This window comes from Williamsia sp. D3, assembly GCF_000506245.1.
Lineage (GTDB): Bacteria > Actinomycetota > Actinomycetes > Mycobacteriales > Mycobacteriaceae > Williamsia > Williamsia muralis.
Genome location: NZ_AYTE01000003.1, coordinates 57,672 through 115,342, shown reverse-complemented (window position 1 = coordinate 115,342; position 57,671 = coordinate 57,672). Strand labels below are relative to the sequence as shown.

The window sequence follows — 57,671 nt, the reverse complement described above, 5'->3', positions numbered from 1 at the left end:
ATGTTCACCGGCAACGAGAAGGTCTGGCCGTTCTGTGACAAGGCCAAGCCGGCGCCGCGTGGTCACAAGGTGCCCGTCAAAGGCGACACCGGTGGTGCGGGCATGGTGACCGAGCTCCTGGTGAAGCGGCTTGCCGAGACGGGTAACGAGATCCGGTACGAGACGGGCGCCCGCAACCTGGTGGTCGACGAATCCGGCGCTGTTGTCGGCTTGAAGTGGAAGCGATTGCAGGAGGCCGGTTTCATTCGCGCAAAAGCAGTTGTCATCGCGGCCGGCGGGTTCGTGATGAACGAATCCATGGTCGCCGAGTTCACGCCGGAGCTGGCCGAGAAGCCGTACACCCTTGGTAGCACCTACGACGACGGACTGGGGATCCGGCTGGGCGCGTCGGTGGGTGGCGGACTAAAGCACATGGATCAGTCGTTTGTCACCGCGCCGCTGTACCCGCCGTCGATCCTCCTGACCGGCCTTGCGGTAAACAAAGACGGTCGGCGTTTTGTCAACGAGGACTCCTACCACTCGCGCACATCGGCATTCGTGATGGAGCAGCCGGACGCGATCGCCTACCTCATCGTGGACGAAGCGCACATGGAACGCCCGGAGTTCCCTCTCGTCCCGTTCATCGACGGCTGGGAGACCGTGGCCGAGATGGAGGACGGGCTCGGTATCCCGTCAGGACAGCTGCAAGAGACGCTGGACCGATACAACGAGAACGCCGCCCGCGGTGAAGACCCGGACTTCGGTAAGCGTGCGGAGTGGCTCGCGCCCCAGGACAAGGGACCATGGGCGGCATTCGACATGTCGCTCGGCAAGGCGATGTACGCCGGCTTCACGATGGGCGGTCTTGCCACCTCCGCCGAAGGCCAGGTGCTCACCGACGACGGTTCGGTCATCACGGGGCTCTATGCCGCAGGCGCAGGCGCGGCGAACATCGCCCAGGACGGTAAGGGCTACGCCAGTGGAACGCAGCTGGGTGAGGGGTCCTTCTTCGGTCGTCGAGCCGGCCGGCACGCAGCGTCGCTCTAACGGGTTCTCTGGCCGCCGGCCTCGAGCTGGCGGGCCAGAGCCCGTGAGAAGACGTGCCGGAAGGTGAAGAACCGCACCGCGGTCGCGATCAGATTGACCAGCATGAGCAGGGCCAGTTCCAGCTTGCTCGAAGGGTGCTCTGAGATCTGGTGAAGGACGAACAGTGAGAAGGCGCTCAGCGACCAGCCGAATGCAAACACTGCGATGCCCTGCACGTGATGGAGCAGGATCATCCGCTGTCCCCGAAGGCGGAAAGTGAAGGCGCGGTTGGCGCCGGTGTTGAGAACTGCCGCGATCAGCATCGCGACGAAGTTCGCGGCCTGCGCGCCGATCAGCGGATGAAGACTCAGGTACATCAGCGCATACGCAGTGGTGCACGCGATCCCGACAGCACAAAAGCGCAGAACCTGAACTGAAACAGGTCTGCGCAGAAAGTCGACTATGGTTCGCCGCTCGGCCGGATCGGTCTCCGCCGGAGCGCTTTCGATCTGGTCACCAGGGACCGGGCCTACCGTCACACCCCCCACGATATGGGAGACCCTGGAAAATTGTGTTATCGGCATGCGACTCGGGCCGGGACGGCCGGTCGGGGGGTGAACCGTCCCGGCCCGAATCTTGATCTACCTCAGCTGTGAGATGACACGTCGGACATGGATCACATGGCCGGGGGCATCATCACGGTGTCGATGAGGTAGACGGTTGCGTTGGCGGTTTTCACACCACCACAGACCACTGCCGAATCGTTGGCCTTGAGCGAGTCGCCCGAGCCGGTCACGTTGACGGCCTGGCCCTCAACTGTGGTCTGCTCGCCCGCGACCTGCTCGGGGGTCAGTTGGCCCGGCACGACGTGGTAGGTCAGGATCTTGGTCAGCAACGCGCTGTCGGTCTTCAGCGTCTCGATGGTGGCCGGATCGATCTTGGCGAAGGCATCATCGGTGGGTGCGAAGACGGTGAACTCGCCACCGTTGAGGGTGTCAACGAGGTTGACCTGCGGGTTCAACTGTCCCGAGACGGCCTGGGTCAGGGTCTTGAGCATCGGGTTGTTGGATGCGGCGGTGGCCACCGGATCCATCGCCATGCCGTTCACGGAGCCCGCGCCGGTGGGGTTGGCCTCGGCGTATGCTGCGCAGCCCGGTCCGACCAGCGAAGCCGGCTCGGCGGAAGCGCTTGAGCCCGAGGTCATTTCGGAAGAGGTCATCGGTGCCGATGCTGCAGTGCTCGAGGACGAGTCGGAACTGTCGTCCGAACACCCCGCCACGAGTCCTACTGCCAGGCCGACGCCCGCCACGGTCACTGCAAGTCGCTGAATTCGTTTGAGAGCCATGTTCGCTGTCCTATCCATTGCTGTCTTTTACGGAGGCGCAAACGACTTCGTCCACCACCTGGTGGCGGAGTGTGTCGATCACTTGGTCGATCACTGCAGGTTCGGAGCTGTGCCGGAATCGGATGGGTGCGGATGGAAAAACTTTTTCAAAGAGGTCATGACCATCCGTAACGTTCTCGGCGCCGAATCCCTCATCGATACCGACCCGATGACTTCTCTTGAAAGGCTGAGCAATTGCGAATCGCAGCGATGGCACGCGACGGACTTGCCGGTCTGATCGCGGTCGGCGCCGGCCTTGCCGCCGGCGAACTGGCGGCAGCCGCCGTCTCTTCCTACGCATCTCCCTTCTATGCAGTCGGGTCATTCCTCGTCGACCGAGCCCCGGCTCCGGTCCGCGAGTTCGCGATCGACACCTTCGGAACCAATGACAAGCCGGTTCTGTTGTGGGGCATTGCCGGTGCGGTTGTTGTGCTCGCGATCGTCGCGGGGATAGCCGAACGGCGCACAGTTCCAACCGGTTCAGCGCTCATCGTCGCCTTCGGAGCCTTCGGGGTGCTCGCCGCGCTCCATCGCCCGACATCTGACATGTGGTATGCCGCACCGTCTTTGGTGGCGATGGTGGTCGGCATATTGGTGCTGAGGGGTTTGCGGGGATTTCTCTTCAAAGGCCGGCGCACGGACCGTGACGATGTGGCCACAAAGGAGGTCTCCGCTCCTCTCGACACCGGATCCCACGCTGCCGCGAACTCGTCGGACTCCGGTTCGCGGGGACTGTCGAGGCGGCAGTTCGGCATCTCGGCGGGCGTGGTCGCGGTGGCCTCGGTGGCAGCCGCGTTCATTGGCCGGCAGATGTCGACGATGGGCGATGTGATCGCCGACCGGCGCAGGGTCCGGCTTCCCCGTCCCGCCAGCGGCGCGGCACCGATACCCGCAGGCACCGATGTCGGGATCGACGGCGCGACGCCGTTCATGACGAACAACGCAGATTTCTACCGCATCGACACCGCGCTCCAGGTCCCCAAGCTCACCACCGGTGAATGGAGCCTGAAGATCCACGGCATGGTGGACAACGACATCACCCTGACCTGGGATGACCTCATGGACATGCAGGCGCAGGAGCGGATCATCACGCTCACCTGTGTCTCCAACGAGGTCGGCGGCAATCTGGCCGGCACGGCTCGCTGGACCGGCTACCCGATCAAGGACATCCTGGCCCGCGCCGGAGTGCAGGACGACGCCGACATGTTGTTCTCCACCAGTGTCGACGGCTGGACATCCGGCACGCCCATCGACGCCCTCACCGACGGTCGCGACGCGATGCTGGTCATCGGCATGAACGGCGAGCCGCTGCCACTCGAGCACGGCTACCCCGTTCGGCAGCTCGTGCCCGGCCTCTACGGCTTCGTCTCGGCGACCAAATGGGTCGTCGACTGGGAGATCACCCGCTTCGACAAGGCCGAGGCCTACTGGACCAAGCGGGACTGGGGCGTCAAGGCGCCGATCAAGACCGCTTCACGCATCGACAGGCCCGCCGGATTGGCGAAGTTGCCCGTGGGAGAAGTGGTGATCGCGGGTACGGCCTGGGCGCAGCACCGCGGTATCGCGAAGGTCGAGGTGAGGGTCGACAACGGGCCCTGGAACACTGCGACCTTGGCCACCGAGTACTCCAATGACACCTGGCGACAGTGGTTCTGGACGTGGCAGGCCACACCCGGCCAACACACCGTCTACTGCCGCGCAACTGACGAAACGGGGGCAGTGCAACCCGAAGAGAGGGTCGCCCCCATCCCCGACGGAGCTACCGGTTGGCACAACCGGGTGTTCCGGATCGAGTAGGTGTTTTGATGACTATCGCTAGTGTCATGGATGTGACCGACCGAATTCCCGAAGCTCGGGTAGATCTAGCTGATCTGTTGATCAGAACGGCCGGCCATGATCGACAGGCTTTTGCCGAGCTGTACGACGCGACGGGTTCCCGTGTTTTCGGGCTGATCCTTCGAGTTCTGCGCGATCGTGGCTACGCAGAGGAGACAGTGCAGGAGGTGTACCTGCAGGTCTGGCAGAAGGCGGACAGTTTTGATCCCTCATCGGGGTCGGCTCTGAGCTGGCTGCTCACCATCGCCCACCGCCGCGCCGTCGATCGGGTCCGAAGTGAGGAAGCCGCAGGCAAGCGCGGCCACGAGTACTCCGTCTCCAACGTGGAAACACCCACCGACACCGTCGCCGACTCGGTTGTGGCGGCCGAAGAACGATCCGACGTGATGGTGTGTCTCGGCAGCCTCACCGCCACCCAGCGGCAGAGCATCGAGCTGTCGTACTACGGCGGTATGACTTACCGGCAGGTCGCCGAGCGGCTCGACGCCGCACTCCCGACCGTCAAATCCCGCATCCGCGACGGACTGCGACGCCTCAAGGAATGCTTGGAGGCGACCTCACATGGCTGACCACAGTTGGCTCGACGAGCACGTCGAGCTCTATGCAATCAACGCCCTGGACGACGACGAGGTGGAGCGCCTCGAACGCGAACTCGCCCAGGAAGCCGAACCCGTCCGGTCCCAGTACCTGAGGGAAATCGGCCGCACCCGCGAAGCTCTCGTGGAGATGACCGCAGTGGACGCGACGCCCCCGCCTCCTCAGCTACGCGAGGCGGTGCTCTCGGCGCTCCCGTCGGTGGTGCCGCAGGCCGATGCCGAGCCGGCGAAGGTGATCAATCTGGCCGAACGCCGGCGACGGTTCAGCATCGCTGTCGGTGCCGCCGCAGCGGCGCTGATCCTCGTGATCGGCGGTGTGACGGTCGGACGCGTCACCGCCCCCGAGGAGAAGGCTCCGGTCAGCGCGCTCGAACAACAGACCATGGCGATTCTCGGATCGCCGGACATGCAGCTGAAGCGGGATTCGCTCAGCGACGGCGGCAGTGTCATCGTCGCGACCTCACGAGAGGCCAATCAGGCTGTTGTGATCGCTGAGGGCCTACCGCCCACGCCGCCCGGACAGACGTACCAGATGTGGTTGCTCGGCGAGGGCCACGACCCGACTTCGGTGGGGACGATGGGCGCCGAGCCCGTCCGGCAGGCCGTTCCCATCACGGATCTCACCGGTTCTGACCGGATCGCAGTGACCATCGAACCCGAGGGCGGCTCACCGCAGCCGACAGGCGAGGTCGTCACCGCAGTGCAGTTCTGACAACGCCCGCTGTCTGTTTGCCTGGACCAAATGCGCTGATCAAAGAGGCAACAGCCGAGATCTGTGTCACGCATCGCAGTGCGCTATGCCACACCGGGCGGGCCATTTGATCATGCTATGTTCCATCAAAGTGATGTGGTGTGCGCGTGTCGTGCGCCACATCAGGCATTGGTGGGCAAAAAATTCTGGGCGGCGAAAACCGGGCCGCACCGTGTGACTTGCCCGCACCCATGACGAGGGAGCGTGTATGAGTGTCGGCGTTGTGCGCGAGACGGCTGCGGGGGAGCGTCGGGTCGCATTGGTTCCGAAGGTCGCGGCGTCTTTGGTGAACAAGGGTGTGTCGGTGATCGTGGAGTCCGGCGCGGGTTTGGGCGCGCTCATTCCCGATGAGCTGTACGTGGCTGCTGGTGCCTCGATCGGTGATGCGTGGTCGGCGGATGTGGTGGTGAAGGTTGATGCTCCCACCGATGAGGAGATCGGCAAGCTGAAGTCGGGGTCGTCGCTGATCGGGTTCTTGGCTCCGCGTAATGCCGAGAATCAGATCGGTGCACTCAAGTCTGCGGGGGTGCAGGGGTTTGCGGTGGAGGCGATTCCGCGGATTTCGCGTGCGCAGTCGATGGATGCGTTGTCGTCGCAGGGCAACGTGGCCGGTTACAAGGCGGTGATCTTGGCTGCCGAGCGTTCCACTCGCTTTTTTCCGATGTTGACCACCGCGGCCGGGACGGTGAAGCCGGCGACGGTGTTGGTGCTCGGGGTGGGTGTGGCCGGGTTGCAGGCGTTGGCGACGGCCAAGCGTCTGGGTGCACGTACCACCGGGTATGACGTGCGCCCGGAGGTGGCCGAGCAGGTCAAATCTGTGGGCGGTCAGTGGCTGGATCTGGGTATCGATGCTGCCGGCGAGGGTGGTTATGCCCGTGAACTCACCGACGACGAGCGGGCCAAGCAGCAGCAGGCCCTTGAAGATGCGATCAAGGGGTTTGATGTGGTGATCACCACCGCTCTGGTGCCCGGTCGTCCGGCGCCGCGTTTGGTGACCGCTGCTGCGGTGGAAGGCATGAAGCCGGGGTCGGTGGTGGTGGATCTGGCCGGTGAGACCGGCGGCAACTGCGAGCTGACCGAACCGGGCCAGGACGTCGTCAAGCACGATGTGATGATCTGCTCGCCGCTGAACTTGCCTGCTGGGATGCCCGAACACGCCTCGGAGTTGTACGCCAAGAACATTCTCGCGCTGTTGGAGTTGATGCTCGACGACGAGGGCAACCTCGCCCCGGACTTTGACGACGAAGTGCTGGCCAAGGCGTGCGTGACGCGCGAGACGACTGACGTGAAGGCAGGTGCCTGAGATGTATACGGGTCTATTGGCAAATATTGCGATCTTGGTGTTGGCGGGTTTTGTGGGTTTTGCCGTCATCTCGAAGGTTCCCAACACGTTGCACACGCCGTTGATGTCGGGCACCAACGCCATTCACGGCATCGTGGTGCTCGGTGCGTTGATCGTGTTGGGCCGCTTGCCCGATGACGCCCCGTGGGGTGTGCGGATCATCGCGTTCGTCGCGTTGATCTTCGGAACCCTCAACGTGGTCGGTGGGTTCTTGGTGACCGACCGCATGTTGGGCATGTTCAAGAGCAAAAAGCCTGTGGCCGCCGCCGATTCCGACCCGAAAGCTGAGGCCGGCAAGTGAACAACCTCGTCCAGATCCTCTATATCGTCGCGTTCTCACTGTTCATTTTCGGTTTGTCCGGGCTGACAGGTCCCAAGACCGCGGTCCGTGGCAACTGGATTGCCGCGGCCGGTATGGGTGTGGCCGTTGTCGCGACACTTATCGATATCCGTGACACCTATGCCATCAACTGGATCCTGATCGCAGCGGGTTTGCTGATCGGTGTGATCTTGGGTGTGCCCCCGGCCAAACGCACCAAGATGACGGCGATGCCGCAGCTGGTAGCGTTGTTCAACGGTGTCGGTGGCGGCACGGTCGCGTTGATCGCGTGGGCCGAGTTCATCGAGACGGCAGGGTTTTCCGAGTTCAAGCACGGTGAATCCCCGACCATCCACATCGTGATCGGGTCGCTGTTCGCGGCGATCATCGGTTCGGTGTCGTTCTGGGGCTCGCTCATCGCTTTCCTCAAGCTGCAGGAGTTGATGAACAAGAAGGTCGAGAAGGCATTCGTCAAGAACGCCAAGACCTTCCAGCTCGCCAACATCGCCCTGCTGATCGTTGCTGTGGCGGCGTGTGTGTACATCGGTGTCAACGCCACCCCGGGTGAGGGTTCCTCGCAGTGGTGGATCGTGCTGGTGCTGATCGCCGCCGGCATCATGGGGCTGTTCGTGGTGCTGCCGATCGGCGGCGCCGACATGCCCGTGGTGATCTCGCTGCTCAACGCAATGACCGGATTGTCGGCAGCGGCAGCCGGTCTGGCGCTCAACAACACGGCGATGATCGTGGCCGGCATGATCGTCGGTGCGTCGGGTTCGATCTTGACCAACCTGATGGCCACGGCGATGAACCGGTCCATCCCGGCGATCGTGTTCGGGTCGTTCGGTGGGGGCGGCGGCGCAGCTGCTGCCGGTCCGGCCGGTGAGCAGGGCACCGTCAAGGCCACCAGTGCAGCTGATGCGGCGATCCAGATGGCCTATGCCTCGCAGGTGATCGTGGTTCCCGGTTACGGGCTCGCGGTGGCCCAAGCACAGCATGCGGTCAAGGACATGGCGAGCATCCTCGAAGACAAGGGTGTGGAGGTCAAGTACGCCATCCACCCGGTCGCCGGTCGTATGCCCGGGCACATGAATGTGCTTCTGGCAGAGGCTGATGTGGAGTACGACGCGATGAAGGAAATGGACGACATCAACGGTGAGTTCTCGCGCACCGACGTCACTCTCGTCATCGGCGCCAACGACGTGACCAACCCGGCCGCCCGCAATGATCCGTCGTCCCCGATCCACGGGATGCCGATCCTGAACGTCGACCAGTCCCGCTCGGTCATCGTCCTCAAACGAGGCATGGCATCCGGGTACGCCGGTATCGACAACCCGTTGTTCACCGCACCGGGCACCTCGATGCTCTTCGGCGACGCCAAGAAGTCCGTCGGCCTGGTCATCGAAGAACTCAAAGCCCTCTAGCCGCCTAGGCGCCAACAGTTCCTCCCGGCTTCGGTCAGATCCTCCGGTTGCAGTCGGAGGTTGTGGCCGAAGTCGGAGGGTGTGTGGGTGCGAGCGCCCCTCAGATCAGAACCAGCTGGGGTCGGCGTCCAGAGTTGTGCGGTCCAGGTCGGCCAGCAGATCGAACTGCGGGCCGGTGCGGGGCAGTTCATATCGATAGAAGTACTGGGCCGCAGCACGTTTGCCGTCGTAGAAGTCGCCCTGTGCACCGTCGGCCGCGATGAGTTGCTCGAGCCACATCCAGGCGATCACCACGTGTCCGGCGGCCTCGAGGTAGATCGTTGAATTCGCCAGACTGACCGCCGGGTCACCGGCGGACCACAGCTGTCCGGTGACCTCGACCAGCCGAGCGACGGCTGCCCGCAGGGCCTCTGCCTTGGCTGCGTCCACGCCCGTGGCCCGGTCGATGGTGGCGGAGATGGCGTCGACGAGCAGCTGCAACCCTGCGCCGCCCTTCATCACCACTTTGCGGCCGAGTAGATCCAGACCCTGAATGCCGTGCGTGCCTTCGTGAATGGGGTTGAGGCGGTTGTCCCGGTAGAGCTGCTCGACATCGAACTCTTTGGTGTAGCCGTACCCTCCGAGCACCTGGATGGCCAGGCTGTTCGCTTCCAGACACCACTGCGATGGCCAGCTCTTCGCGATCGGGGTGAGGACGTCGAGCAGGAACTCGATCCGGGCGGCTTCTTCCGGCGAGGGAGCAGTCTGCTGTTCGTCGACCAACTTGGAGCAGTAGAGGCCCAGGGCCAGGGCTCCCTCCACGTATGCCTTCTGCGCCAACAGCATTCGTTTGACATCGGCGTGCTCGATGATGGGCACCGGCGCGGAGGCCGGGTCCTTGCTGGTGGGCACGCGGCCCTGTGTGCGGGTCTTGGCATACTCCAGCGACTGCTGATAACCGGCGTAGCCGAGTGAGGTGGCCAGGAACCCGACACCGATCCGGGCCTCGTTCATCATCCGGAACATGTACGACAGACCGTGATGAACGTCGCCCACGAGATAGCCGACCGCACCGGTCTCCGGCGCCGGCTGATGCTTGCCCTCCCCGAAGTTCAGCAGGGTGTTGGTGGTACCGCGGTTACCCATCTTGTGGTTGAGGCCCACCAGCACAACGTCATTGCGGGTTCCGTCGGCAAGGAACTTCGGCACCACGAACAGCGAGATGCCTTTGACGCCCGGGCCACCATCGGGTGCCTTGGCCAGCACGAGATGCACGATGTTCTCGGACAACTCGTGATCTCCGCCGGAGATCCACATCTTGGTGCCGGTGATGCGATAGCTGCCGTCGTCGACGGGCACCGCCTTGGTGGTGATGTCGGCGAGCGATGAACCGGCCTGCGGTTCGGACAGGCACATGGTGCCGAAGAAACGGCCTTCGAGCATCGGCCGCACCCAGGTGTCGATCTGCTCGTCGGTGCCGTACTCCACCAACAGGTTCGCGTTCGCCATCGTCAGGAAGGGATACGACGACGTGGATGCGTTGGCGGATTGGAACCACGCCATGGCGGCACGGGTCACCACCGTGGGCAGCTGCATGCCCCCGACCTCTTCATCGAATTGGGCCGCGATGAAGCCGGCCTTGCTGAACTCGTCGAGTGCCGCGCCGACCTCGTCGATCATCTCGACCTTGCCGTCGGCACCCATTGTGGGCTCGTTCTGGTCGGCCTTCTTGTTGTGTGGTGCAAACCGCTTGATGGCGATGTCTTCGCTGAGGTCGAGGATGCTGTCGAACGTCTCTCGGGAATGCTCGGAGTAGCGTTCGCGCTCGATCAACGCGGTGACATCAAGCCATTCGTAGAGCATGAAGTCGAGATCGCGTCGGGATAGTGGGGCGGCCATGTGGATCTCCTAGCGTCCGAGCACGGTAAGGCTGTTCGACTTCCATACAACCACCGGACGAGCATGCGGTGGCTCCGAACCTTGCCCCGCCAGGCTCGGCCACGCCGAGCAAAACGCGGTAGGAGCGATCCGGTGTCCGGACGTGCGAATGTGGATTAACTTGTCCGCCTTCGACGGGAGAAATCCATGCCCCGATACCTGACCTACGAGCTCATCGACGACGGCGCCATCGCCCGGATCATGCTGGACCGGCCGAAGACGCTCAACGCTCAGAACCGCGGATTGCTTGTTGAACTCGACGAGGCATTCAAGGCCGCGGAGGCAGACGACCGGGTGCGGGTGATCATCCTCGGCGGCACCGGGCCCATGTTCACCTCCGGCCACGACCTCGGGTCGTCGGACGACCGGGCCGAGCGAGCACCCGGCCCGGACCAGCATCCGACCATGTCGACCTATGGCGGGACCAAAGCGGGCACCGAAGCCCGGATGCTGCAGGAGTGGCACTTCTTCTTCGACAACACCCGGCGGTGGCGCAATCTCCGCAAGATCACCATCGCCCAGACGCATGGCACGGTGTATGCCGCGGGTCTGATGCTGGCGTGGGCCTGCGACCTCATCACCGCGGACACCGACACGATGTTCGCCGACGTGGTCGGGTCGCGCCTGGGCATGTGCGGTGTCGAGTATTTTGGTCATCCGTGGGAGTTCGGGCCGAGACGGGCCAAAGAGCTACTGCTGACCGGGGATTCGATCAGCGCGCAGGAGGCGCATCAGATCGGGATGGTGAGCAAGATCTTCGCCCCCGACGAACTCGCCGACAAGACCCTGGATCTGGCTCGCCGGATCGCTCAGCGTCCGACGGTTGCCTCCCTGCTGATCAAGGAATCGGTGAACCAGTCCGTCGACAACATGGGCTTCTACAACGCGCTGAACGCCTGCTTCTCGCTGCACCAGATCAACCATGCCCACTGGGCCGAGGTGACGGCAGGCGAGACGATCATCGGTACTCCCGACCACGGCGTCGAGAGCTGGAAGACCGCCGCGCCCGTTCACGAACGACAGGTCGATTCGCCCTGGTGAGGGTGCGCCGAGGGCGGCGGTTCGGCGCCCGGACGGCGATCGCGCGCTTGTTACTGACCTGAGACCGCGTGGGTGCGAGGCCGTAGCTCTGGTGCCCTACTGTGGCTGTAGTGACTCATGTTGCGCGTGTGACGCGGATAAACCGGACGTTTGTGGTTGCCGCGGCGGCAATCGGCATGTCCACCGGGGCGGTGGCCATGGTTCCGACCGTGATCAGCCCGACCATCGCCGTGATGCCGACCGCGTCGGCAGGCGACGTGACCGGCATGTACAACGCCGCCCAGCTGGGGTTCCGCACCGGCGACATCGGGACCGGTCTGAACGCCTTGCGCAGGTTGCTCGCGGCGAACCCGCGCGACGCTGATGCACTGGCGCTCCAGGCGCTGTGGTCGGACTACAACGCCGACAGGGTCACCACCCAGGCGGCGGTGAACGCATTGCGGAGTGTCGACCCCGCTCGCGCAGCGGGGATCTCGCGGGCACTGACCGCTGTCGCCACGGGAGTACTGGTCGGTCCCGATCCGGTACCGCGCCTGCTGTCGCCGTCCACCGGCATCGTTCTCATCGGTGTCGGCCCACCGGCGGCCGGTGGTTTCGATGGCGAGACGACCGCCCGGCTGGTGGCGACCTGGCTTCAGGCCGTGGCAGCCCCACGGTCGCCCATCATCGTCGTCGGCAACAACCCCGGCATCCGAGAATGGCTGACGGCAAAGGCCATCGCTTCGTCGATGATTCACGTGGAACCACGTGCAACCACCCTGGTGCAGGGCGCCCTGCTCGGTGCCGAGAAGGCCGCGGAGCTGCGACTTCGCGACGTGGTGCTGGTGACCTCGCCCGACCAGGTGCGCCGCGCGGCCGTCGACTTCCAGGTCGCCGGCGTCAAAGTGGCCCGCGCGACGACAACAATCACCGATCTGTTCGCTCATGTGGCCGTGCCTGCGAAGGTGGACCAGTGGGACATCTACCTCGACGCCTCTCGCGTCCTCGGCCTCCCCGACACGAGGGGCTGAGAGCCGAGCGCACCCTCACGGCGCGGCTGATCCTTGTCTCGATCGTGGGGGTGATGGCGACAGCCTGTGCCCCCGGGATGATCTTCGGTCCCGACTTCGTGTTGTTCACCCCGAAGACAGCCCCGGTGGTCGACCGCGCCGACTGCCTGACCCCGGACATCTACACGGGATTGACCGGCCTGGGGCCGTGGCCCTCGGCGGACATCGCGCCGGCGCCTGAGCTCGGTTACCCACCTGTCGACTTCGCACCGGTGTCGGTGGTGCGGTGTGAACGCGCGCAGAACCCGGCGGGCAACACAACAGTCGACGCCGTGTCGCTGGCCGGCGATGTTGCCGCGGTGGTGGAGGCGTTCTCGATCGAATCGAGGCGCTACCCCGACAACGTATCGATCAGCTGCGCCATCAGTGTGGATCCGGCTGTCGGGCTGTGGTTGGTCGACGCCCGAGGTCGCGCATTCCGGCCGGCCTGGCCGTCGGTCCCGTGCAGTTTTCGGGAGGAGCCCCTTGACGCGCTCAGAGCACTGAACGAAGTCGGACGGGAGTCTTTCGACACCGGGGTCCCGATCACCTTGCCCCGCAATTGCACCGAGCGATCGAGCGGAGGACTTTACGTCGACGATGCCGCACTGAAAGCCGTCCGGCGCGAGGTGGCGGCGGGCGTCGATCCTGTCCTGTCCGTCCTGCCCCTGCCGATCGATGACGTGGGACCGCTGCAGGTGTGTCGTCACGGAGTGGACGAGCCGGTACCCGGCGGGTGGCAGATCTGGCTGTCGGCGCACGAGAGTGCGCAGATGATCCGGTCGTATCTCGACGCACCTGTCGGACCTGCATGTGGCGTTGCCGCCACACAGATGGCTTCGGTGGTGTTGCGTCGACCGGATGGCTCGGGTGGATCGAGTGTGTCGGTGGAGCTCGACGGATGTCGGCGCCTCGGGGACGGCGTCGCACCTGCCTCGCTGATCGACCGCCTCAGCCGATAGTGCGGACCCGGGTGTCAGTCCACCGGCACCGAGCGGAAATGGCTGATCACACGGCCTTCGGCGTACACGTGGAAGGCGAGCCCAGGAGGCTGGCCCTCGTTGATCACCTCGGCACCTTCGAAGGGCAGGTTCAGCGTGGACGCCACCCCCGGCGCGAGGCACACCGGTCGCCCGGCGAAGGCGGTGACCGCACCGGTGTGTGCGTGGCCGCACATGAAGTTGACGATGTTGGGATGTTTGTCGACCAGTGCGATCAGTCGCTCTTCGCCGGTCTGACGAATGGTGTCCATGAACGGCATGTGCAGCATGACCGGAGGGTGGTGGAAGGCGATGAACACCGGGACGTGTGGACCGGCCGAGGAGATCTCGGCATCCATCCACGCGATGGTCGCGTCGTCGAGATATCCCTCGTTGCGTCCGGGAATCGAGCTGTCGCACACCAGGAACAGGCCCCCCGCGATGGTCCGGGAGTGATTGAGGGGCCGGTCGGTGATGTGGGTGCCGAGGAGTCCGTGACTGAACTCGCCGCGGTCGTCGTGGTTGCCCGGACAGATGAGGATCGGCAAATCGCTGCGCAGGGTGGCGGCCGCTTCCTCGTACTGCGACTGCTTGCCGGTGTCGGTGATGTCGCCGGTGATCACGAGCGCGTCGATGCCCTCGGCTCGTGCGTTGATGTAGTCGAGCACAGCGGTGATACGCCGGCGGGCACGGAGGGTCCCGTTGAAATGCAGATCACTCATGTGCGCGACGACGAGCACGTGGCCTCCTTCTGTACGGCTGTGACGACCGATCTGGGGCGACCGATTCGGGCAGCCAGTACTCGGGGTACCCAATTCGGGGCGAACGAGCGAGGGGGTCACGACGAGCGCCAGGCTAGACCGTAACGCGCCGCGAACAACCCGACGCGTTCAGCATCGGCCGATTGCCGGCGTCTCGCGCTCGCCGGCCCGCCGTCACAGGTCCCCGGGCAGCTTGTCCCTGCGAATACCGCGCCAAGAGGGGTGACGCAGATGACCGGTGCTCGTCCAGTCCATGAATCTCACATCGGCCACCAGCTTCGGCAGTACCCATACGGCGTCCGATTCCACCGGCCGATCGAGGCTGCCGATGAACGGCGAGGTCTTGCGACGCAGGGGCTCGAGTTCGTCCATCAGTGACTCGAGCTGGCTGTCGGTGAAACCGGTGCCGACCCGGCCCACATAACGCAGACCGGTTGCCTCCGGTAGCCCCATCAGCAGTGACCCGATGCGTTGACTGCGGCCTCCTTTGCCCGGACGCCAACCGCCGATCACCACCTCGATATCGGTCCAGTTCTTCTGTTTCCGCCACGTCTTCGTGCGACGGCCCTGCTGATAGATGGAATCGCGGCGCTTGGCCACCACCCCTTCCCAGCCCCGTTCACGGCTGAAGGCAACCGCATTCGAGCCGGGACCCTCCAGGAGCGGTGGCAGCTGCACCCGCGAATCCGACGAAAACGCCTGCGCGACTTCCTCGAGCAGCTTGCGTCGGTCCTCCCACTTGAGTTTGAGCAGCGACGAACCGTTGAGGTAGAGGATGTCGAAGAGCAAGAACTTGATGTCGAGGTCGTCGGTGGCCGCGCTGCGCCCGGCGAGCCGGGTGAAGTTGGTCCGGCCCTTCTCGTCGAACGCCACCACTTCGCCGTCGAGCACCACGTCGAGCAGTCCGAGGTCGTCGGCGATGGGGTGGAGTTGGGGGAAGTCCTTGGTCATGTCGATGCCCGAACGCGACGTGAGCTGGAGCTTTCCTTCGATGTAGCGCAACAGGATCCGGTAACCGTCCCACTTGCCCTCGAAAGCCCACTTGTCGTCGGTCAGTTCTTCGATGAGCTCGTCGGTGGCGAGCATCGGTCGTGGGTCGGCGAGGCTGTCGGGCACGATCGGCCGGGGCTCGTCGGACATCAGATGCGCCAACCAGTTCTTGTCGCCGGTCTGGATCAGCGCGTACCGGCCTTGGATGCGTTCGCCGTGCAATCGGACGATGATCTCTTTGTCGCGCCACTTCTCGGTCTCGTAGGTGCCGCGGTCCCAGATCTCGACATGTCCGCCGCCGTATTCTCCGGCGGGGATGTCGCCTGCGAAGTCGGCGTAGTCGATCGGGTGGTCCTCGGTCTGCACGGCGAGCCGATTCTGGTCACCGTCGAGCGGCAGGTTCTTGGGCACGGCCCACGACACGAGCACACCGCCGCGTTCGAGCCGGAAGTCGTAGTGCAGGCGGCGGGCGTGGTGCTCCTGGATCACGAAGATGGGCCCGGCGGCTTGCTCGTCTTCGGATCGGCTGTCGCCGAACGGCTCTGGCGTCTTTCGCTCGTCGCGCTTGCGCCGGTACTCCCCGAGGTCGACCACCGGCGGAGATGCCGCGGCCCGGCCGGGCGCGGGCTTCTCGGGCTTTTCTGGGTTTGCCGCGGCCTCACCGTCGCCGGATTCTGCCTCGAGTCCGATCAGCAGGTCGCCGAACTGTTCGAGCCTGTCCGGCATCTCGTCGAACGGGATGTGCCGGATGTCCTTGTCGGCCAGCTCGTCCCAGTGCCGGGGAGCGGCGACCCAGGGTTCCTCGCGGCCGCGCATCGAGTAGGGCGCCAGCGTTGTCTTGGAGGCGCTGTTCTGGCTCCAGTCCACGAACACCTTGCCGCCGCGCACCGATTTGGTCATCTGGGCAGTCACCAGATCGGGGGTCTCGTTCTGCAACTGGGTGCCGATCTGTCTGGCGACCTTGCGTGCGGAATCCGATGAGATCGCCTTGTCGAGCCGGAAGTAGATGTGGATTCCCTTGGAGCCGCTGGTCACCGGAAAGCACGGCAGCCCGATGCCGTCGAGCATCTCCTTGATACGCAGCGCCACCTTCGCGCACTGGAACAACGTGACGTCGGGCCCGGGATCGAGATCGAGGACCACTCGATCGGTCATGCGATCGACTTTGTACGGGACATCGGCCTGGCCCTGCGGCAGCGTCCACTGCGGCACGTGCAGCTCCAACGCGGCTTGCTGTGCGAGCCATACCAACTCGGCGCGAGAGGTCAGCACCGGGTAGACCACCTTGCGGTCGCTGTGGTCCAGACGGACCCGGCCGAGCCATTCCGGAGCGTGGTCGGGCAGGTTCTTCTCGAAGAACGGGGTCGAGTTCACACCGTCCGGCCACCTCTTGCGGGTCACCGGCCGGTCACGGATGTGCGGCAACATCATCGAGCTGATGTCGCTGTAGTACTCGATGACCTGCGCCTTGACGGTCCCGGTTGCCGGGTAGATCACCTTGTCGAGGTGGGTCACGGCGATCTTGTGGCCGTCGACCTCGAGTGTGTTGCGGCTGGCCATGGTTCGGACTTTCCTGGTGGAGGGGGCTGCGTCTTGTGCGAGATACCTGCACAATGACGATATGCGCTCGATCTGGAAAGGCGATCTCAGCTTTGGCTTGGTCAACGTACCGGTCAAGGTCTATTCAGCGACCGAGAGTCACGATCGCAAATCCCACCAGGTCGACTCGAACGACGGCACCCGCATCCGCTATCGAAAGGTCCGGGAGGGCACCGACGAAGAAGTCGAGTTCTCGCAGATCGCGAACGCGTACGAGAGTGACACCGGTCAGACCGTGGTGCTGACCAAAGACGATCTGGCCGAGCTGCCCGTCCAGCGCAGCCCGGAGATCTCGATCACCGACTTCGTCCCGGTTGATCAGGTCGACCCGATCTACTTCGACAAGCCCTACTACCTGGAGCCGGCCAGCAAGTCGCCGAAAGCGTACGCGCTGATGCGCGAGGCTCTCAAAGACACAGACCGGCTGGCCATCGCCACCTTCACCCTCCGTAACCGCACCCGGTTGGCGGCACTACGAGTGGTCGGAAATGTACTGACCCTCCAGACGTTGCTCTGGCCGGACGAAGTCCGCGAGGCGGCATTCCCGTCACTCGACGAGTCGCCCGACCTCAAGCCGCAGGAACTCAAGATGGCGGCCTCGCTCATCGAGTCGATGTCGGCGGACTTCGACCCGAGCCAGTACGAGGACACCTATCAGAACGAGTTGAGCAAGCTGATCGAGGCCAAGGCCGAGGGCACCGAAGCGTTCACCGCACCCGAGAAGGCGGAGGACGAAGACGACGACTCCGAGGTGGCCGACCTGCTCGCTGCGCTGCGGGCATCGGTGAAGAACCGCACCGGCTCGGCCGACGACTCCGACGACTCCGACGGCAGCGAGGACTCCGATTCGGGCAAGACGCCCGCGAAGAAGACGGCCGCGAAGAAGGCGCCTGCCAAGAAGGCTCCGGCCAAGAAGGCTGCGGCAAAATCAACCGCTGCCAAGAAAGCCCCGGCAAAACGTAAGGCCGGCTGACCCGAAGCCGCGGTTGACCTGCGGTCATACCGAATATCATCCGTGAGGCCGATGGCCGTGGCTCGGTCCTCTGGCAATCTGGACAGATCGAACAGCAACAGAAACAAGAAGCCGGTGGCGCAGTGAGCGAACCGATGAGCGCCAGAGCCCGTCGGCGCGTCACCGCCATCGAGATCGCCGAGGCAGCGGCCCTCGCAGACGTCGCGGCGGCGATCTGTGTATTGAGCCGATTCCTGCCCATCGGGGGCGCGGCCTCATTGGTCGCATCCGTCCCGTTCGCGATCCTTGCCGGGCGTCGGCGACTGCGGGTGAGTCTGCTCGGCGCGCTCACCGGGTACATCGTGGCGTTCTTGTTCGGTGGGTTCTCCGCCGCGAACCTGGTCGGAAGTGCGGCGATCTTCGGCACGCTCTCGGGAATCGCGTTGCGTCGTGGCTGGAACGCTCCGCGGGTCACCCTCACCGCACTGTTCGCGATCGCGGTGCCGTCGGCGGCTGTCGCGACCGGTCTTCTGGCGCTGTTCACCGACTACCGCGAGTTCATGATCAAACAGATCGACAACGGGTGGCGGGGCACCAAGCGATTGATGGACAACGCGGGCTTCGATCAGTTCACGTCCGTGGTCGACCCGGCGGTCAACTGGTGTCTCGACTACTGGTGGATCGCGATCCCCGCGTCCGGAATCGCGGGTGTCACGTTCTCCGCTCTGACCGTGTTCCTCCTTCATCGCCGTCCGGTCCCGCCGATGATCGCCCGACTGGGCACACCGCACACCGACGAACGACGTCCCGACGCCGGCCCCGTCGGCCCCTTGCCCGTGCGTCTGGACAACGTCGCCGTCACGTACCCGGGTGCAACAGAGCCGGTCATCGCCGATGTGTCGATGACCCTCGCGGCCGGGGAACTGGTGGCGGTGACCGGGCCCAACGGCGTCGGCAAATCGACTCTCGCGAAAGTGGTCGCCGGACGTGATCCCACCGCAGGCACCGTCAGCCGGCCGGGGGCGGTCGGACTTGGTCGTCCCGGTGGCACCGCAGTGATCAGTCAGCGGCCCGAGACCCAGGTGTTGGGCATGGTGGTGGCCGATGACCTGGCGTGGGGCAATCCCGGACTCACCGAAACCCAGATGGAGGCATTGCTCGATCAGGTCGGTCTGGGCGGCATGCTGTACCGCGAGACCGGGACGCTGTCGGGTGGTCAGCTGCAACGTCTTGCGATAGCGGCGGCGCTGTCCCGACATCCTGCTGTGCTCATCAGTGACGAATCCACGGCGATGATCGACCAGGAGGGTCGCGCGGCGGTCAACGGAATCTTCCGATCGCTCGCCGACCACGGTGAGACCGCCGTCCTCCAGATCACCCACGACACCGACGAATCGGCCGTCGCCGACCGGGAGATCGCGTTGGATTCCCGGCATTCGTCGGTGTCCACCAAGCTGCGGACCACCACCGGCGCCGGCCGCGCGATCCGCGGCGCTCAGGTCAGTCTGGTCGACGTCGGGTACGCCCACGACGCCGGGACGCCCTGGCACAACCAGATCTTCAGCGGGTTGAACCTGCACTTCGAGCCGGGCTCGGCCGTGCTGCTCACCGGCCCCAACGGGGCCGGCAAATCCACCCTCGCAAGGGTGATGACCGGGCTGCAGCAGCCCACCTCGGGCCGGGTGCTGGTCGACGGGATGCCGGTGCAGAACGGTCGGCAACACGCGTTGCTCGGGTTCCAGTATTCACGCCTGCAGATCGTTCGGTCCCGCGCCCGCGCGGACGTCAAGGATGCCGCGGGTGTCGACGACACCGCGGCCAACGCGGCGCTGCTCGAGCTCGGCCTCAACTCCGCAGTCGTCGGTGATGCGCTGGTGGACGAGCTGTCGGTGGGTCAGCAACGCCGCGTTGCCCTGGCCGGGCTACTCGCCTGCAAGCCGCGACTGCTGGTTCTCGACGAGCCGCTCGCCGGTCTGGATGCCCCGGCCCGCGCCGCGATGGTCACCGCGCTGCAGCGGGTGAAGGCGTCGGGCACCACACTCGTGGTGATCTCGCATGATGTCGGTGAGCTCGACGAGCTCGTCGACAGGACGATTGTCGTCGACGAGGGCACCGTCGACGGGCAGCCGGTCACGCCGGCCCCGCCGCCGTCGAGTCTGAAATCCACTGCGAACCTGGCCAGCGTGGTGCGCACGCTGCCCCACGCCTCACCCGCGCGCAGATGGTGGGTGGGGACAAAACTCGTGGTGTTGGCGGCGATCGCGCTGATGTTCGCACTCGAACCCACCTGGCTCAGTGTTGCCGTCGGCGTCATGATCGCCGCAGGCTGGACCGTGCTGGGCAGGGTGCCGCGCGCTGCCGTTCCCCGATTGCCACTCTGGCTTGTCGGGATCACACTCTTCGGCGGGTTCATCACCGCCCTCGGTGGCGACGAGCCGTACGTCACCGTCGGCGGGGTGGAGTTCGGGCTGGGCGGTGCCGCGTACTGGGGAATCCTCATCTGCATGACGGTCATCTCGCTGTACAGCGCGTTGCTGTTCTGCTGGACCACCCCGATGGTCGAGATACCTGCGTTTGCTCAGCGGCTGGTCGGGTGGGCAGCGCGACTGGGTATCCCCGCGCAGTCGGCCGCGGTGTCGGTGGCCCTTGCCCTGCGGTTGTGTCCCTTCCTGATCAGTGACTTCCGCACCCTGCTGCAGACCATCGCCCAGCGCAGGTCCGACAAAGAGCAGACGGCGCGGGAGAGGATCAACGGGTGGGCGGCCTGTCTGCCGATCGTCTGTTCACTTGCCTGCCAGAACGGACGCGAGCTCGCGGCCGCCATCGAAGCCCGAGGTGGCGTGGGATCGGTGTCCCGATCTGACCGGAGTCCGAGATTTATGGACCTGCTCGTGCTTATCGTGGTCCTCGGGTCGGTAGGCGCGGTCGTCGCGCTGGGATGAGCCCCCGCGGCCACGGCCGCGCGCGGGCAGACGGCCCGGTGCCGCGACAAGTGGAGGTCTGCGCAGTGATTGACGATCAACGGCAAGAGCACATCGGAGGGCAAGAGCGCCCGGAAGTGCCCGACGTTTCTGACACCGACATCCCCTACACCGACGTCGTCATCATCGGTGCGGGGCTGTCGGGGATCGGCGCGGCTTACCGGATCGCCGAGAAGAACCCATCTCTCACCTACACGCTGCTCGAGCGCCGTTCCAGGATCGGCGGCACCTGGGACCTGTTCCGGTACCCCGGAATCCGCTCGGACAGCGACATCTTCACCCTCAGCTTTCCGTACGAGCCCTGGACGCGTGAGGAGTCGGTGGCCGACGGCGACCACATCCGCGACTACATCACCGCCACCGCACACAAGTACGGCATCGACCGGCACATCCGATTCGACACCAGAGTCCGGTCGGCCGATTGGGATTCGTCCACCGACACCTGGACCGTGAATGCCGAGCAGGGCGGCACCGAGGCGACGTTCCGGTGCCGGTTCCTGTTCTTCGGCACCGGTTATTACAACTACGACGAGGGCTACACACCTGAGTTCGAGGGTCTGGAGAACTTCGCCGGCCAGGTGATACATCCTCAGTTCTGGCCCGAGGACCTCGACGTCACCGGCAAGAAGGTGGTGGTGATCGGCAGCGGGGCGACGGCGATCACGCTGATCCCGGCGCTTGCCGAGGCAGCGGACTCGGTGACGATGCTCCAGCGGACCCCCACCTACATCATCTCGATGCCGAAGGTGGAGCCGCTGGCCAATGCGATCCGAAAGGTGCTGCCACGCAAGATCGCACACAACGTGGTGCGGTGGCGCAACGTTCTGCTGAACTCCTTCATCTATCTCGTCGCACGCAAGTCGCCCCGCGTCGCGAAGCGGTTCCTGCGCAACATCGCCGTCCGTAACCTCCCCGAGGGTTACGACGTGGACACCCATTTCAAACCCTCCTATCAGCCGTGGGATCAACGGATGTGTCTGGCGCCGGGTGCTGATCTGTACAAGGCCATCGCCGAGGGCAAGGCATCCGTGGTGACCGACCACATCGAGACGTTCGATTCCGATGGGATCCGGCTCCGGTCAGGGGAGCACCTGGACGCCGACATCATCGTCACGGCTACCGGACTGCAACTGCAGGCGCTCGGCGGGATCGCAGTCAGCGTCGATGGTGAGGACGTCAAACCGAGTGATCGGTTTGTCTACAAGGGCCACATGCTCGAAGACGTGCCGAACATGTCCTGGTGTGTCGGCTACACCAATGCATCTTGGACGCTGCGCGCCGACATGACAGCGCAATCGGTGGCAAAATTGCTGTCGCACATGACGTTCCACGGTTACACGCACGCCTACCCGCATCTCGGCGACGAGGTGCTCACCGAGAAGTTCGCGTGGGATATCAAGGCGGGTTACGTCCTGCGATCGCCGCATGCGCTGCCGAAGTCGGGCACCAGACGTCCGTGGAACGTGCGACAGAACTTCCTCCTCGATTCCCTCGATCACCGGTTCGATCGCATCGGCGAATCGATGATCTTCGGCCGGACCACCACTCCCGCCACTGCACCGACGGTCTCCGAGTCGTCCGTGCGGTGATTGAATCGGTGCGGTGAGCACATCGGACACAGAAACTGACGAGCCGAGGCCTCCGGGCCGGCCTCGCGACGGTTCGATCGACGACCGGATAGTCGCGGTGACCCGCGAAATGCTCCTCGATGTCGGGTGGGAGGGTCTGAGCCTGCGTGCTGTCGCGGCAAAGGCCGGCGTCGGGCGGGCGAGTCTGCGTCGCCGGTGGCGTACCAAGGCCGAACTGGTGTTGCATGCGATCCTCGGGCCGGAGCCCGACATGTCGCGGTTCGACGGATCCGACCGGGTGCAGTGGATCACCGAGACGGTCAACGGAAGTCACGAATTGTTCGCCACCCCGGAGGTACGGGCCGCGGTCCCCGGATTGCTTCAGGCGCTGCGGGAGAACGATGACCTACGCCGGCGCCTGTGGTCGGATTTCAGTGGGCCGCCCGCATCGCTGTTCGCTGCCGACCCGGAGTCGACCAGGTCTGCCGATCCGGATATCGATGCCCGCGCCATCTTGGCCCTCGCCGCGGGGTCGGCGCTGTTCCTCAGCGCGGTGGCCACCGATGACGACTCGGATGTCCTGCGGCGCAGGATCGTCGAAATACTCACGGCCGCTTTGTGATGCATGCCTTCGCCCGATCGGATCACTTCGGTGATGCGGTGGTGAAGGTTTCGAGGATAGCGGTCTCCGCCGAACGCCAGGTCAGGGCGAGTTCGGTGCGGGTCAACGAGTCGTCCGTCGGGGTGGCTGCGGTCAGCAACTGTGCGGCCTCGTAACTCAGTCCGCCGATCGGAACAATCCCGGCCACGGTGTCGGCGATCCGACCCAGCGTACGGAACATGCTGCCCGGCAACGGTATCCGAACGAATCGGCGCCCTGTTCCGCGTTCGAGCAGATCGATCATGCGCGCGAACGTCAGCATTTGACCGCCCATGATGTACCGACGCGGACCGCGTCCAGGCGTCATCATCGCCACGTGTGCGTCGGCCACATCGCGAACGTCGATCATCTGCATACCCCCGTCGACCACCGGCGCGATCCGGGAACGGACGATGGGCGCCCACCCGCGCTCGGTCACACCCGCGGCCGTCTGCAGCGCCGGCCCCACGACGCTCGCCGGGTACGTCACCACCACAGGCGCGCCCGATTGCTGAAGTTCCCGAGCCACCCGGTCGGCATATGCCTTGGTCTGCCCGTAGGCGCTGCGGGCGGTGGCGGTGGGATTGTCCGGTCCGATCACTGGGTCGGGGGAGGGGAACAGTGCGGCATAACTGCTCACCAGGACCACTGGATCGAGGCCGGCATCCACCGCCGTCCGCAAGATCGTCTCTGTTGCGTGAGCGTTGATCTGCCACATCAGGTCGGCCTGCCGGTCGTCTGTGCCGACAACACCGGCTGCATGGATCAGGGCGTCGCAGCCCTCGAGCAGGCTCTTTACAACCGATGCATCCCGCACGTCGCCCGTCAGAACGCAGGCACGTCCCGACGGTGCCAACCGGGCGACGAGGGACGGATCCTCGTGCGGTGCCACCAGTACCCGGAGGTCGAAACCCGCGCGGTCGAGACCGTGGAGGATGTGTGCACCGACGTACCCGGTGCCGCCCGTGATCGCTACCCGCATGCCGGCCCGGTCAGAAGGTCTTGTGGGGGACGCCGGCGAGCAGTCCGCCTTCAACGACGAACTCGCCACCGGTGGTGTACGACGATTCGTCACTGGCGAGGAACAGCACCATTGCGGAAACCTCTTCGGGGTCGCCGCCACGTCCGAGCGGGATGGTGAGGAAGTCCTCGGGGATCGCCTCGGTCATCGGCGTCCGGATGAATCCGGGATGTATCGAGTTGACCCGCACGTTCTTGGGCGCGAGCTCCAGCGCCACGGACTTGGTCAATCCACGGACCGCGAACTTGGTCGCGGTGTAGCCGTGCAGCCCTGGGCTGCCGCGGAAACCCTCCACCGACGACACGTTGATGATCGATGCTGGTGCTGAGTCGGCCAGGGCGTTCGCTGCCGCCTTGATACCGAGGAAGGTTCCGGTCAGGTTGACGTCGAGGATGGCCTGCCAGTCGGCCAGCGAGAAGTCGGCGATCAGGTTGCCGTTCACCATCCCGGCGTTGTTGATGAGCACGGACAAGCTGCCGAAGGTGTCGAGGGTGGTCTTCACGGCGTCGTGCCAGCTGTCTTCCTGGGTGACGTCGAGGTGGACGTACGAAGCTTGGGCGCCGAGTTCGTCGGCGAGTTGCCGCCCGGGCTCGTCGAGGATGTCGCCGATCACCACGCGGGCGCCCTCGGCCAGCAACGCCTTGGCGTGGGATGCGCCCATGCCGCGGGCGCCGCCGCTGATCAGAGCCACCTTGCCTGCTACTCGGTCCATGATTTCCCTCCCCATCGGATCAATTCGGTACCATTGGTACCATAATTATTGACCAGGCGGGTTCAGAATGCCAGCAGGTCAAAGCGGTGGTTAGGCGCCGTAAGGTTATCGAATTGTGATCTGAATCTCTGCATCGTTTACCTGCAACCCTCACGGGTACGCCTTTCTTCGACAGCTCTATCGACCAGAGAGTCCAACCGAAGGAGAGATATGAGCACCACATCGACAACGCTGCGCCAGCAGTTGCGCACCCTTTTGACCCTGACCAACACCGAGATCCAGATCGCCGAGACGCGTACCGCGCAGGCACGGACCGAGGCAGTTCGTCGCGAGCTCACCGAGAACGCCGAGAACGGCCGACTCCGGGCACAGGCCATCGAAGAGGCGATTCGCGACCTGGGCGGTCTGCCCGACGTCATCCGGCCCATCGCCGGCCGTCTGTCCGCGTCCGTGAAGGCCCTGGCCGAGCAGGCACAGCCGCTCGACGAGGCGCTGCTGGGCGACCTTGCGCTCGAGCACCAGTTGCTCGACCGGGCACGCTACGTGAAGGCACTGGCCACAGCTGAGAACGAGACCACCGTGGTCACCCTGTCCGAGCAGCTGATCAACGCGCATGAGTCGACAGTCGTCTGGCTCACCACCCTGCTCGCCGAGGAAGCAATCGGCGGACCGGTTGCACTGCGTCGTGGACCGTTGCAGGCCGCCAGCGGAGCTGCACTTCGTGCCGCCAGCATCCCGGCCACGCTCACCGCACGCGCGTCGACCGCGCAGTCGACGCGATCCGTAACGCCCCGGCGCAGGTCAGCGCACTGTTCGACCGCACCGAAGAGGCTGGCGAAGCCGCGCTGGGTCGGGCCGCCAAGGCTGGGCAGGATGCACTCGCCCGCACCTCGCGCGCTGGAGACACCGCACGGAAGACCGCCAGCGCGAGCCGGGACGCGGCTCTGGAAGCGGCAGAGCAGACTGCTCGGGCCAACGGCGCGAACGACGCCGCGGACCGTCTGCACGCAGCCCGAGAAGGCACCGGCACCATCGACCCCGCGGATCTCCCGATCGATGACTACGAGTCGCTCAACGTGAGCTCGGTTGTCGCGGCGATCAAGGAGCTGGAGAAGCCGTCGGACGTCCGTCTGGTGATCGCATACGAGGAAGCGCACAAGAACCGCCACGGAGTGGTCTCGGCAGCACAGACCCGTATCGCGGCCATCGCGCAAGAAGTCGTCGGCGTGAAGTGACCTGACCTCACGTTCTCGCCGAGAACAAGCCCGCCACCACCGTGACCCGGTGGTGGCGGGTTCTTTTTGTGCCCAAGGTGCCCGGAGCATGCCGACGGGAAATAGGCTGGCATGTGCGTCGCCGGATCGGGCACAGTTGACCGGTGTCCACGCCGACGTCGCTGCCCCGTGCGCTGAAGCCGTTTCGGCATCAGCAGTACCGGTTGCTGTGCATGGGCCTGGTGCTGGCGATGTTCGCCGACGGGATCTGGACTGTAGGCGTGGTGTGGCAGGTCATCGACCTCGGCGGCGGCCCAGGGCAGCTGTCGTTGGTCACCGCCGTGGCTGCGGTCGGCATGGTGGCCTCGACGTTGCTCGGGGGAGTGCTGGCCGACCGGATGTCGCAGCGCACCATCCTGATCGCCCTCGAGGTCGTGAAACTGATAGTGATCGGCCTCGTGGGCGTACTCGGCTTCACCGGCACGCTGCAGATGTGGCAGTTGCCGCTGGTCTCGCTCATCGGCGGGATCACGACGGGCATCTACTACCCGACCTATTCGGCATTGCTGCCGTCTTTGGTGCCGCGCGAGGAACTCATGGCGGCCAACGGTATCGAGGGCACGTTGCGCCCCACGATCTTTCAGACAGCGGGCCCGGCAGTTGCCGGTGGTCTGATCGCGCTGTCGTCGCCGGCCCTTGCGATCACCGCGTCCGCGGTCGCCTCGGCATTGTCGGCGGTGTTCTACCTCCTGATGCGGCCGACGCCGGCCAGGCAAGAGCCCAGGCCGCGCGCAGAACTGGTCCGCGGAACGGTCACCGACATCGCCGAGGGATTCGTGTACATGTGGCGTACCCCTTGGCTTTTGGCGACGCTACTGTTCGCCTTGCTGATGGTGTTGATGGTGATGGGGCCGCTGGAGGTGCTGGTGCCGTTCGCGGTCAAGGAACGCGCCGGCGGCGATGCGGGTTCACACGCAATGGTGTTGGCGGCCTTCGGAATCGGGGGAGCGGTCGGCTCCCTGGTGATGGCGTCCATGCCGATGCCGCGCCGGTATCTGACGGTGATGTTCGTGGTCTGGGGTCTGTCGTCGTTGCCGTTGGTCGTGATGGGCATGGCCACCGAGGTGTGGGTGTTCGTTCTTGCGGGCCTGGTGCTCGGTTTCGCGTTCGACGGACCCATGGTCATCTGGGGCACCCTGCTACAGCGCCGGGTCCCGCCGCACATGCTGGGACGGGTCTCGAGTCTCGACTTCTTCGTGTCCATCGCTCTGATGCCCGTGTCGATGGCGATCGCGGCACCGGTGAGTGAATGGATCGGCCTGACAACCACTTTTGTCATCGCGGGCATCGCTCCCGTTCCCGTGGCCGCCGTCGCGTTCTTCGTCGCCCGCCTGCAACACGACGAGATCGCGCATCCGCTGCGCGACGGGCCGGCGACTGTCGAGGTGCTCACCACGGCCGAAGCAATCCCCGCAGTGGAGGTGAAGGCAGGCGTGTCAGATCAGGAACTGCTTCGCGCCGGCCACGACGAGCTCGGTGAGGTCGTTGACGATCGGTGACTCCAGTTTCCAGTACTGCCAGTACAACTGGATGTCGACGTGGTGATTGCCCAGTGTGCGAACCGTTCCCGCCGCCAGCGCCGGGGTGATCTGCGCTGCGGGGACCGCTCCCCATCCGGCCCCGAGTTCGACGGCTCGGTGGTATTCCACCGATGCGGGGACGTAGGTGATCGGGGGGTCGACGTGACGCCGGGTCAATCGGTTGAGCAGGTCCGTCTGAATGGTGTCCTTGCGGTCGAACGCGACCATCGGCGCACGCGCCAGGTCTGCTGCGCGCAGCCCGTCTGGCAGCCATGTGTCGATGAAGTCGGTGCTGGCCACCGGGAGATAACGCATGGCGCCGAGAGCAATCGCGGCGCAGCCGCGCACGGGGATGGGGTCGGAGGTCACCGCCCCCACCGCTTGTCCCGACCGCAGGAATCCGGTGGAGTGGCTCTCGTCGTCCCTGAGCACCTCCACCGCGACGGGATGGCGCCGCTGTATCTCGGCAACCACCGGTAGCAGCCAGATCGAGATCGAGTCCGCGTTCGCGGCAACCGGCAGATGCATGCGGGGGACATCTCGGGGGTCGGCCGCGAGCGCCTCGGGATGGCCGAGCAGAGCGGACTCGGCTTCGCGCCGGAGAAGGTCCCACTGCGCCGCGAGTCGCAGCAGAACCTCACCGTCCGGGGTGGCCCGTGCCGGTTTGGTGCGTTGCACCAGGACCCGCCCGACCGACGCCTCCAGGGCTTTCATCCGCTGGCTCACCGCGGACGGTGTGATGTGCAGAGCGTCGGCCGCAGCGTCGAATGTGCCCCCTTGGACCACAGCTGCGAGCGTGCGCAGCCCTTCGCTGGTGATGTCCACTTAAGTCAGTCTAATGCTCCATGAAAATCATTCGCTGGATTGAACGGGCGGAGCGACTTAGCGTGGCCTGGTGTCCTACTTCTTCCCGGCGGTTGCCGGCCTCCTGACCGGGGCGGGTCTGATCATCGCCATCGGTGCACAGAACGTGTTCGTCCTGCGGCAAGGTATTCGGCGCGAGCACGTCCTGCCGGTCGTCGCCGTGTGCACCGCGTCCGACATCGTCCTCATCCTCGCCGGCGTCATCGGTCTTGGCGCAGTGGTCACCGCGCACCCGCAGGTGGTCGACCTGGCCACCTTCGCCGGTGCCGGCTACCTCCTGGTGCTGGCGGCACTGGCTGCCCGCCGGGCGATGCGGCCGGCGGCGATCGACGCAGGCAACGCGGTGGCCGCGACGAGCAGATGGGCCGCCGTCGGCACAGCGGTCGCGTTGACCTGGCTCAATCCCCATGTCTACCTCGATACGGTCATCACCCTCGGCGCAATCGCCAACACCCATGGCCCGCAATCGAAATGGGTGTTCGCTGCCGGTGCCTGCGCGGCGTCTCTCCTGTGGTTCGTCGCGCTGGGGTTCGGCTCGGGAAAGCTGGCCCCACTGTTCGCCAAGCCCCGGGCGTGGCGACTGCTCGACGTGCTGGTGGCCGTGGTCATGGGGTCACTCGCGGTGGGTCTCATCGTGAGCGCGCTGTGAAGCAGATCCACCAAGCGGGTTGGTCGGCCGCCCCTTTCTGACTACTCTTGTGCGCAGAATCCCCGAGCAGTGAGGTGTGGATGGACAACGACAAGGCCGTGGCCACGTTCTTCGAGCTCAAGGACAGCCAGGCGGTGAGCGAACCCGCCCATCTGGACGAGCTGTGGGCCGCGTTGGAACCGATCGGGCGCGACTTCATGATCGGTGCCTGGTCCGGGGGCGAGCTTCCCAGCGGACACAAGATGGACGGTCAGCTCGAGCTGGCGCGCTGGCACGGCAAGACATTCAACTCGATCTACGACGTCAAACCGCTGGTGTGCCGCGACGACGACGGCAACCTGTACTCGAATCAGGAACTCGGCAAGGGCGAGGCCAGCCTGTGGGATGTGCAGTTCCGCGGCGAGACCACCGCGTCGATGGTCTACGACGGCCAGCCCGTCATCGACCACTTCAAGAAGGTCGACGACACCCACGTCATGGGCATCATGAACGGCAAGACGTCGCTGGTCCGTGACCGCCACTTCTACTTCTACCTCGAACGCGAATGACCGCTGGGTAATCAATCGGAAGAGCTGAGCCGGACCGGCGGATCCGACACGTGGGCTGTGGCCTTGTGGGACCTCGCGCCGACAGCGACAATTCCGATATGCCCCGCACCGTGCCAGATTGCGTCAACGCACGTGACGGCCACGCGCGGGCGCCTGGCGCACGGGCGGCGCGCTGGTGAGCAGCCTGGTGGCGACCTCTGCTGATCTCGGTGCCGACAGCGGCCTCGAGCCCTTCTCGATGATCGCGCTGGTGTTGCTCATGGCCGCGATCGTGGGGCTTGTCGCCACCCGGTTGCGCCAGCCGATGATCGTGGCTTTCATCGGCGTCGGCGTGCTCGTCGGCCCGGTGGGCACGGGATGGGTTGTCGCCGACGGAACCATCGAGCTGCTGGCTCGGCTGGGCATCGCGGTCCTGCTCTTCCTGGTCGGCTTACGGCTCGACCTCCACCTGATCCGCAACACCGGGCCGATCGCGCTGATCACCGGGCTGGGTCAGGTGATCTTGACAGCGGTCATCGGATATGGCGGTGCCATCGCGTTCGGGATGGACGCCACCGCCGCGCTGTATGTGGCTGTGGCGCTCACGTTCTCGTCCACGATCATCGTGGTGAAGCTGCTCTCGGACAAACACGAGATCGAGCAGCTGCACGGCCGGATCGCACTCGGTGTCCTGATCGTGCAGGACATCGTCGTGGTGCTGGTGATGATCGTGCTCACCGCCGTCGGGCACGGCAGTGGCGACACCAACATCGGGCTCAGTGTGGTGCTCGTGGTGGCCAAGGGCATTGCGCTCCTGGTGGGCGTCGGCCTCATGATGCGGTACGTGTTGCCGTGGTTGCTCGGCCACATCGCGCGATCTCAAGAGTTGCTGGTGCTGTTCGGGGTCGCCTACGCCGTGGGTGTCGCAGCGCTGACCGAGTGGCTCGGTTTCAGCTCCGAGGTCGGTGCCTTCATCGCGGGCATCTCCCTGGCCGCAACGCCGTATCGCGACGCGATGGGTGCACGGCTGGTCAGTTTGCGGGACTTTCTGCTGCTGTTCTTCTTTCTCGACCTCGGAGCACGACTCGAGTTCGCAGATGCCGGTGGGCAAGTGGTCGAAGCGCTGGTGTTCTCGGCATTCGTCCTGATCGGCAAGCCGATCATCGTCATGTTGATCATGGCGGTGATGCGCTACCCGGTGCGCGTGGGATTCGCCACCGGTGCAACCCTCGCGCAGATCTCCGAGTTCTCACTGATACTCGCCGCTCTGGGGTTCGGTCTCGGCCACATCGATGGCGCCACAGTCAGTCTCATCACGGTCGTCGGGCTCATCACCATCGGCTGTTCCACCTACCTGATCCTGTACTGGAGTGCGATCTACGACCGCCTGGAGCGCTGGGTTGCGGTGTTCGAACGGACCGAGAAGCTGCGTCCCGAGGCAGCCGACGTCACGCCCGAAATCGACACGATCGTCTACGGACTGGGCCGGTTCGGTACCCACGTCGCCGAGCACCTGAGCGAGTCGGGACACAAGGTGCTCGTGGTCGACTTCGATCCCCAGCGCGTCGCGCACCACAACAACCGCGGACAGCCGGCAGTCTTCGGCAGTGCCGAGGACGTCCACTTCCTCGAGTCGTTGCCGCTCACGCAGACGCGGTACGTCATCAGCACCATCCCGGTGATCGACACGAGTAGGACTCTGCTGCACAACCTTCGGCAGATGAAATACGCTGGCCGCACGGTGGTCACCGCGCACACCCGCCATGATGCCGAACAACTGCGGTCGGCCGGTGCCGATGTAGTTCTCGAACCCTTTGCATTGGCGGCGGGTGCCACAAGCGATGCGCTGCGGGCCGCGCTTGACGCACTCGATCAGGACGAGTCCGACAGCGCACGCGTGGCCGAGCCCGGTTCCGCCGAATCGGGCATCGACGATCCCGCCGCATCGAGGGGCGGCGTGCCAGAGGAGTTCGGCCCCCGCGACACCCGCGAATGATCGGGTGGTCGCAGATGAAAGTGACTACAGTCAGTGTCAGATGGCGGTGCCGGTGGGGCGTTGTGCCATCCGGTTTCATCGGTCGAGTGGAGGGTGGACATGGTCGCGAGTCGAGCTGCGGTACTCACTGAGGCAGGCGGTGCCCCGGTGCTCGCCGACATCGAGGTCCGTGAGCCGGTTGGCGACGAGGTGCTGATCAAGATCAGTGCTGTCGGTATCTGCCATACCGACATATCCCTTGCTGCCCGATGGCCGGCGAAGCGGATGCCGATCGTGTTCGGGCACGAAGGCTGCGGCGTGGTCGAAGCGGTGGGGCCGGGTGCCACTGTCGCCGTCGGGCAGCGTGTTGTGCTGACCTTCAACAGTTGTGGAGTCTGTTCGCAATGTGCGGCCGGTCGTCCTGCTTACTGCGACCGATCGACCACCTTGAACATGCGCGGTGACCGTGCGGACGGGTCCGGCGCCTTGAGCTGGTCGGGGGTCTCGAGCGGATCAAATGGCCCGGTTGTCGGTGGGTTCTTCGGCCAATCGAGTTTCTCGACGTATGCGATTGCGACACAACGGAACACGATCTCGATCGGCGAGCAGATCGATGCCGCCACAGCAGCGCCGCTGGGATGCAGTGTGCAAACCGGAGTCGGTGCGGTGCTCAATGCCCTGCGACCGGGCATCGGCGACTCGATCGCGGTGTTCGGGGCAGGTGCCGTCGGTCTGTCTGCGGTGATGGGGGCAAGGATAGCCGGTTGCCGCACGATCATCGCAGTGGATCCGATTGCCGAGAGACGTTCACTGGCAATGGATCTAGGTGCCACACATGCCATCGACCCCACCGAATCCGCCGCGGTGGAGGCGGTGGTGGAACACTCCGCCGGCGGTGTTGGCCACGCCCTCGACACCACCGCCATCCCCGCCGTCCTCGTGGACGCCGTGTCAGCGCTGCGTACGCGAGGCCAGTTGGGCATCGTTGGCCTGGGTGCTCCGATGGCTGAGCTCCCCGTCGGACTCGTGATGGGAAGAGGGTTGTCGATCCGGGGCATCGTCGAGGGCGACAGCGTGCCGCAGACCTTCATTCCCGAACTGGTCGATCTGTACTCACGCGGAGACCTACCACTCGAAAAGCTCATCACACCTTACGCTTTCGGCGACTTCGACAGCGCGTGGCAGGCGGCGAGGTCGGGTTCGGATGTGAAGCCGGTCCTGACGGTGTGATGCAGGCGCCGGTCAACCCGCCGTGTCATCGCGGCCGATACCGACGGGCATCGGCAGTATCTCGACGCGCGCAAGACCTGAGGTGATCGCGGGATCGGCGGCGCTGATCGCCCGCACCTCGGCCTCGGAGTCGGCGCGCACCACCCCCAGGCCCCAGTTGCCTGCCGGGTCGACGACGGGCCCGAAGATGACGGCGGTGCCGTCGGACAGCAGCTCCGACCAGTAGGCGCCGTGCCGGCCCATGATCGCGACCTCGTCGTCGGACATGTCGCCGGGACCGAAAGTGGGTCGAGGTGGAACGAGTTTGTACACGAAGTGGGTCATGACGACGCCCTTCCAGGTTTCAGGTGAGTGATGATTCGATAGCGGCGACCGAGGCCGCGAGGGCGGTGGCCCAACCGCCGGAGTATGCGCCCGAGCTGTAACCGCCTGGCGCAGCACAATCTTCGCGGAGTTGCTCTTCGCTGAGCCGTTCCCAGCCGCGGTGTTCCACGGAGACTCTGGTGAGTGCGGGGCCGAGGGCGCTGAACGCCAGCTCGACTTCGGTGGGCTCGGGGGTGTTGAGCCACGACATGACAAACCGGCTCGGCGGTTCCCACACTTCGAGCTGACCCCAGTCGGCGGTGGTGCCGTCGTCCCATGTCTCGTAGACGCGACCGCCGGTGTGCTCCTCGATGGTGACGCTGCGGGCGCGGTCGCCGCCGATCGACATGGGCTGCAGGGGCCACCAGACCCCGATGGTTCGGACGAAGGTGGTGAAGACGTGGTCGAGATCGCTGCGCACGGTAGTGGATTGGCGGATCGGGGGGCGCCGCAGGGGGAGGACCGAGTCGCTACCCGGCCGGGTGGACTGGTTGGTCTCGCGTTCAGCCGGCACGGTTCACCTCGTCACCATCGGTCAGTCCGCGCTCGGCTTCCACCAGTTGCCGCGCGACGTCGAGAGATGACGCCCACATGCCGTCGAGCATGTCTCGGAGTTGGTCGATGCCTTCGGGACGGGTGCGGTACATGCGCCGGGTTCCTTCACGTCGTTCGGTGAGCAGCCCCGCGTCTTTCAGCACCGTGAGGTGCTGAGAGATCGCGGTACGGCTGACCTCGAAGCGCGCCGCGATCTCGCCGGCCGCGAGCTCTTCACCGGAAACGAGTTCCAGGATGGCGCGCCGGCGGGGCTCGGCCATCGCACGTAGGGCCTCGTCGACGCCGGGCTGTTCTGCGGTCATGTCCAAAGCCCGATGGTGTTGCCGTCGGGGTCGGCGAACATCGCGAAGCGGCCGTACCCGTCCGGTAGGTCCGTGGGAGGTACGAGTGCTTTGCCGCCGAGGGTTTCGGCCCGGTCGAGCGATGCCTGCAGGTCGTCGACCCGCATGTACACGCTCACGCCGCCGGTCTCGGTCGGGTCGGTGACGGCGCCTATGCCGCCGCCGATCGCCTCTTCCCCTGCGCCGGTGTCGACCAGTGAGTATCCGGGACCCTGGCTCTCGTCAATCGTCCAGTCGAACAGTTCACGGTAGAACGCGGTGAGGCGGGTGGGGTCGTGCGATGTGATCTCGAAGAACGCGACCGGTGCTCCCATGGTGACTCCTACTGTCAGCTATGTCGGTTATCGCTAACGTTAGCGAGTGCTGACACGGCGCGCAAGGTTCATCTCAATTGCGTCAAGAGGAGACCTGCGGATTGAGCGCGCCTCCTAACGCAATTCGAGCGCTGGTGGCGATCTTTGGAGCGTCCGTGCTGTACGCGGCGTTCGCCGCGGTATGGAAAAGAGCGCCGTCAGTAAGTGCCCATCGCCCATACTGACGGTGGTTCCACGCACGTGGACTGTGCCCACGAGGGAGGCGAAGGCTGATGGCTGATGATGACCACTCCGGAACTCGGCCGGCCGCGTGGCGTGAAGGCCTTGCAGAGGGCGCGGATTCCCTGTTCGCCGGACGGGAGCGGGCCGAACCCGACGCCGAGTATCGAACCCTCACCTACGAGGTCACAGACCGGATCGCGCGGATCACCTTCAACCGGCCCGAGCGGGGTAACGCCATCACGGCCGACACTCCGGTGGAATTGGCTGCTGCTGTCGAGCGCGCCGATCTCGACCCACGAGTGCACGTGATGGTGGTGTCCGGACGTGGCAAGGGCTTCTGTGGTGGTTACGACCTGTCGATCTTCGCGGAGAACGGCGGGAATCCTTCAGACGGTCCAGACGCGGCTGCCGGTACCGTACTCGATCCGATTGTGCAGGCGCGCAACCACAATCCTCATGGCACATGGGACCCGATGATCGACTACGCGATGATGAGTCGATTCAACCGGGGTTTCGCCAGTCTTCTGCATGCCAACAAGCCGACGGTGGCAAAACTCCACGGATTTGCGGTTGCCGGCGGAACCGACATAGCGCTGTACGCCGACCAGATCATCTGCGCCGACGACACCAAGATCGGCTACCCACCGACCCGCGTCTGGGGAATTCCCGCGGCGGGGATGTGGGCGCACCGACTCGGAGACCAACGGGCCAAACGGCTTTTGTTCACCGGTGACTGCCTCAGCGGAAAACAGGCTGCGGAGTGGGGGCTGGCTATCGAGGCGCCCGAGGCGGACCGCCTCGACGAGCGCACCGAGGATCTGCTGAGACGGATCTCGCGGATGCCGATCAACCAGCTCATCATGGCCAAGTTGGCGATGAACAGTTCCCTGCTGTCGCAGGGCGTTGCCAATTCGACGATGGTCAGCACTGTCTTCGACGGCATCTCGCGACACACTCGCGAGGGCTACGCATTTCAGATGCGTTCGGCAACAGTCGGGTTCCGCGAGGCGGTACGCGAGCGCGACGAGCCGTTTGGCGACTACAAGCGCGCCCAGTTCGATAAGCCCGGAGATTCCTGATTTGTCTGCGCACAGCACATCCGGAGACCCGTGGTTCTGTGTCAACTGCGCCAACGAGTATGCGCCCGCTGTTGATCCGCCTGCGGAGTGTCTGATCTGTACCGATGAACGTGAGTTCGTTCCGCCGGGCGGTCAGCAGTGGGCACGGCCGACCGACCTCGACGAGCGAACCATCGACTGCAGTGAGGTGGAGCCCGATCTGCTTGCCATCACTCTCGATCCGCAAGTGGGTATCGGGCAACGAACCTTCCTGATCCGAACGCCGGCTGGAAACCTACTGTGGGAACCGCCTGGGTACATCGATCAGTCGTTGGTCCGGCTCATCAGGTCCCACGGCGGCATTTCGGCGATCGCGTCCAGCCACCCGCACCTCGTGGGAGCCAGTGTCTCACTGAGCCACGAGTTCGAGTCGGTGCCTGTCTATTTCAACCAGGCCGACGCGACCTCACTGACCCGCCCCGACGACGTCATACGGTTCTGGACCCAGCGTCAACCAGTGTTCGGCGGGATCGAACTGGTGCAATGCGGCGGCCACTTCCCTGGCAGCTCTGTGCTGCTGTGGCCGGACGGCGGCAATGGCAGGGGGGCGATCTTCGTCGGTGACACCCTCATGGTCGGCGCGGACAGACGCAGCGTCTCGTTCATGCGTAGCTACCCCAATCTGATCCCGCTGCCCCCACGCCTGGTCCGGAAGATCGAGGCGACGGTTATGGCGTTGTCGTTCGACCGGATCTACGGTGGGTTCGACGGACAGGTGATCGAGTCGAACGGTCCTGCGATCGTTCGATTTTCGGCCGACCGCTACGTCGGCTGGGTCACCGACGAGCTGCGCGACAGGAGCGAGTGACACCCGAGCCCCGCTACGTTCCTGAGGGTGAAGCCCTCACACTATGGAGTTGTCAATGTGCCTGCGCGTTCTCGGCTGTGCCGAGTGAGGCCGGGTGGAGCGGTCTGTAAGTCGCTCTCCGTGTTGCAGGTGAACGAAGGTGCACGCTGCAGTGAACGGTGAATCAGGCTGCGAGGGTGAGGGTTCGGCGGTTGTAGGCCGGTAGTGGTTGTCGGGTGGGGTCGATGTCGGCGGGCGGGATGAGCCAGGGATGCCCGTCGGCGCCCATGGTGATGTCCCAGTCGGTGTGGTGCACGGCCCGGTGGCACGTCCGGCACAGTAGGCACCCATTCGCGAGGGTGGTGGGTCCGCCGTCAGCCCAGTGGACGATGTGATGACAGTCCGACCAGGTCGCCGGTGCCCCGCATTTGATGCAGCAGGTATCGCGAAGCAGAATCGCTTTGCGCACCGGCCCGGTGAACAAACGCTTGGGTGGGCTCAGATCGATCGGTACCTGCTGGCCGTCCAGGGTGATCGAGGTGATCACCGCATCACACGCAGCTGCTGCCGCGGTCGCTTCGGTGACCGGACCCATCCACCGCAACACTGCCCGGTCGGGATGATCAGCCGGAACAGTCAACGCCACTTCCGTTCTCGGCGCCGACACGAAACCCTGCCCACCACCGCCACAATCAAGCAGTTGGTGCAGGGCATCAGCTCGTCGTTGCGCCGGTGTGCGGGTATCGGCGCTCCCGTCCGGTTCGGGACGCGGCCTGGACCACACATCCAGCGCGGACATCATCTTCTCCCCGATCACCGCATCCACATCAAACCTGCCCGACAACCGGCCATCGCTGGTGATCACATAGTCCAGGCTGTTCAACGAGGCGTCTTCGGCGGCCGGCACCCCACCCTGTTCTCCGGCGACCTCATTACCCATCGCCCGGGCAATCCTGCTGATCTCCGCCGGTGGCGCACCAGAGATCGCGGCAGCCAAAAGCTTTCGCTCGATGTCAGACCTGAACTGTTTGGTCATCGCGGAACCGGAACGGCCGCTGACGTGGTTCATACCAGTGACCAACGCATCAACATGCTCAACGGACAAGAACCCGTCCCGACCGTAACCGGCCGTGCGATCCAACCCTGCCAGTCCGGTCCCGACACGTAACCATCGCGCCGCCGTCGCCGGGGCGGCACCATTCTCCTGCAGCAACTTCGACGTCGTCGATCCGGACCGTTTGGCCCACCCCATCCGGTCGATGAGCGCTGCACCCACCGCCAACTGGAAGTCGGCGGCATTACGCAACGTGATCAAATCCCTCACCATACCCACCGCACCGGCCGCATCATCAGGAAACACCACACCGATGACCTCATCAACCAAATCCACAACACGCATCATCAGACCCCCTCCGAGACAACAATATTGGGCAACAACATCGGGACAGCCGATCACAATGGTGGCGTAGTCACACGTATCTCAGAGTCAGGTCTTGCGTACGATCAGCTTGCTATCAGCATAGCTATTCGAACACACATTCGATAGTCGTCTGTTCGGATGACCCTCCCGCGGTAAAAGCCTTACGTCTGGCCGCACCATTGCAACTCGGCCGAGTACAGTCGCGACGATGAGTAGTGACGATGCCCGTTCCCAACATGATCAGCGGGTGGAGTTGCTCACCGTGATCGCCGCAGCGTTGGATCGACCTCATGACGTCGTGGACGTATGCATGCAGCGCGGTGACGAGGAGGCAATGCGCACAGCGCTTATGGATCTTCTAGGTGTCACTGCACTCGGAGCCGATGCGGTGGTATCGATGCAGTTGAGACGGTTTCGTCGGGATTCAGCTGAGGGAATCCGCAGAGAGCTTGCTGAGTTGGTGCAGAACCCTCCCCGCCTTTGACGGGGTTTGTCTCAAACTCGACAACAGGTTCACCGGTGCCGCAATGCCCACCTGCTCAACTGAATACGGGATGAAGCCGCATCTCCGCGCATGTGCCATACGCGACCGCTACGAACAGTGCAGCGGGTGTCGCGGCCCCTCAAGCGCGCCCAAGCACCTTCGCGATCAACGGCAGACGTTCGGTCCGCATCTTGTGTTTCATGTCGTCGACAAAAGCCGGGTCCGCAGTATTCGGCGAGCCCGCGTCGAAAGGCGGTGCCGGGTCGTACTCGATCATCAGCTGGATGCGGCGTGCCACATCCTCGCCGAAGATGGTTGCGGCGACCGTCAAGGCAAAGTCCATTCCGGAGGTGACGCCGGCTCCGGTGATCACGTTGCCGTCCTGGACAACTCGCTCACCGACGGGTTCGCATCCGAACTCGCTGAGCATCGACATCGACGCCCAGTGGCTTGTCGCCTTCTTTCCCGAGAGTAGGCCGGCCGCCGCGAGGGTGAACGAGCCGGTGCACACCGAGGTCACCCATCGAGCGCCGGTAGCCTGTGTGCGTAGGAAGTCAAGCGCAACAACATCTTCGAACAACTCGAACGCTCCCCGCCCGCCGGGGACGAACAGCAGGTCGGCCTGCGGCGCCTGGTCAAGGGTGACGGTCGGAACGATGCTCCAACCACAATCGGTGGTCACCGGTTCGAGGTTGTGCCACGCCAAGTGAACGTCGGTGTCGGGGAAGTGCGAGAAGACCTGGGCGGGGCCGGTCATGTCCAGTTGCGTGACGTTCGGGAAGAGCAGCACGACGATCTGCAGTCTGGTCATGACCGACCCTAAACCAGGGTCACGGCCGGTGGGGCTGTTCGAGTCCCACTCTCACTCGGCGACTCGCACCAGCGCCTTGCCGAAGTTGCGGCCACTGAGCAGGCCGCGGAATGCCTCGGGCACGTTGTCCAAGCCGTCCGTGATGTCTTCGCGGTACTTCAGCGACCCATCGGCCACCCACTGTGTGGCCTCCTCGAGGAAGCGAGGCATCTGCTCGGCTGCGAACTCGGTCTGGATGAACCCGCGGATGGTCAGGCTCTGGGTGAGCACGGCGCCCATCAACGCACCGGACCGGTCCGGGCCATCCGGGGCCGACGTCAGGTTGTAGTTGGCAACCAGGCCACACACGGGAATGCGTCCGTACAGGTTCATCCGGGGCAACACCGCGTTGAAGACCGCGCCGCCCACGTTCTCGAAGTACACGTCGATGCCATCGGGGGTCGCGGCCGCGAGCTGGTCTTTGAAGTCGTCGGCACGATGGTCGACGGCTGCGTCGAAGCCGAGCTCGTCCTTGAGGTAGGCAACCTTTTCCGGTCCGCCGGCAATTCCGACAGCGCGGGCGCCTTTGAGCTTGGCGATCTGCCCGACCGCTGACCCGACCGGGCCGGCAGCTGCGGCCACCACCACCGTCTCGCCCGGCTGCGGTTTTCCGATGGTCAGCAGCCCTGCGTATGCGGTGAACCCGGGCATACCGAGAACGCCGAGCGCGGTGGATGGTGAGATGGCCTTTGGATCAAGCTTGCGGAGGTATTTCGCCTGCTCGATCGAGTGGGTGCGCCAGCCGGCGTACCCGAGCACCACGTCACCCGGCGCGAAGTCGTCGACTGTTGAGGTGAGGACGCGTGAGACCGTGGCGCCCACCATGGTGTCGCCGATCTCGACCGGTGCGGCGTACGACTTGGCCGCACTCATCCGGCCACGCATGTAGGGGTCCAGTGACAGATACAGGGTTTCCAGCGCCACCTCGCCCGGCCCCGGTTCGGAGAGATCGAACTCTTCGAATCGGAATTCGGAATCCTTGGGTTCGCCGTGTGGGCGTCCTGCCAGGACGATGCGGGTGCCGTTGGTCATGTATCTCCTCGTCGAGAATTGTTGCGGTCTCTCTCGTCAACAGCCGAGGGCGACCGTGCTGTTCCGTCGGCTGCCGAATGTGAGGCAACTCAAGTCACCATCGTCGCTCATCTGGTTCGCTACGGTGGGCCGATGAGCAGCAACAAGCGACCGGCGTCGGATCTTTCCGGCCGGGCTCGACAGAACCAGATCTACACCGACGGCGTCTTCGGTCGAAAGCCCAAGGTACCCACCAATTTCGGTGACCTGGAACGCGCTGCCGAGCGCAAGATGTCCGCCAAGGCGTGGGCCTATGTCGCCGGTGGAGCGGGTGAAGGCAGCACCATGCGGGCCAACCGCCGCGCCCTCGACAGCTGGGCGATCGTCCCCAGGATGCTGCGCGACGTCTCGGTGCGGAGTCTGTCCACCGAGCTGTTCGGACAGCAGTTGCCGGCACCGATCCTGTTCTCCCCGGTGGGTGCGGGCGGCCTGGTCTTTCCGCAGGCCGACGTCCACATCGGCCGGGCCGCCGCCGAACTCGGTGTCCCGTACATCTTCTCCAGCCAGGCCAGCGCACCGATGGAGAGCACTGCCGCGGCGATGGACGAGGTGTCGCCGGGGGCTCCCCGCTGGTATCAGCTGTACTGGTCGAGCGACGAACAACTGGTGGACAGCTTCCTGCAGCGCGCCGAGAAATGCGGTGCGGCGGCCATCGTGGTCACGCTCGACACCACCATGCTGGGATGGCGGCCGCAGGACCTGAACCTGGGGTCGCTGCCGTTCGCACAAGGGTTGGGCATCGACCAGTACACCTCCGATCCCCGCTTCATCGACATGGTGCGAGCTCGTATCGCTGCGGCCGTACCCGGTCCCAAGCCCCAGGTGACGGTCGGCGCGATCAAGTCCCTGGTGTCGATGGCGAAGAACACCCCCGGCAGTGTGCTGGCCAACCTTCGCTCGCCTGTGCCCAGGGAGTCTGTGCAGACCTTCCTGGAGACCTACTCGCGTCCCTCGCTCAACTGGACGGACATCGCTGGGCTGCGCGAGCGGACGTCGCTGCCGATCGTCCTGAAAGGGATCCTGCACCCCGACGACGCACGGCAGGCCGTTGATGCCGGGGTGGACGGCATCCTGGTCTCCAACCATGGCGGCCGGCAGGTAGACGGATCCATCGGCTCGGTCGAAGCACTCACTGACGTGGTGGCCGCGGTTGACGGCAAGGCGAAGGTGCTCCTGGATTCGGGCATCCGCGGCGGCGCGGACGTCTTCAAGGCGTTGGCGCTGGGTGCGGACGCGGTGTGTATCGGCCGACCGCACATGTACGGACTCGCGCTGGCCGGATCGGCAGGTGCGCGAGATGTGGTCGCCAACATCATCGCCGAGCTCGACCTGACGCTGGGACTGTCCGGGAACACCAGCACCGCCGACTTGTCGCCGGCGGTGTTGAAGAAGGTACGACTCGACTAGATGAGTTTTCGGCCGGTCCGGATCCGCGTCGGACGTCCCACAGGTAGGCGTTGAACGGGAATGCGCGCATCGGTTCGGGTAGCCGCGTCACAACGGAGCGGACGATGCGATTGTGCAGGTCGAAGAGTCGTTGTTGCCGCGGCGTCCACTCGAGGCCCATTTTCTCGCGGAACTCGGGTGGCAGGAACCCGGCGGTGAGGAACAGGCCGAAGTCGCCGATCAGCATGGACACCGGCTTGGGCAGGAACTCGAACTTCGCGATGCTGATCAGCAGTCCCCGGATGGTGTCGTCGATTTCGAGCTGCGCCACAGTGCCATCCCAGTACTCCTGGAAGTCGGCGCGTGTGGCCGGCCACATCTCGCGTGGCATCTGCAGCGTGGTGCCCATGAGAGCGCCCTGCTGGTATGCCTCTTCGGTGATCGCCGATGGGTCGCCGTAGAGAATCTGCATGTCTTCCCAGCCCTTGTACAGGCAGGCGGCAACCCACAACTGCAGGCGGGGATCAAAGGCGTTGTACTCGACCGGGCTCGACTCGGTGGACCGCACCTGCGCGTGTGAGTGGCCGACGGCTTTGCGATACGCCTTGCGGTCTTCCGGGGTGCCGTTCACCGCGACCGCGAGGTACGACAGCGTGGTGCGGCCCCGCTTAATGGGGTGCTTGAACAGGTTGCCGGTGTCGACCTTGCTCTCCGCGACGCCGTATCCGACCGCAGGGAGTGCAAGTTGCATGATCACGTTGGCGGCCCCGGCGAGTGCGGAGATGCCCGGCATATCCAGCAGGTCGCCCGGTGCGCTGTCGGTCTCTGCGCGATTTCGGGTGCGGATGGGCTGCGGCATGTCGATGGACAGGGCAGCCGTTCCGTCAACGGTTCCAGACGTCATTGTCGGCCTCCAAGGTTGCTTCTGATAACAACCGTTATCTCTTTCGTATTGAAGCGGCGATCGGACCGAAAGTCAATCGTCGTTAACCGAAGGTGGAAGGATGAGGTCCATGGCAGATCCTTTGCGCCCATATGGCGGCGAGAATGGAGCTGACCGGGTCAAACGTCGCCGGGCAGCGCTGATCGAAGCTGCGCTCGAGATCCTCGGCTCGGCCGACGGGGTGGCGATCAGTGTTCGCGGGGTGTGCCGGCAGGCCGGACTGACCGCGAGATACTTCTACGAGAGCTTCGAAGACGTGGACCAGTTGGTGGGCACCACGTACGACGCCGTCGTCTTCGACATAGCCGAGGCCGCCCAGACCGCGGTGACATCCGGCGGGCAGTCTCCGCGCGAGCAGATCCGTTCCGCGGTGGGCGCCATCGTTCGGCTCATCGACACCGATCGGCGCAGGGGCCGGGTGCTGTTCTCGCAAACATTGCTCAGCGGAACCCTGGCCACCAAACGGATGGACGCCGCCATGATGTTCGCGGCGCTGACCATCCAGACCTCGGGATCCCAATTCGACGACGCGACCACCCAAGGAGCAGCCCACTTCTACGTCGGCGGGCTCGGGCAAGTGCTCAACGCGTGGATCGACGGCCGAATCGATTGCCCCACCGACGAATTGATCGAACTGTGCGTGACGATGATGTTCGGTGCGATCTACGAACTGCTGCCCGAGAACGCTCAACGCACCGATTGACCGGCGCGGCGTTTGTTCCAGCGGTCGAAGACCAGCCACGCGAGCAGACCGGCCACAGCTACACCGATACCGCTCAGGCACACGGCAATCCAGCCGCCGGCGCCGTATGCGTAGCCCGATGAGACCGAACCCGCGACCGCGCCTGCGAAGTACGTGACCATGTACGCCGTGGTCACGCGGCTGCGCTCCTCCGACGCCAGCGAATAGATCGCGGACTGATTCGCCAACTGCGAAGCCTGAACCCCGAAGTCGAACACCACGAGGCCGATCACCAGCGCTGCCAACGGTGTTCCGGGCCACGCGAGCGACAACCAGCCGATGATGGTGACAACCCACGCGGCCGTGGTCGCCATCCGCAGATGCCCACGGTCGGCGAGCTTTCCGAACAGCGGAGCCGCCGCAGCGCCGGCGACCCCGGCAAGACCGAACAGGCCGATGGCAGCCTCCGAGTAGGAGAAGTGCTCGCCCCGACTTCCGGAGAGTAGGAACGCGATCGAGGTCCACATGGCGCTGAACCCGAACATCGTCATGAACCCGAGCAGCATCCGTTGCCGGAGCATCGTCTCGGCACGGACGATCCGGGCCACCGAGATCAGCAGTTGGCCATAGGGTTGCCGGGGACGGGGCGCGTCGGGTGGCACCGAGACGTAGACCACCACGGCCAGCACGACCATCAAGGCCGACCCCGTGAACAATACCGATCGCCAGCCCCCGATTTCGGCGATGAGCCACTGACGACGCGGGCCAATAGGATGCCCAGCAACAGCCCGCTCATCACCATGCCGACCACGCGTCCCCGATCTGACGGCACCGCAAGGGACGAGGACCACGGCAACACGATCTGGGCGGTGGCCGCACACACGCCGGCCAGGATCGATGCGACGAAGAGGGTCCCGAAACCGGGAGCCAGTCCCGAGAGCAACAGGGCGACTGCTGATGCGACCATCATGCTGGGCGCCAACAACTTCCGGTTCAGCAGATCGCCCAGCGGGACCAAGAACAGCAGCCCGGCCGCATACCCGAGTTGAGCGGCGGTCACCACCAGTGCGGCAGTCGACGTGGAGACATCGAAGTCCTGGCGGATCTCCTCGAGTACCGGTTGCAGGACGTAGAGCGACGACACCGAGACGCCGCACGTGATGGCGAACAACACCACGAGGGACCTGCTGATCCCCTGCCGGTCGCCCGGTGAGGCCGGGTTCGTCGACGACGGATCGGTGGGTGGGCCTGGCGTCGGTCGCATGATCCCCAGCCTGCCGGATACGTCGCGGTGACGCGTGATCGGAGCCCTGCGGCGACGTCGGTCAGGAGGCTGCGCGGCGGCATCGGAAGGCTTTCCGAGGCGAAACGCCCATCGACCGACCCGTATTCGCGTGAGCGTGATCGAGCGGCACAGTAGGTTGATGACATGAACACCGTGCCCGAGCCGACGCCGAGAGACCACGGCGGCGACAGTTGGCGCGAATACGGCCAGGAAGATCTGCCTGCGCCGCTCGCGGCAGCGCTGTCGGCCTTTGCCGAACACGGATATCACGGCACCTCGGTACGCGACATCGCCGCACGCGCAGGCCTGAGTGTGCCGGGGCTCTATCACCACTATCCGTCGAAGCAGTCGCTTCTCAAGGGTTTGCTCGAGCTCACGATGAGTGATCTGCTCGGCCGTTCCGAGGCGGCGCTTGCCGAAGCCGGTCCGACGCCGCTCGAACGCTACGACGCCGTGGTGGAGTCCTTGCTGCGGTTCCATATGTACCGGCGGGCCCAGGCGTTTGTGGGCTCCACCGAGATCCGCAGCCTGGATCCGTCGTTTCGCACCGATTACATCCAACTGCGCGATAGGCAGCAGCGGATGGTCGACAGGCTCGTGATGGACGGCGTCGAGTCGGGTGACTTCCGATGCCCCAACCCAGAGGACGCCGGACGGGCGGTCACCACCATGTGTGTGGGGGTGTCCACCTGGTACCGGCCACAGGGCCGTCTCGGTCCCGACGAACTCGTTGCCCGTTATCTGCTGATCGCCAGACGGATGGTGGGGTACTTTCCGGATCAGCCGTAAGGGGTGACGTCGACCGGCTTGACCGTCGAGTCCGGGCGTGACATTCTGGGCCCATTACCGAACGAGCGCTCGGTCGGGATCGCAACCACGGGTTCGCCGGCGCCGCACAAGGAGGTGCACATGGCGATCAGCCTTTCCTACGATCCAGCCGTCGAGGACGTGGTCACGAAAACTCGTGACTTCGTCCGCGACCACGTGATGCCGATCGAGGACGAGTTCGCCGGTGACATCACCGCCGCCGGCGGCGACAAGCGTCGACTGGAACTGCGTGACCAGGCGCGCGACGCCGGTGTGCTCGCGCCGCACGCGCCCGTCGAATACGGCGGCCTCGGCCTCAACATGTCCGATCGCGCCCCGGTCTTCGAGGCCGCCGGGTACTCGGTGTTCGGTCCGATCGCGCTGCACATCGGGGCACCCGACGAGGGCAACGTGCACATGCTCGCGCACATCGCCGGCGCGGACCAGAAAGAGAAGTACCTCGCTCCACTCGCCCGCGGTGACGTGCGGTCGGCCTTCGCGATGACCGAGCCCGCACCGGGAGCCGGTGCAGACCCGGCAGCACTGCGCACTGCGGCCACCAAGGTCGACGGTGGCTGGAAGATCAACGGCGACAAGTGGTTCATCACCGGCGCCGACGGTGCCGGATTCTTCATCATCATGGCGCGGACTGCGGGGTCCCCCGGTGACCGCGGCGGCGCGACGATGTTCCTCGCGCCGGCAGACACCCCCGGCATCACGGTGGGACGCCACATCAACACCATCGACCGCGCGATGATCGGCGGCCACTGCGAGGTGGCATTCCGCGACGTGTTCGTTCCGGACGAAGACGTGCTCGGCGAGGTTGATGAGGGTTACCGCTATGCGCAGGTGCGGCTCGGCCCAGCGCGTATGACCCACGTCATGCGATGGATGGGCAGCGCCAACCGTGCCCAGGACGTCGCACTCGACTACGTCGCCCGCCGGGAAGCCTTCGGCGGCAAGCTCGGCGATCTGGGCATGATCCAGCAGATGGTGGCCGACAACGAGATCGATCTGGCTGCTGCGCGGGCGTTGCTGGTCAAGGCCTGCTACGCGCTCGACCAGGGTCAACATGCGGGCGACGAGACGTCGATCGCAAAAACATTTGCGGCCGAGGCATTTTCGAGGGTCGTCGACCGCGCGATCCAGATGTGTGGCGGCCAAGGAGTGTCCGACGAGCTGCCATTGGCCCGTCTGCAGCGTGAGCTGCGGCCGTTCCAGATCTACGACGGCCCGTCCGAGGTCCATCGCTGGGCGCTGGCCAAACGGGCCGTGGGCAAGGCGAAGAAGGCGGCAGCCGCTGCCGCAGCGAACGGAACGTCGTCGTGACCGAACTTCCGGGCATGGACGTCCCAGCCCTACGCGCCTTCCTGGTCGACAGCGGTGTGCCGGTATCCGGCGAACTGGTGGTCGAGCTCATCAGCGGTGGGCGCTCGAATCTCACATTCACTGCGCGCGATGATAATTCGCACTGGGTGGTGCGCCGTCCCCCGACGGGCGGACTGACGCCTTCTGCGCACGACATGAATCGTGAGTGGACCGTCACCCGCGCACTGCAGGACACGCCGGTGCCGGTGGCGCGCACCGTCGCTTTCGACAAAGAGGGGACTGCCCTCGGTGCGCCGCTCACCGTGGTCGAGTTCGTCGACGGCCTCGTGGTGCGCAGCGCCGATGAGCTCGACGCTCTCGACGACGCAGCCGTGGAACGCAACGTCACCGGACTCGTCGAGGCACTTGCAGACTTGCATGCCGTGGACTACCAGTCGGTCGGGCTGGGTGAGTTCGGCCGTCCCGACGGTTTTGTCGGACGACAGGTGAAGCTGTGGGCCCGGCAGTGGGAACACGTGAAGACTCGCGAACTCGACGATGTCGCGACTTTGCATGCGGCACTCACTGAGTCGATCCCTGCCCAGACCAGCAACTCGATCGTGCACGGTGACTTCCGCGTCGACAACACCATCCTCGACGCCGGTGATCCGGGCATCGTGAAAGCCGTTGTCGACTGGGAGATGTCGACGCTGGGTGACCCGCTGACCGACGTCGCACTGATGTGCACGTACCGGGAACCGATATTCGACGCCGTCCTGGGGATGAAGGCGGCGTGGACAAGTGATCGGTACCCCTCGCCGGACGACATCGCCCAGCGGTACGCACTGGCATCTGGTCGTGAATTGTCCGACTGGAACTTCTATCTCGCGCTCGCCAACTTCAAACTCGGAGTGATCGGCGAGGGCATCACCCATCGGGCACTGAATGGTTCGTCATCGGGGAGCGGCGCCGAAAATGCAGCTGCCGCGACCGGCGAGTTCATGGCGGCAGGATTGCGCGCCATCAAGGGAAAGAACTAGAGGGGCACACACGTGACACTTGGTGCAGAACGCAAGGTGGCGTTGGTGACCGGCGCCTCGCGCGGTATCGGCGCGGCGATCGCGACCCGATTCGCTGCGGCGGGCTGGGATCTGACGATTAGTGCCCGCAGCCTGGAACCGTTGCAGGACTTGGCCGGACGCCTTTCCCGCGAACACGGGGTGCGTGTGGAGGTGGTCACCGCCGACATGTCCGACGAGGAGCAGTTGCAGACACTGGCCACGGGTCATCTCGACCATTTCGACAGGGTCGACGCGTTGGTCCTCAACGCGGGGATGGGACAGAAGGGGGCGATCGGTGAATTGCCGGTTCGCCGATTCGACAAGCTGTACCAGGTCAACGTCCGCTCGGCGTACGTGTTGCTCCAGTCGTTGCTGCCGACTCTGCGCAGTACCGCCGAGACTGCTGGAGCCGCGAAAGTGGTTGCCATTGCATCGATCACCGGTGTACACCCTGAGCCTGAGCTGTCCGCATATGGTGCCACGAAGGCGGCACTGATCTCACTGTGCGAAACGTTCAACCTCGAGGAATCCGAGAAGGGCGTCTCGGCGACCACCATCTCGCCCGGCTACGTCAACACCGACATGTCCTCGTGGACCGCGATCCCGGCTGCGGAGATGATCACCGCCGACGACGTGGCCACCATGGCGTTCGCGGTCACCGAGTTGTCGCGGTACGCGGTCCTTCCCGGCATCGTCCTCACCCGGCCCGGCACCAACCTGGGTCGGGCCTGACACCAGCGTTGAACTCGTGGCGCTCAAACCTCGTGCGAGTGTGTAGGACTTCGTTGTGCCGGCCGTTACGCTAGCCGGGATGTATATCGGGGAGGTTGAAGGGAAGGTTCTCGAATGGTTCCGGCGGTCTGGCGGTCTCGCCGACGTCGAAACACTGCGTAGGTGCGGACCGGTACGCAGGGACCAGTTCGACAATTTTATTTTTGAAGCCACCCTTTGGGCGATGGACGAAGGCGCTGCGAACTCGTTCTCGTATGCCTGCAGCGGATTCAAGGCGGCGTACCGGTCAGATCAGACCGCCCTCGGCAGTCCGGTGCCTCTTGTTCCGCCGGCGGTCACCGAACACGTCGGCCGCATCGTTTCTCGATGGCAGCTTGGTAAGCAGGTCGCCGGGGCTATCGATCTACCCGACGAAGAGGCTCGGCTTCGCGCGGAGCTGTATCTGAACCTTGGCGGCGACCTTGGGGATGGGCTGGCGGCCGCGGGGCGCCGACTCTGTAGCCGCATGTGGTCGGCACGTATCGGAGACGGCTTTGTCCACCCCGTGGTTGGCGGACACATCTGGAACAGCAACGCAGGGAGTTACGGCGGCGACGACGTTGGTGGCGGAGGACCGCTCATCGACGCGATCTACGCTGTCGGTGATATGACAGGACGGTGGCAGTCCGAGCCGGATGACCGTCCCGTCATCGACCGCGAAATTATCGACCTGGCACACACTTTGGGCTGGAAGCTGTAGGAGAAAGCCCCTATCAAGACGCCCCGGGCCCGTGCTGCTGCCGTCACTGCAGCCATGGGCCGTCGCTTCACCTGAACCTGAATCTGAGTTGAAATCGTTGCATGTGACTACTCGATGGCGTAGCCGAGCGCCCATCCGTGATCGGCAAGTGACTTGAGCAAATTACGATCGCCGTGCTCGCAAGCTATCGCGGCGTAGGTGTTGTTGGGTAGGTGGGCCGTCGCGAACACGCCTGGGCGACTGCCCACGGAGTCTCGCAGCGTTGAGGCCGCCAGATACTCGCCGTAATACAACCGAACCCCTGGATCGACTTTGCTCCTACAGTTGCCGCCCGCCACTGTGCCAGTCAACGGACCAGTGTCCGCGCTGCGCGTTCCGGGCGAACAAACAATTTCGAGAGCAGCCGCCAGCGATGGGCCCGCAGGGTCCGACGTCTCGTTGCCGATGACGATGATGCCGGCAGAAACCAGCGCCGCCAGAATCGCCCCAGGAACGATAAAGCGCCAGCGGCGTGCCCCGACTCGCTGGCGCAGTGTCGTCATCACCAAACCTTGCCACATGGGTGACGCAGATCCGCTGCAGTGAGGTTCTGTTTCGTCGCTGGTGTCGAAACGTCCTGCAGCGAAACTATTTACGTCGGTAAAATTGGCTACGTCGGGTTGAATCCGGGAGAGGTAGGCCTCGTCGGAGGGCTACTGCGGGGCGGCGAGTATCTGTTCGACGAGGATGTCGGCGTGGCCCGCGTGCCGTGCCAGCTCCTCGATCATGTGAAGCCCTATCCAGTGGAAGGTCACCTCGCCGCGGCGGTAGTGCACGAACCGGTCGGCCGGATCAGGTCCTTGCGCGATGTGTCGTGAACGGTCAGCGGCAGCTTCGTATTCTGCGATCACGTCTGCGAGCGTTTGTTCGGGATCCACCAGCCATCCGCGGTCGTCGCCCGCCGCATAGCCGTCGCACTCGGCCTCGGCAAGACCCGCGACAGTGCGTTGGAACCAGACCCTTTCCGCCGCGGCGCAATGTTTGACAAGTGCAATCGGAGTGGTCAGTGAAGGCACCAAGCGCGACCGGCTTTGAACGTCCGTCAAGCGGGCCACCGAGTCGATCAGGGCCGTACGGTTCGCGTCGAGGACAGCGGCAAGCTCTTTGTCGATCATCGTCAGATTCTGGCGTGGTGGACCGTTTTAACCAAGATCGAGGTACCCATTGGCTCTCCGGCGACTTGGATAGAGTTCGGTTGACTGTTAGTCATTGACAGTCGGTCAATCATTCTCTAGGTTTGTGCTGCGAGTCACACTAGGGAGGGTCGGGGATGGAGGTTCGCTTCGCACGAAGCGTCGGCCGGTGCGGGGCCCACGCGTCGGATCCGTTGAGTCTCAATCGTTGCCGTCGTGACCGTCACACTTGCGGTGGCATTCGGGACAGTGTGACGGTGTGCACGACGGATGCACAGATCGCCGCGTGGGTCACGATTCCCGCAGGGCGGTGGGAAATCTTGTGGGGGGCGAACGCGGCGGGATTCATCGCGAGACGGCGTGAGCAAGTGGTGAGCGTGCAGCGGGCACGAGGGCGGAGTCCGATCAGCATCGGTTTCATCGGCATATTGGTGGTGCTGATGACCTCTACTTCAGCGTTCTATCTCAATTCGATGCCATTGTTTGGTGCAGGCATCAGGTACACCGCCGACTTCTCTGAAGCTGCGGGTCTAAGACCACGCGCGGAAGTGCGAGTGGCCGGTGTCAAAGTTGGTCGCGTGCAGTCGGTCGAACTCGACGGCTTCAAAGTCGTTGTGCAGATGAAAGTTCAGGGAGCGTGGATCGGCAACCAGACCACGGCGTCGATCCAGATCAAGACAGTCCTGGGCCAGAAGTACATTGCGCTCGATCCGCAGGGCAGTGAACTCGCCGATCCCAAGGACGTCATCCCGCTGAGTCGTACCACCTCGCCGTATGACGTGATCGAGGCGTTCTCCGACGCCGCCGATCAGATCGAGGAAGTCGACACCAACCAACTGGCGACCAGCATGCGCACGTTGTCGGATGCCTTCTCGGGCACGCCGGCCGACCTGCGTGCCTCGCTTGACGGGCTCACCCGGCTGTCGGAGACCATCGCGAGCCGCGACCAGAAGGTCCAGGAACTGTTGGAGGCGACCAAGGACACCTCCAAGATCCTCGCCGACCGCAACCAGGAGTTCGAGCGGTTGATCAACGGTGCGGGCCAGTTGCTCGAGGAACTGAACAATCGTCAGCAGTCGATCTCACGGCTGCTCTCGAGCACGATCACGCTCTCCGATGCCCTCAGCGGAATCGTCAAGGACAACCAGGAGCAGATCGGCCCGACGCTGGAAACTCTGCGTCAGGTGATCGAGATCCTCAACGACCAGAACGAGAACCTGCGTCAATCACTCACGTACATGGCGCCGTTCTACCGGCTCTACGCCAACGTGCTCGGTAGTGGTCGCTGGTTCGACTCGGTGGTCACCAACATCCTGCCGCCGGCTCTGCCGCAGCAGAACACGACAAGGCTCCCGGTGCAGCAGAAGCAGCTCAACAATGGCGGCGGAACGGTGGCCGGACAATGATGACCTCGGCGAGCAACACTCAGGACACTCGCGGTCCGGGCCGCTGGTTCACCCCGAAGCACATCGTCTTCATCGTCATCGCGCTGATCCTGGCGCTGTTGGTGGCGGGGTCGTTGTGGTGGGTGTTCAAGCGTGTCAACAGCACTCAGGTCACCGCGTACTTCAAGAGCAGCGTCGGTATCTACGACGGCAGTGACGTGCGTGTGCTCGGCGTTGCGGTGGGAACGGTGGAGAACGTCAAGCCCGAAGGCGATCAGGTGCGCGTCAAGATGCGCGTCGACGGCAACGTCAATCTGCCGAAAGACGTTGGCGCCGTGCAGATCACGCCGTCCGTGGTGGCCGACCGCTACGTGCAGTTGACGCCCGTCTACACCGGTGGCCCGAAGGCGCCGAAGGACATCAACCTGCCGGTCTCCAAGACGATGGTGCCCGTCGAGGTCGACGAGCTGTACTCATCGGTGCAGAAGCTCTCGACCGCGCTCGGTCCCGACGGCGCGAACAAGAACGGCGCGGTGTCCGAACTGGTCACCACCGGTGCGCAGAACCTCGCGGGCAACGGCGAGGCCCTGCAGTCGACGATCACGCAGCTCTCCAAGGCCGCCAACACCCTCAACGAGTCGCGGGGCAACATCGTCGACACGGTCAAGAACCTCGACAGCTTCATCGGGATGCTCGCGGCCAACGACCAGCAGGTGCGACAGTTCAACACCCAGATGGCCGACTTCAACAACTTCCTCGCCGGCGAGCGCGAACAGCTCGGAACCGCACTCGACAAGCTGTCGGTGGCGCTCGGTGACGTGGCCGGATTCGTCGAGGACAACCGCGAGGCACTGGGCGACCGGGTCTCGGAGTTGATCCCGACCACACAGATGCTCGTGGACACCAAGAGCTACCAGAAAGAGATCCTGACGGCGCTGCCGCTGGCACTGTCCAACCTGGTCAACGCTTACAACGCCGAATCGGGAACTCTCGATCTGCACCTGACCATCCCCGAGCTGCAAGACCTGCTCGGCGCTCAGTGTGGGCTGCTCGATCTGGGCAAGCTCAAGCCAGGTGACCCGGCGTTCGAACAGTTCAGCAAGACGCTCCAACCGCTGATCGATCAATGTACAAATGTTGCCGACCAGATCACCGCAGGAATCAAGACGCCGACGCTCAACCTGCCGTTCGGCATCCTGAGCAACGACAACCTGCAGAATCGCGGACCCGTGCCGGGCACGGTTCCGGGCAACCCGGATCCGGCACTGGAGGGTGGGAACTGATGAGGTCACCCCTTCGTAAGAACGCTGTCGGTCGTCAGCGACTGGTGCAGGTGGGTGCCGCGGCACTGGCCGGTGCCGCGCTGATCGCGGTGAGTGGCTGTGGCACGCAAGGGCTGCAGTCGGTCCCGCTGCCCGGTGGCGCCAACCTCGGCGAGTCGCCGCGTACGTACAAGTTGCAGTTCCTCGATGTGCTCGACCTGGTCCCGCAGTCGACGGTCAAGTTCAACGGCATCGAGGTCGGCCGCGTGGATTCGATCCAGGTCTCGCCTGATCAGTGGACTGCGGAGGTGAAGATCGAGGTGCAGAACAACGTCGATCTGTCCGACGCGTCCACCGCGGAGATCCAGCAGACGAACCTGCTGGGTGAGAAGTACGTGGCACTGGAAGATCCGCAGGAGAACGCGGGCCTGCCCCGGCAGAACCCGGCCGAAACCATCGGTTGCCCCGCGGTGGGTGCACCGGATTGCCGGACGCGCACGGCGACGGACATCGAGCAGGTTCTCGGTGCGTTGTCCTTGCTGCTCAACGGTGGTGGTATCTCGCAGATCAAGCCGATCGTCGACGAATTGAACACCGCACTCGACGGCCGCGAAACCCAGGTGAAGAGTCTTCTCAACGAGACCGCCACCCTGATCAGCGGACTCGAAGAGCAGAAGAACAACATCGTGACCGCGCTCGACGGCCTGGACAAACTGTCGAATCGGGCTCGGGCACAGACCGATCAGATCAACCGGGTCCTCGATGAACTGCCCAAGGGCATAGCGGTACTCGAAGAGCAGCGGCCTCAGCTGGTGGCGATGCTCGAACAGGTCGACCGCCTGGGTGTTGTCGGGGTGCAGGTGCTCGGCACCGCTCGCGAGGAGATCATCACCGACCTCAAGGCGCTGCGGCCGACGCTGCAGGCTCTCGCCGGTGCGGCTCCAGACCTGATCACCGCGTCACCGCTGCTGTTCACCTACCCGTTCCCGGACGCACTGCTCCCGGGTGTGAAGGGTGACTCGACCAACCTGTTCGCCAACCTGGACCTGCGGCTGCTCAACCAGCTCGAGGCTCTCGGGGTGGGACAGGGTGAGCCGGTGTACAGCCCGCCACGGACCGGACCGCAGCCGATCATCGACCCTGCGAACCCGTACTACAACGGCAACGGCCCGCGGCTCGGCTGGCCGACCATCACGTTGCTCCCGCTGCCGAACGCCCGGCCGGGGCCGAACACGCCGCCGTCGGGTGGGCAGTATGCGCTGATGCCGGAAGAACGCGGGCAGCAGAGCTTCCTGCAGGGGCCGATGAACATGCTGGCCAACGCTAATGTCGGAGCTGGATCATGATGACCAAGATCGTCCGATGGCAGCTGATCATCTTCGTGGTGATCGGTGTGGTTGCCATCGTCTACGTGGGTGCCACCTACGCCAAGCTCGACCGGTTGGTCGGCGTCGGGTCGTACTCCGTGAAGGCCGAATTCCCGGACTCCGGGGGCATTTTCACCAATGCCGAGGTGACGTACCAGGGTGTTCCCGTCGGCCGCGTCGGCGCGTTGACTTTGCAGCCCGAGGCGTCCAGGTCGAGTTGGTCCTCGACTCCGATGGCGCCGATATCCCGGATTCGGCTGTGGCCGTCGTCGCCAACCGATCGGCGATCGGTGAGCAGTACGTGGACCTGCGTCCGAAGAACAACGACGGTCCGTACCTCAAGAACGGCTCGGTCATCACCGACACCAAGACTCCGCCGCCGTTGCAGGACGTGCTGAAGTCGGCTGTCGACTTCACCGGGTCCATCCCGGTGGACGATCTACGCACGGTTGTCACAGAGTTGGGCAAGGCCTTCAACGGCAATGCGGAGAATCTGCGGTCGCTCGTGGATTCGCTGACCAACCTGTCCCAGGCAGGTCTCGACAACCTGCCCCAGACGATCTCGCTCATCCAGAACAGCGACACCGTTCTGAGCACCCAGGCCGACCAGTCCGATGAGATCCTCAGCTGGTCACGCAATCTGGAACTGGTGACGCAGACCCTGCAGGCATCCGATCCGGCCATCCGGCGGTTGCTGACCACCGGAACCACCAGCGCCACACAGATTTCCAGGCTGCTGCAGGACAGTGGCGGCGACATCACCACCGTTGTCCGCAACCTCGCCGAGGACGTCCGTACCGTATCGCCGACCTTCTTCGCGGCGGGCCCGGCGCTGGCGCTTCTGTCGGCGCTCTCCAGCGGCAGCTACAGCCCGGCGCCCGGCGACGGCACGATCCACTTCGGCATCGTCCTGGAGGTCAACAACCCGCCTGCGTGCACGCTCGGATACGAGAGCACTCAGGACATCATCGCCGCCGAAGAGGCCCGCAACCCGGACTTCGACATCAACTACGACGACTTCCCGTTCAACACCGAGGCGAAATGTACGGTCGCGCAAGGTAATCCGACCGACGTTCGTGGTGCTGCCCGGGCGGTGTTCGCCAATCCGAACATCCCGCAGCCGTGGGATGACAACCCCAAGAAGATGCCCGACACGTTGAATCTGAACCCGATCGCGGAACAGATCGCGGCCCTTCTGGGTGTGCGGGACAAGTGATGTCGAGGATGTGGTCTGACAACTTGTCGATTGCTGAGGCGAGGATGCACCCAGCAACGGCGTGTACCTTTGGCGGGCGATGACTGAGACTTCAGAGCCCGGCGGTAAGCGGCAGCACGGATCGCGGACGCTGTGGTTGCGGGTCGGTGCTGCCCTGGCAGTGGCCGGCCTCGTGGCCGCAGTGGTGTGCGCAGCGTTCTTCGCGATCGGGTGGAAAGACGCCTACGCCGAGCACAACGCCCAGCAGACTCGCGACAGTGCGCAGGACGGTGCAGAACAGGTGATCCTCAACGTCACCAACATCGACCCGAAGAATCTGACGGCATTCCGCGAGCAGGTGGACGCATCGCTCACCGGTAACGCCAAGACGCAGATCACCGCGGAGGACTTCGAGAACCTCACCAAGCAGGTGGACGCCAACGGCGACAAGACCGCGACGTTGTCGTCGGTGGTCAAGCGCAGCGGCGTCGTCGAATTCAACAAGGAAGACAAGACCGCAAAGGTGCTCGTGTACGTCGATGTCACAAGTACGGTCCAGGGGACGCCGCCGACCACGTCGAACATGGGGTTCTCCGTCGACGTCGTCGATATCGACGGGGGCTGGAAGGCGTCGGACATCCAGTCGATCGATGCGATCGGACTCCAGGACCCGGCAGGCAGCACCCAGGCACCGGCCGGCGATCCGGCTGCCACCCCGGCGCCGGTTGAACCCGCTCCCACCACAGGGGGCAACTGATGGCAGGCACACCCCGTAAGCCGATCCGTCCGGCCGGGCCCCGCGGCAAGATACGCGTCGCAGGCAGCAGCCCGTCGGCCCGCAAGGTCAACTCTGCCGAGAACGCCGACGAATCGGCGACCACGGACAACGTGACGCCCGAGACAGCAGCACCGGAGTCATCGGCACCTGAAGTGGTCGAGTCGGCTGAGTCCGGCACCACCGAGTCCGGCACCGTCGAGGCGGGGGAGTCCACGCCCGACGCCACCGCAGAAACCAGCGGCCAGGCGTCGACCGGCGAGGCCACAGCAAGGGCCGAGAATGCCTCTGCAGGCGAGACCGCGGCCACCGACAAAACGGTGGCACTCGGCAAGCCGGCCGCGAAGAGCAAGCCGAAGGTCAAGGGCGCCTCGCTCAAGAAGCCTGCATCCGAGCGTTCGTCCGACGACAAGCCGGCACAAGCCGCCGAACCGAAGACGGCGAAAGCCGCTTCGGGTTTCCTGACCTGGCGCAAGGTTGCGATCGTCGCGCTCCTGGCCGTCGTGTTCGCGGTGTTCGCCGTGGTCGCTGCGTTCAAACCGGGTGCTTCGACGCAGTCGAACATGGCGTTCATCAACTCGTCGGAGACCAGTGCCCTCAAGGCGCAGGCCGGCGACCGCATCTGCGCCGTGCTCTCGATCGACCCCACCAAGTTCGATGACTGGGCCGACAAGGCGAAGACCGGTCTGACCGGCGAAGCGCTCACCGAGTTCAACGAGTACCAGAGCACCAGCAGGGACCTGGCGGCCCAGAGCGGCCAGGGAGCCGAGTGCAAGGTTGACCTTGTCGCGGTCAGCAACATGGACGGCTCGAGTGCCACCGTGATCGCAACGGTGCTGATCAGTACCACCCAGCAGGGTGTGGCAGTCCTGAGCGGTCCGGGCCAGGCGCGTACCGAACTCGGCATGCAAAAGGTTGACGGACAGTGGCGCATCAACCGCATATCTGACTTTTAAGCGTCTTTCCGCGCGTTCCTCTTGACGCAGGGCCCCGTTGGTAGCAGTCTGTCCGCAGTAACCAAAAGGGGTTGTTTACGTGCGCCCATTTTCTGGTACAGTAGGACGTTGCGCTGGCTGCCTCCTGTCCATCTCTCGATCACACCTTCTCGCCACACCCGTGTGCCGTCCCAGGTGATCGCCGTTGACCAGGTCGTACAGCAGCGAA

Annotated in this window: 53 protein-coding genes and 3 pseudogenes (1 of these 56 only partly in view); 36 read left to right on the top strand and 20 right to left on the bottom strand. The window is 64.7% G+C overall.

Annotation, left to right across the window (positions count from 1 at the left end):
• Positions 1-1,026: the 3' portion of an FAD-binding protein gene (locus W823_RS32810; RefSeq protein WP_023954361.1), read on the top strand. It extends 426 nt beyond the left edge of the window; 1,026 of the gene's 1,452 nt are visible here — the last part of the coding sequence; the start codon falls outside the window, past its left edge; its stop codon occupies positions 1,024-1,026.
• Here W823_RS32810 and W823_RS32805 read toward each other — a convergent pair.
• On the bottom strand, positions 1,023-1,544 hold the full coding sequence (locus W823_RS32805; RefSeq protein ID WP_023954359.1) for a GtrA family protein: 522 nt from the start codon (positions 1,542-1,544) through the stop codon (positions 1,023-1,025). The genes W823_RS32810 and W823_RS32805 overlap by 4 nt on opposite strands.
• Before the next feature lie 137 nt (positions 1,545-1,681).
• Positions 1,682-2,350 (bottom strand): fasciclin domain-containing protein, encoded by a 669-nt coding sequence (locus W823_RS32800; RefSeq protein WP_023954357.1) that lies wholly within the window; start codon positions 2,348-2,350, stop codon positions 1,682-1,684.
• 249 nt (positions 2,351-2,599) lie between these two features.
• Here W823_RS32800 and W823_RS32790 point away from each other — a divergent pair, with 249 nt between their 5' ends.
• The 6 genes from W823_RS32790 to W823_RS32765 all read left to right on the top strand — a co-directional run bounded on the left by W823_RS32790 (position 2,600) and on the right by W823_RS32765 (position 8,654).
• Positions 2,600-4,186: a molybdopterin-dependent oxidoreductase gene (locus tag W823_RS32790; RefSeq protein ID WP_031331163.1), complete on the top strand. Its 1,587-nt coding sequence runs from the start codon at positions 2,600-2,602 to the stop codon at positions 4,184-4,186.
• An 8-nt stretch (positions 4,187-4,194) separates the two neighbouring features.
• Positions 4,195-4,794, top strand: a complete 600-nt coding sequence (gene sigK / locus W823_RS32785; RefSeq protein ID WP_235189342.1) for an ECF RNA polymerase sigma factor SigK — start codon at positions 4,195-4,197, stop codon at positions 4,792-4,794.
• Positions 4,787-5,533 carry an anti-sigma factor domain-containing protein gene (locus W823_RS32780; protein ID WP_023954349.1) on the top strand — a complete coding sequence of 249 codons (747 nt, stop codon included), beginning with the start codon at positions 4,787-4,789 and terminating at the stop codon, positions 5,531-5,533. The genes sigK and W823_RS32780 overlap by 8 nt, the downstream gene beginning before the upstream one ends.
• A gap of 247 nt (positions 5,534-5,780) precedes the next feature.
• A complete protein-coding gene (locus W823_RS32775; protein ID WP_023954347.1) occupies positions 5,781-6,875 on the top strand; it encodes a Re/Si-specific NAD(P)(+) transhydrogenase subunit alpha in 1,095 nt (364 codons plus the stop codon).
• 1 nt (position 6,876) lies between these two features.
• The gene (locus W823_RS32770) at positions 6,877-7,215 is read left to right on the top strand and encodes an NAD(P) transhydrogenase subunit alpha (RefSeq protein WP_031331161.1); all 339 of its coding nucleotides are present in this window, start codon (positions 6,877-6,879) and stop codon (positions 7,213-7,215) included.
• Complete coding sequence (locus W823_RS32765) at positions 7,212-8,654, top strand: NAD(P)(+) transhydrogenase (Re/Si-specific) subunit beta (protein ID WP_023954343.1); 1,443 nt, start codon at positions 7,212-7,214, stop codon at positions 8,652-8,654. The genes W823_RS32770 and W823_RS32765 overlap by 4 nt, the downstream gene beginning before the upstream one ends.
• Before the next feature lie 105 nt (positions 8,655-8,759).
• On the opposite strand, the gene W823_RS32760 is transcribed toward W823_RS32765, so the two are convergent.
• Complete coding sequence (locus W823_RS32760) at positions 8,760-10,532, bottom strand: acyl-CoA dehydrogenase (RefSeq protein WP_023954341.1); 1,773 nt, start codon at positions 10,530-10,532, stop codon at positions 8,760-8,762.
• A 186-nt stretch (positions 10,533-10,718) separates the two neighbouring features.
• Between W823_RS32760 and W823_RS32755 the strand changes: the two genes are divergently transcribed.
• The 3 genes from W823_RS32755 to W823_RS32745 all read left to right on the top strand — a co-directional run bounded on the left by W823_RS32755 (position 10,719) and on the right by W823_RS32745 (position 13,602).
• Positions 10,719-11,612: an enoyl-CoA hydratase gene (locus W823_RS32755; protein WP_023954339.1), complete on the top strand. Its 894-nt coding sequence runs from the start codon at positions 10,719-10,721 to the stop codon at positions 11,610-11,612.
• Positions 11,613-11,722: 110 nt separating this feature from the next.
• Positions 11,723-12,622 (top strand): YdcF family protein, encoded by a 900-nt coding sequence (locus W823_RS32750; RefSeq protein ID WP_161633961.1) that lies wholly within the window; start codon positions 11,723-11,725, stop codon positions 12,620-12,622.
• A gap of 53 nt (positions 12,623-12,675) precedes the next feature.
• Positions 12,676-13,602 (top strand): hypothetical protein, encoded by a 927-nt coding sequence (locus tag W823_RS32745; RefSeq protein WP_152537958.1) that lies wholly within the window; start codon positions 12,676-12,678, stop codon positions 13,600-13,602.
• Between the two features lie 14 nt (positions 13,603-13,616).
• Here the strand turns inward: W823_RS32745 and W823_RS32740 are convergent, their stop codons facing one another.
• Both W823_RS32740 and W823_RS32735 read right to left on the bottom strand, forming a co-directional pair.
• Positions 13,617-14,360 carry a metallophosphoesterase gene (locus tag W823_RS32740; RefSeq protein ID WP_023954333.1) on the bottom strand — a complete coding sequence of 248 codons (744 nt, stop codon included), beginning with the start codon at positions 14,358-14,360 and terminating at the stop codon, positions 13,617-13,619.
• Between the two features lie 195 nt (positions 14,361-14,555).
• Entirely contained in the window at positions 14,556-16,931 is a 2,376-nt protein-coding gene (locus W823_RS32735) for an ATP-dependent DNA ligase (protein ID WP_023954331.1), read from the bottom strand.
• A 61-nt stretch (positions 16,932-16,992) separates the two neighbouring features.
• Between W823_RS32735 and W823_RS32730 the strand changes: the two genes are divergently transcribed.
• From W823_RS32730 to W823_RS32715, 4 genes are all read left to right on the top strand, one after another.
• Positions 16,993-17,943, top strand: coding sequence for a Ku protein (locus tag W823_RS32730; RefSeq protein WP_023954329.1), 951 nt, complete (start codon positions 16,993-16,995; stop codon positions 17,941-17,943).
• 134 nt (positions 17,944-18,077) lie between these two features.
• A complete protein-coding gene (locus tag W823_RS32725; RefSeq protein ID WP_031331157.1) occupies positions 18,078-20,864 on the top strand; it encodes a DUF2232 domain-containing protein in 2,787 nt (928 codons plus the stop codon).
• A 92-nt stretch (positions 20,865-20,956) separates the two neighbouring features.
• Positions 20,957-22,492: a flavin-containing monooxygenase gene (locus W823_RS32720; RefSeq protein ID WP_369792567.1), complete on the top strand. Its 1,536-nt coding sequence runs from the start codon at positions 20,957-20,959 to the stop codon at positions 22,490-22,492.
• 13 nt (positions 22,493-22,505) lie between these two features.
• Positions 22,506-23,093, top strand: coding sequence for a TetR/AcrR family transcriptional regulator (locus tag W823_RS32715; RefSeq protein ID WP_023954323.1), 588 nt, complete (start codon positions 22,506-22,508; stop codon positions 23,091-23,093).
• A 22-nt stretch (positions 23,094-23,115) separates the two neighbouring features.
• On the opposite strand, the gene W823_RS32710 is transcribed toward W823_RS32715, so the two are convergent.
• Both W823_RS32710 and W823_RS32705 read right to left on the bottom strand, forming a co-directional pair.
• Positions 23,116-24,093 carry an NAD-dependent epimerase/dehydratase family protein gene (locus W823_RS32710; RefSeq protein WP_023954321.1) on the bottom strand — a complete coding sequence of 326 codons (978 nt, stop codon included), beginning with the start codon at positions 24,091-24,093 and terminating at the stop codon, positions 23,116-23,118.
• Positions 24,094-24,103: 10 nt separating this feature from the next.
• Entirely contained in the window at positions 24,104-24,844 is a 741-nt protein-coding gene (locus W823_RS32705) for a glucose 1-dehydrogenase (protein ID WP_023954319.1), read from the bottom strand.
• A 210-nt stretch (positions 24,845-25,054) separates the two neighbouring features.
• On the opposite strand from W823_RS32705, the pseudogene W823_RS32700 reads away from it, so the two are divergent.
• Together W823_RS32700 and W823_RS32695 are read left to right on the top strand one after the other, a co-directional pair.
• Positions 25,055-26,079: pseudogene (locus W823_RS32700) on the top strand (ferritin-like domain-containing protein).
• Between the two features lie 143 nt (positions 26,080-26,222).
• A complete protein-coding gene (locus W823_RS32695) occupies positions 26,223-27,617 on the top strand; it encodes an MFS transporter (protein WP_023954317.1) in 1,395 nt (464 codons plus the stop codon).
• Here W823_RS32695 and W823_RS32690 read toward each other — a convergent pair.
• Entirely contained in the window at positions 27,555-28,463 is a 909-nt protein-coding gene (locus tag W823_RS32690) for a LysR family transcriptional regulator ArgP (protein ID WP_023954315.1), read from the bottom strand. The genes W823_RS32695 and W823_RS32690 overlap by 63 nt on opposite strands.
• 67 nt (positions 28,464-28,530) lie before the next feature.
• On the opposite strand from W823_RS32690, the gene W823_RS32685 reads away from it, so the two are divergent.
• The 4 genes from W823_RS32685 to W823_RS32670 all read left to right on the top strand — a co-directional run bounded on the left by W823_RS32685 (position 28,531) and on the right by W823_RS32670 (position 32,883).
• Positions 28,531-29,151, top strand: a complete 621-nt coding sequence (locus W823_RS32685) for a LysE/ArgO family amino acid transporter (RefSeq protein ID WP_031331154.1) — start codon at positions 28,531-28,533, stop codon at positions 29,149-29,151.
• 80 nt (positions 29,152-29,231) lie between these two features.
• A complete protein-coding gene (locus tag W823_RS32680) occupies positions 29,232-29,699 on the top strand; it encodes a DUF4334 domain-containing protein (RefSeq protein WP_023954311.1) in 468 nt (155 codons plus the stop codon).
• Between the two features lie 175 nt (positions 29,700-29,874).
• A complete protein-coding gene (locus W823_RS32675; protein WP_369792561.1) occupies positions 29,875-31,674 on the top strand; it encodes a cation:proton antiporter in 1,800 nt (599 codons plus the stop codon).
• A 99-nt stretch (positions 31,675-31,773) separates the two neighbouring features.
• Positions 31,774-32,883, top strand: a complete 1,110-nt coding sequence (locus tag W823_RS32670; protein ID WP_031331151.1) for an NAD(P)-dependent alcohol dehydrogenase — start codon at positions 31,774-31,776, stop codon at positions 32,881-32,883.
• Positions 32,884-32,895: 12 nt separating this feature from the next.
• On the opposite strand, the gene W823_RS32665 is transcribed toward W823_RS32670, so the two are convergent.
• From W823_RS32665 to W823_RS32650, 4 genes are read right to left on the bottom strand one after another with little or no spacing between them, the layout of a single operon-like run.
• Positions 32,896-33,207 carry a YciI family protein gene (locus W823_RS32665; RefSeq protein WP_023954305.1) on the bottom strand — a complete coding sequence of 104 codons (312 nt, stop codon included), beginning with the start codon at positions 33,205-33,207 and terminating at the stop codon, positions 32,896-32,898.
• A 19-nt stretch (positions 33,208-33,226) separates the two neighbouring features.
• Positions 33,227-33,760, bottom strand: a complete 534-nt coding sequence (locus W823_RS32660) for an SRPBCC domain-containing protein (RefSeq protein WP_023954303.1) — start codon at positions 33,758-33,760, stop codon at positions 33,227-33,229.
• Positions 33,750-34,103: a metalloregulator ArsR/SmtB family transcription factor gene (locus W823_RS32655; RefSeq protein ID WP_023954301.1), complete on the bottom strand. Its 354-nt coding sequence runs from the start codon at positions 34,101-34,103 to the stop codon at positions 33,750-33,752. The genes W823_RS32660 and W823_RS32655 overlap by 11 nt, the downstream gene beginning before the upstream one ends.
• Positions 34,100-34,456: a VOC family protein gene (locus tag W823_RS32650; RefSeq protein ID WP_023954299.1), complete on the bottom strand. Its 357-nt coding sequence runs from the start codon at positions 34,454-34,456 to the stop codon at positions 34,100-34,102. The genes W823_RS32655 and W823_RS32650 overlap by 4 nt, the downstream gene beginning before the upstream one ends.
• A gap of 269 nt (positions 34,457-34,725) precedes the next feature.
• Between W823_RS32650 and W823_RS32645 the strand changes: the two genes are divergently transcribed.
• Both W823_RS32645 and W823_RS32640 read left to right on the top strand, forming a co-directional pair.
• Complete coding sequence (locus W823_RS32645) at positions 34,726-35,757, top strand: crotonase/enoyl-CoA hydratase family protein (protein WP_152537957.1); 1,032 nt, start codon at positions 34,726-34,728, stop codon at positions 35,755-35,757.
• A gap of 1 nt (position 35,758) precedes the next feature.
• Positions 35,759-36,604 (top strand): MBL fold metallo-hydrolase, encoded by an 846-nt coding sequence (locus W823_RS32640; RefSeq protein ID WP_023954295.1) that lies wholly within the window; start codon positions 35,759-35,761, stop codon positions 36,602-36,604.
• 163 nt (positions 36,605-36,767) lie between these two features.
• Here the strand turns inward: W823_RS32640 and W823_RS32635 are convergent, their stop codons facing one another.
• The gene (locus W823_RS32635) at positions 36,768-37,982 is read right to left on the bottom strand and encodes an HNH endonuclease (protein ID WP_031331149.1); all 1,215 of its coding nucleotides are present in this window, start codon (positions 37,980-37,982) and stop codon (positions 36,768-36,770) included.
• 229 nt (positions 37,983-38,211) lie between these two features.
• Between W823_RS32635 and W823_RS32630 the strand changes: the two genes are divergently transcribed.
• Positions 38,212-38,487: a hypothetical protein gene (locus W823_RS32630; RefSeq protein ID WP_152537956.1), complete on the top strand. Its 276-nt coding sequence runs from the start codon at positions 38,212-38,214 to the stop codon at positions 38,485-38,487.
• Positions 38,488-38,626: 139 nt separating this feature from the next.
• On the opposite strand, the gene W823_RS32625 is transcribed toward W823_RS32630, so the two are convergent.
• Complete coding sequence (locus W823_RS32625) at positions 38,627-39,298, bottom strand: DJ-1/PfpI family protein (RefSeq protein WP_023954289.1); 672 nt, start codon at positions 39,296-39,298, stop codon at positions 38,627-38,629.
• 51 nt (positions 39,299-39,349) lie between these two features.
• The gene (locus tag W823_RS32620; protein WP_023954287.1) at positions 39,350-40,369 is read right to left on the bottom strand and encodes an NADP-dependent oxidoreductase; all 1,020 of its coding nucleotides are present in this window, start codon (positions 40,367-40,369) and stop codon (positions 39,350-39,352) included.
• A gap of 132 nt (positions 40,370-40,501) precedes the next feature.
• Between W823_RS32620 and W823_RS32615 the strand changes: the two genes are divergently transcribed.
• A complete protein-coding gene (locus W823_RS32615; RefSeq protein ID WP_031331148.1) occupies positions 40,502-41,815 on the top strand; it encodes an alpha-hydroxy-acid oxidizing protein in 1,314 nt (437 codons plus the stop codon).
• Here W823_RS32615 and W823_RS32610 read toward each other — a convergent pair.
• Positions 41,812-42,653: pseudogene (locus W823_RS32610) on the bottom strand (oxygenase MpaB family protein). The gene W823_RS32615 and the pseudogene W823_RS32610 overlap by 4 nt on opposite strands.
• A 154-nt stretch (positions 42,654-42,807) precedes the next feature.
• Here W823_RS32610 and W823_RS32605 point away from each other — a divergent pair.
• Entirely contained in the window at positions 42,808-43,440 is a 633-nt protein-coding gene (locus W823_RS32605) for a TetR/AcrR family transcriptional regulator (RefSeq protein WP_023954283.1), read from the top strand.
• On the opposite strand, the gene W823_RS58565 is transcribed toward W823_RS32605, so the two are convergent.
• Both W823_RS58565 and W823_RS58560 read right to left on the bottom strand, forming a co-directional pair.
• Positions 43,425-44,114, bottom strand: a complete 690-nt coding sequence (locus W823_RS58565; protein WP_235189341.1) for an MFS transporter — start codon at positions 44,112-44,114, stop codon at positions 43,425-43,427. The genes W823_RS32605 and W823_RS58565 overlap by 16 nt on opposite strands.
• Complete coding sequence (locus tag W823_RS58560) at positions 44,114-44,683, bottom strand: MFS transporter (protein ID WP_235189339.1); 570 nt, start codon at positions 44,681-44,683, stop codon at positions 44,114-44,116. The genes W823_RS58565 and W823_RS58560 overlap by 1 nt, the downstream gene beginning before the upstream one ends.
• Positions 44,684-44,848: 165 nt before the next feature.
• Between W823_RS58560 and W823_RS32595 the strand changes: the two genes are divergently transcribed.
• The 5 genes from W823_RS32595 (at position 44,849) to W823_RS32575 (ending at position 49,351) form a co-directional block, all read left to right on the top strand.
• The gene (locus tag W823_RS32595) at positions 44,849-45,493 is read left to right on the top strand and encodes a TetR/AcrR family transcriptional regulator (protein WP_023954281.1); all 645 of its coding nucleotides are present in this window, start codon (positions 44,849-44,851) and stop codon (positions 45,491-45,493) included.
• Positions 45,494-45,613: 120 nt separating this feature from the next.
• On the top strand, positions 45,614-46,840 hold the full coding sequence (locus tag W823_RS32590) for an acyl-CoA dehydrogenase family protein (RefSeq protein WP_031331144.1): 1,227 nt from the start codon (positions 45,614-45,616) through the stop codon (positions 46,838-46,840).
• Positions 46,841-46,854: 14 nt separating this feature from the next.
• Complete coding sequence (locus tag W823_RS32585; RefSeq protein ID WP_200866339.1) at positions 46,855-47,859, top strand: phosphotransferase family protein; 1,005 nt, start codon at positions 46,855-46,857, stop codon at positions 47,857-47,859.
• Positions 47,860-47,871: 12 nt separating this feature from the next.
• Positions 47,872-48,612: an SDR family oxidoreductase gene (locus tag W823_RS32580; RefSeq protein WP_023954275.1), complete on the top strand. Its 741-nt coding sequence runs from the start codon at positions 47,872-47,874 to the stop codon at positions 48,610-48,612.
• A 223-nt stretch (positions 48,613-48,835) separates the two neighbouring features.
• Complete coding sequence (locus W823_RS32575) at positions 48,836-49,351, top strand: hypothetical protein (protein ID WP_023954273.1); 516 nt, start codon at positions 48,836-48,838, stop codon at positions 49,349-49,351.
• Between the two features lie 107 nt (positions 49,352-49,458).
• On the opposite strand, the gene W823_RS32570 is transcribed toward W823_RS32575, so the two are convergent.
• Entirely contained in the window at positions 49,459-49,893 is a 435-nt protein-coding gene (locus W823_RS32570; RefSeq protein ID WP_152537954.1) for a hypothetical protein, read from the bottom strand.
• Positions 49,894-50,043: 150 nt separating this feature from the next.
• Positions 50,044-50,505, bottom strand: coding sequence for a DinB family protein (locus tag W823_RS32565; protein WP_023954269.1), 462 nt, complete (start codon positions 50,503-50,505; stop codon positions 50,044-50,046).
• Between the two features lie 365 nt (positions 50,506-50,870).
• Between W823_RS32565 and W823_RS32560 the strand changes: the two genes are divergently transcribed.
• From W823_RS32560 to W823_RS56165, 6 genes and pseudogenes are all read left to right on the top strand, one after another.
• Positions 50,871-51,929, top strand: coding sequence for an MCE family protein (locus tag W823_RS32560; RefSeq protein WP_051406320.1), 1,059 nt, complete (start codon positions 50,871-50,873; stop codon positions 51,927-51,929).
• Positions 51,929-53,191, top strand: coding sequence for an MCE family protein (locus tag W823_RS32555; RefSeq protein ID WP_038252123.1), 1,263 nt, complete (start codon positions 51,929-51,931; stop codon positions 53,189-53,191). The genes W823_RS32560 and W823_RS32555 overlap by 1 nt, the downstream gene beginning before the upstream one ends.
• Positions 53,191-54,516: an MCE family protein gene (locus W823_RS32550; RefSeq protein WP_023954263.1), complete on the top strand. Its 1,326-nt coding sequence runs from the start codon at positions 53,191-53,193 to the stop codon at positions 54,514-54,516. Before W823_RS32555 ends, W823_RS32550 begins: the two co-directional genes overlap by 1 nt.
• Positions 54,513-55,753: pseudogene (locus W823_RS32545) on the top strand (MCE family protein). Before W823_RS32550 ends, W823_RS32545 begins: the two are co-directional and overlap by 4 nt.
• A 79-nt stretch (positions 55,754-55,832) precedes the next feature.
• The gene (locus W823_RS32540) at positions 55,833-56,489 is read left to right on the top strand and encodes a hypothetical protein (protein WP_023954261.1); all 657 of its coding nucleotides are present in this window, start codon (positions 55,833-55,835) and stop codon (positions 56,487-56,489) included.
• Positions 56,489-57,463 carry a hypothetical protein gene (locus tag W823_RS56165; RefSeq protein WP_023954259.1) on the top strand — a complete coding sequence of 325 codons (975 nt, stop codon included), beginning with the start codon at positions 56,489-56,491 and terminating at the stop codon, positions 57,461-57,463. The genes W823_RS32540 and W823_RS56165 overlap by 1 nt, the downstream gene beginning before the upstream one ends.
• Positions 57,464-57,671: the final 208 nt, after the last annotated feature.

Coding starts and splice junctions, on each gene's coding strand:
- W823_RS32650 (WP_023954299.1), bottom strand. CDS start 34,456: ATGGGAGCACCGGTCGCGTTCTTCGAGATCACATCGCACGACCCCACC.
- W823_RS32585 (WP_200866339.1), top strand. CDS start 46,855: ATGGACGTCCCAGCCCTACGCGCCTTCCTGGTCGACAGCGGTGTGCCG.
- W823_RS32775 (WP_023954347.1), top strand. CDS start 5,781: ATGAGTGTCGGCGTTGTGCGCGAGACGGCTGCGGGGGAGCGTCGGGTC.
- W823_RS32745 (WP_152537958.1), top strand. CDS start 12,676: ATGGCGACAGCCTGTGCCCCCGGGATGATCTTCGGTCCCGACTTCGTG.
- W823_RS32655 (WP_023954301.1), bottom strand. CDS start 34,103: ATGACCGCAGAACAGCCCGGCGTCGACGAGGCCCTACGTGCGATGGCC.
- W823_RS32725 (WP_031331157.1), top strand. CDS start 18,078: ATGAGCGCCAGAGCCCGTCGGCGCGTCACCGCCATCGAGATCGCCGAG.
- W823_RS32565 (WP_023954269.1), bottom strand. CDS start 50,505: ATGATCGACAAAGAGCTTGCCGCTGTCCTCGACGCGAACCGTACGGCC.
- sigK (WP_235189342.1), top strand. CDS start 4,195: ATGACTATCGCTAGTGTCATGGATGTGACCGACCGAATTCCCGAAGCT.
- W823_RS32710 (WP_023954321.1), bottom strand. CDS start 24,093: ATGCGGGTAGCGATCACGGGCGGCACCGGGTACGTCGGTGCACACATC.
- W823_RS32680 (WP_023954311.1), top strand. CDS start 29,232: ATGGACAACGACAAGGCCGTGGCCACGTTCTTCGAGCTCAAGGACAGC.
- W823_RS58560 (WP_235189339.1), bottom strand. CDS start 44,683: ATGCGACCGACGCCAGGCCCACCCACCGATCCGTCGTCGACGAACCCG.
- W823_RS32665 (WP_023954305.1), bottom strand. CDS start 33,207: ATGACCCACTTCGTGTACAAACTCGTTCCACCTCGACCCACTTTCGGT.
- W823_RS32615 (WP_031331148.1), top strand. CDS start 40,502: ATGAGCAGCAACAAGCGACCGGCGTCGGATCTTTCCGGCCGGGCTCGA.
- W823_RS32800 (WP_023954357.1), bottom strand. CDS start 2,350: ATGGCTCTCAAACGAATTCAGCGACTTGCAGTGACCGTGGCGGGCGTC.
- W823_RS32620 (WP_023954287.1), bottom strand. CDS start 40,369: ATGACCAACGGCACCCGCATCGTCCTGGCAGGACGCCCACACGGCGAA.
- W823_RS32705 (WP_023954319.1), bottom strand. CDS start 24,844: ATGGACCGAGTAGCAGGCAAGGTGGCTCTGATCAGCGGCGGCGCCCGC.
- W823_RS32770 (WP_031331161.1), top strand. CDS start 6,877: ATGTATACGGGTCTATTGGCAAATATTGCGATCTTGGTGTTGGCGGGT.
- W823_RS32670 (WP_031331151.1), top strand. CDS start 31,774: ATGGTCGCGAGTCGAGCTGCGGTACTCACTGAGGCAGGCGGTGCCCCG.
- W823_RS32550 (WP_023954263.1), top strand. CDS start 53,191: ATGAGGTCACCCCTTCGTAAGAACGCTGTCGGTCGTCAGCGACTGGTG.
- W823_RS32790 (WP_031331163.1), top strand. CDS start 2,600: ATGGCACGCGACGGACTTGCCGGTCTGATCGCGGTCGGCGCCGGCCTT.
- W823_RS32625 (WP_023954289.1), bottom strand. CDS start 39,298: ATGACCAGACTGCAGATCGTCGTGCTGCTCTTCCCGAACGTCACGCAA.
- W823_RS32635 (WP_031331149.1), bottom strand. CDS start 37,982: ATGCGTGTTGTGGATTTGGTTGATGAGGTCATCGGTGTGGTGTTTCCT.
- W823_RS32760 (WP_023954341.1), bottom strand. CDS start 10,532: ATGGCCGCCCCACTATCCCGACGCGATCTCGACTTCATGCTCTACGAA.
- W823_RS32780 (WP_023954349.1), top strand. CDS start 4,787: ATGGCTGACCACAGTTGGCTCGACGAGCACGTCGAGCTCTATGCAATC.
- W823_RS56165 (WP_023954259.1), top strand. CDS start 56,489: ATGGCAGGCACACCCCGTAAGCCGATCCGTCCGGCCGGGCCCCGCGGC.
- W823_RS32590 (WP_031331144.1), top strand. CDS start 45,614: ATGGCGATCAGCCTTTCCTACGATCCAGCCGTCGAGGACGTGGTCACG.
- W823_RS32575 (WP_023954273.1), top strand. CDS start 48,836: ATGGACGAAGGCGCTGCGAACTCGTTCTCGTATGCCTGCAGCGGATTC.
- W823_RS58565 (WP_235189341.1), bottom strand. CDS start 44,114: ATGGTCGTGCTGGCCGTGGTGGTCTACGTCTCGGTGCCACCCGACGCG.
- W823_RS32735 (WP_023954331.1), bottom strand. CDS start 16,931: ATGGCCAGCCGCAACACACTCGAGGTCGACGGCCACAAGATCGCCGTG.
- W823_RS32555 (WP_038252123.1), top strand. CDS start 51,929: ATGACCTCGGCGAGCAACACTCAGGACACTCGCGGTCCGGGCCGCTGG.
- W823_RS32630 (WP_152537956.1), top strand. CDS start 38,212: ATGAGTAGTGACGATGCCCGTTCCCAACATGATCAGCGGGTGGAGTTG.
- W823_RS32595 (WP_023954281.1), top strand. CDS start 44,849: ATGAACACCGTGCCCGAGCCGACGCCGAGAGACCACGGCGGCGACAGT.
- W823_RS32605 (WP_023954283.1), top strand. CDS start 42,808: ATGGCAGATCCTTTGCGCCCATATGGCGGCGAGAATGGAGCTGACCGG.
- W823_RS32540 (WP_023954261.1), top strand. CDS start 55,833: ATGACTGAGACTTCAGAGCCCGGCGGTAAGCGGCAGCACGGATCGCGG.
- W823_RS32755 (WP_023954339.1), top strand. CDS start 10,719: ATGCCCCGATACCTGACCTACGAGCTCATCGACGACGGCGCCATCGCC.
- W823_RS32570 (WP_152537954.1), bottom strand. CDS start 49,893: ATGACGACACTGCGCCAGCGAGTCGGGGCACGCCGCTGGCGCTTTATC.
- W823_RS32730 (WP_023954329.1), top strand. CDS start 16,993: ATGCGCTCGATCTGGAAAGGCGATCTCAGCTTTGGCTTGGTCAACGTA.